Annotated in this window: 51 protein-coding genes and 1 pseudogene (1 of these 52 cut by a window edge); 14 read left to right on the top strand and 38 right to left on the bottom strand. The window is 68.2% G+C overall.

Going from position 1 to position 55,696, the window contains the following annotated elements; all coding sequences use genetic code 11:
- Both G582_RS0103100 and G582_RS0103095 read right to left on the bottom strand, forming a co-directional pair.
- On the bottom strand, nucleotides 1-40 hold the 5' portion of the coding sequence (locus tag G582_RS0103100) for a hypothetical protein (RefSeq protein WP_028838587.1). 890 nt of this gene lie to the left of the window's left edge; 40 of the gene's 930 nt are visible here — the first part of the coding sequence; it begins with the start codon at nucleotides 38-40; its stop codon lies off the left edge, out of view.
- Between the two features lie 149 nt (nucleotides 41-189).
- A complete protein-coding gene (locus G582_RS0103095) occupies nucleotides 190-3,834 on the bottom strand; it encodes an indolepyruvate ferredoxin oxidoreductase family protein (protein WP_425476531.1) in 3,645 nt (1,214 codons plus the stop codon).
- A 228-nt stretch (nucleotides 3,835-4,062) separates the two neighbouring features.
- Here G582_RS0103095 and G582_RS0103090 point away from each other — a divergent pair, with 228 nt between their 5' ends.
- Complete coding sequence (locus G582_RS0103090) at nucleotides 4,063-5,997, top strand: cytochrome c/FTR1 family iron permease (RefSeq protein ID WP_038052633.1); 1,935 nt, start codon at nucleotides 4,063-4,065, stop codon at nucleotides 5,995-5,997.
- Nucleotides 5,998-6,000: 3 nt separating this feature from the next.
- Here the strand turns inward: G582_RS0103090 and nagA are convergent, their stop codons facing one another.
- The 13 genes from nagA to G582_RS0103035 form a co-directional block, all read right to left on the bottom strand.
- Entirely contained in the window at nucleotides 6,001-7,134 is a 1,134-nt protein-coding gene (gene nagA, locus G582_RS0103085; protein WP_028838584.1) for an N-acetylglucosamine-6-phosphate deacetylase, read from the bottom strand.
- A gap of 20 nt (nucleotides 7,135-7,154) precedes the next feature.
- Nucleotides 7,155-7,832 (bottom strand): DUF484 family protein, encoded by a 678-nt coding sequence (locus G582_RS0103080; protein WP_028838583.1) that lies wholly within the window; start codon nucleotides 7,830-7,832, stop codon nucleotides 7,155-7,157.
- Nucleotides 7,833-7,834: 2 nt separating this feature from the next.
- Nucleotides 7,835-8,683 (bottom strand): diaminopimelate epimerase, encoded by an 849-nt coding sequence (dapF, locus tag G582_RS0103075; RefSeq protein WP_028838582.1) that lies wholly within the window; start codon nucleotides 8,681-8,683, stop codon nucleotides 7,835-7,837.
- 7 nt (nucleotides 8,684-8,690) lie between these two features.
- Nucleotides 8,691-8,882 carry an LPS translocon maturation chaperone LptM gene (lptM, locus tag G582_RS18150; protein ID WP_038052630.1) on the bottom strand — a complete coding sequence of 64 codons (192 nt, stop codon included), beginning with the start codon at nucleotides 8,880-8,882 and terminating at the stop codon, nucleotides 8,691-8,693.
- 26 nt (nucleotides 8,883-8,908) lie between these two features.
- The gene (locus G582_RS0103065; RefSeq protein ID WP_028838581.1) at nucleotides 8,909-9,271 is read right to left on the bottom strand and encodes a YbaN family protein; all 363 of its coding nucleotides are present in this window, start codon (nucleotides 9,269-9,271) and stop codon (nucleotides 8,909-8,911) included.
- 112 nt (nucleotides 9,272-9,383) lie between these two features.
- The gene (locus G582_RS0103060) at nucleotides 9,384-11,537 is read right to left on the bottom strand and encodes a S9 family peptidase (RefSeq protein WP_028838580.1); all 2,154 of its coding nucleotides are present in this window, start codon (nucleotides 11,535-11,537) and stop codon (nucleotides 9,384-9,386) included.
- Between the two features lie 75 nt (nucleotides 11,538-11,612).
- Complete coding sequence (locus tag G582_RS0103055) at nucleotides 11,613-13,703, bottom strand: prolyl oligopeptidase family serine peptidase (RefSeq protein WP_028838579.1); 2,091 nt, start codon at nucleotides 13,701-13,703, stop codon at nucleotides 11,613-11,615.
- A gap of 80 nt (nucleotides 13,704-13,783) precedes the next feature.
- Nucleotides 13,784-14,056, bottom strand: coding sequence for a hypothetical protein (locus G582_RS0103050; protein ID WP_038052622.1), 273 nt, complete (start codon nucleotides 14,054-14,056; stop codon nucleotides 13,784-13,786).
- 65 nt (nucleotides 14,057-14,121) lie between these two features.
- Nucleotides 14,122-16,227, bottom strand: a complete 2,106-nt coding sequence (locus tag G582_RS0103045) for a peptidase domain-containing ABC transporter (RefSeq protein WP_038052620.1) — start codon at nucleotides 16,225-16,227, stop codon at nucleotides 14,122-14,124.
- A 40-nt stretch (nucleotides 16,228-16,267) separates the two neighbouring features.
- Nucleotides 16,268-17,113, bottom strand: a complete 846-nt coding sequence (locus G582_RS17815) for a pepsin/retropepsin-like aspartic protease family protein (RefSeq protein WP_156880231.1) — start codon at nucleotides 17,111-17,113, stop codon at nucleotides 16,268-16,270.
- A gap of 59 nt (nucleotides 17,114-17,172) precedes the next feature.
- Entirely contained in the window at nucleotides 17,173-17,409 is a 237-nt protein-coding gene (locus G582_RS17810; RefSeq protein WP_156880229.1) for a hypothetical protein, read from the bottom strand.
- A 177-nt stretch (nucleotides 17,410-17,586) separates the two neighbouring features.
- A complete protein-coding gene (locus tag G582_RS15225; RefSeq protein WP_038052617.1) occupies nucleotides 17,587-20,337 on the bottom strand; it encodes a M16 family metallopeptidase in 2,751 nt (916 codons plus the stop codon).
- An 89-nt stretch (nucleotides 20,338-20,426) separates the two neighbouring features.
- Nucleotides 20,427-21,692, bottom strand: coding sequence for an HlyD family secretion protein (locus tag G582_RS0103035; protein WP_038052615.1), 1,266 nt, complete (start codon nucleotides 21,690-21,692; stop codon nucleotides 20,427-20,429).
- 245 nt (nucleotides 21,693-21,937) lie between these two features.
- On the opposite strand from G582_RS0103035, the gene G582_RS0103030 reads away from it, so the two are divergent.
- Entirely contained in the window at nucleotides 21,938-22,300 is a 363-nt protein-coding gene (locus G582_RS0103030) for a helix-turn-helix domain-containing protein (protein WP_028838575.1), read from the top strand.
- A gap of 71 nt (nucleotides 22,301-22,371) precedes the next feature.
- Here the strand turns inward: G582_RS0103030 and G582_RS15220 are convergent, their stop codons facing one another.
- Both G582_RS15220 and G582_RS0103020 read right to left on the bottom strand, forming a co-directional pair.
- Nucleotides 22,372-23,271 (bottom strand): patatin-like phospholipase family protein, encoded by a 900-nt coding sequence (locus G582_RS15220; protein WP_038052612.1) that lies wholly within the window; start codon nucleotides 23,269-23,271, stop codon nucleotides 22,372-22,374.
- Nucleotides 23,271-24,242, bottom strand: coding sequence for a helix-turn-helix transcriptional regulator (locus G582_RS0103020; RefSeq protein WP_028838574.1), 972 nt, complete (start codon nucleotides 24,240-24,242; stop codon nucleotides 23,271-23,273). The genes G582_RS15220 and G582_RS0103020 overlap by 1 nt, the downstream gene beginning before the upstream one ends.
- Before the next feature lie 81 nt (nucleotides 24,243-24,323).
- Between G582_RS0103020 and G582_RS0103015 the strand changes: the two genes are divergently transcribed.
- Nucleotides 24,324-24,956: a DUF481 domain-containing protein gene (locus G582_RS0103015; RefSeq protein WP_028838573.1), complete on the top strand. Its 633-nt coding sequence runs from the start codon at nucleotides 24,324-24,326 to the stop codon at nucleotides 24,954-24,956.
- Nucleotides 24,957-24,995: 39 nt separating this feature from the next.
- Here G582_RS0103015 and hemC read toward each other — a convergent pair whose 3' ends face one another.
- From hemC to G582_RS0102960, 11 genes are all read right to left on the bottom strand, one after another.
- A complete protein-coding gene (gene hemC, locus G582_RS0103010; protein WP_028838572.1) occupies nucleotides 24,996-25,907 on the bottom strand; it encodes a hydroxymethylbilane synthase in 912 nt (303 codons plus the stop codon).
- Between the two features lie 53 nt (nucleotides 25,908-25,960).
- Nucleotides 25,961-27,319: a DNA recombination protein RmuC gene (locus G582_RS0103005; RefSeq protein WP_028838571.1), complete on the bottom strand. Its 1,359-nt coding sequence runs from the start codon at nucleotides 27,317-27,319 to the stop codon at nucleotides 25,961-25,963.
- Between the two features lie 43 nt (nucleotides 27,320-27,362).
- A complete protein-coding gene (locus G582_RS0103000) occupies nucleotides 27,363-28,070 on the bottom strand; it encodes a VIT1/CCC1 transporter family protein (RefSeq protein WP_028838570.1) in 708 nt (235 codons plus the stop codon).
- 49 nt (nucleotides 28,071-28,119) lie between these two features.
- On the bottom strand, nucleotides 28,120-29,349 hold the full coding sequence (locus tag G582_RS0102995; protein ID WP_038052611.1) for a TolC family protein: 1,230 nt from the start codon (nucleotides 29,347-29,349) through the stop codon (nucleotides 28,120-28,122).
- Entirely contained in the window at nucleotides 29,346-29,651 is a 306-nt protein-coding gene (locus G582_RS0102990; RefSeq protein ID WP_028838568.1) for a DUF3240 family protein, read from the bottom strand. Before G582_RS0102990 ends, G582_RS0102995 begins: the two co-directional genes overlap by 4 nt.
- Entirely contained in the window at nucleotides 29,648-32,725 is a 3,078-nt protein-coding gene (locus G582_RS0102985) for an efflux RND transporter permease subunit (protein WP_028838567.1), read from the bottom strand. The genes G582_RS0102990 and G582_RS0102985 overlap by 4 nt, the downstream gene beginning before the upstream one ends.
- A gap of 4 nt (nucleotides 32,726-32,729) precedes the next feature.
- A complete protein-coding gene (locus G582_RS15215) occupies nucleotides 32,730-33,830 on the bottom strand; it encodes an efflux RND transporter periplasmic adaptor subunit (protein ID WP_051246554.1) in 1,101 nt (366 codons plus the stop codon).
- 98 nt (nucleotides 33,831-33,928) lie between these two features.
- Nucleotides 33,929-35,266, bottom strand: a complete 1,338-nt coding sequence (locus G582_RS0102975) for a sensor histidine kinase (protein ID WP_028838566.1) — start codon at nucleotides 35,264-35,266, stop codon at nucleotides 33,929-33,931.
- The gene (locus G582_RS0102970; protein ID WP_028838565.1) at nucleotides 35,253-35,918 is read right to left on the bottom strand and encodes a response regulator transcription factor; all 666 of its coding nucleotides are present in this window, start codon (nucleotides 35,916-35,918) and stop codon (nucleotides 35,253-35,255) included. The genes G582_RS0102975 and G582_RS0102970 overlap by 14 nt, the downstream gene beginning before the upstream one ends.
- 89 nt (nucleotides 35,919-36,007) lie before the next feature.
- Nucleotides 36,008-37,078 (bottom strand): DUF5694 domain-containing protein, encoded by a 1,071-nt coding sequence (locus G582_RS0102965; protein WP_028838564.1) that lies wholly within the window; start codon nucleotides 37,076-37,078, stop codon nucleotides 36,008-36,010.
- A gap of 64 nt (nucleotides 37,079-37,142) precedes the next feature.
- On the bottom strand, nucleotides 37,143-38,312 hold the full coding sequence (locus G582_RS0102960; protein WP_028838563.1) for a class I SAM-dependent rRNA methyltransferase: 1,170 nt from the start codon (nucleotides 38,310-38,312) through the stop codon (nucleotides 37,143-37,145).
- 227 nt (nucleotides 38,313-38,539) lie between these two features.
- Here G582_RS0102960 and G582_RS0102955 point away from each other — a divergent pair, with 227 nt between their 5' ends.
- Together G582_RS0102955 and G582_RS0102950 are read left to right on the top strand one after the other, a co-directional pair.
- The gene (locus G582_RS0102955; RefSeq protein ID WP_028838562.1) at nucleotides 38,540-39,493 is read left to right on the top strand and encodes a TerC family protein; all 954 of its coding nucleotides are present in this window, start codon (nucleotides 38,540-38,542) and stop codon (nucleotides 39,491-39,493) included.
- A gap of 78 nt (nucleotides 39,494-39,571) precedes the next feature.
- On the top strand, nucleotides 39,572-40,342 hold the full coding sequence (locus G582_RS0102950) for a rhomboid family intramembrane serine protease (protein WP_028838561.1): 771 nt from the start codon (nucleotides 39,572-39,574) through the stop codon (nucleotides 40,340-40,342).
- A gap of 11 nt (nucleotides 40,343-40,353) precedes the next feature.
- Here G582_RS0102950 and G582_RS0102945 read toward each other — a convergent pair whose 3' ends face one another.
- Nucleotides 40,354-40,998 carry a DUF2238 domain-containing protein gene (locus G582_RS0102945; protein ID WP_028838560.1) on the bottom strand — a complete coding sequence of 215 codons (645 nt, stop codon included), beginning with the start codon at nucleotides 40,996-40,998 and terminating at the stop codon, nucleotides 40,354-40,356.
- Nucleotides 40,999-41,145: 147 nt separating this feature from the next.
- Between G582_RS0102945 and G582_RS0102940 the strand changes: the two genes are divergently transcribed.
- Nucleotides 41,146-42,156 carry a patatin-like phospholipase family protein gene (locus G582_RS0102940; RefSeq protein ID WP_028838559.1) on the top strand — a complete coding sequence of 337 codons (1,011 nt, stop codon included), beginning with the start codon at nucleotides 41,146-41,148 and terminating at the stop codon, nucleotides 42,154-42,156.
- A gap of 12 nt (nucleotides 42,157-42,168) precedes the next feature.
- On the opposite strand, the gene G582_RS0102935 is transcribed toward G582_RS0102940, so the two are convergent.
- From G582_RS0102935 to folE, 4 genes are read right to left on the bottom strand one after another with little or no spacing between them, the layout of a single operon-like run.
- Nucleotides 42,169-42,597, bottom strand: coding sequence for a DUF2231 domain-containing protein (locus tag G582_RS0102935; RefSeq protein ID WP_028838558.1), 429 nt, complete (start codon nucleotides 42,595-42,597; stop codon nucleotides 42,169-42,171).
- Nucleotides 42,594-42,941 (bottom strand): hypothetical protein, encoded by a 348-nt coding sequence (locus G582_RS0102930; protein ID WP_028838557.1) that lies wholly within the window; start codon nucleotides 42,939-42,941, stop codon nucleotides 42,594-42,596. Before G582_RS0102930 ends, G582_RS0102935 begins: the two co-directional genes overlap by 4 nt.
- 34 nt (nucleotides 42,942-42,975) lie before the next feature.
- On the bottom strand, nucleotides 42,976-43,686 hold the full coding sequence (locus G582_RS0102925) for an RNA polymerase sigma factor (RefSeq protein ID WP_028838556.1): 711 nt from the start codon (nucleotides 43,684-43,686) through the stop codon (nucleotides 42,976-42,978).
- Nucleotides 43,687-43,699: 13 nt separating this feature from the next.
- Complete coding sequence (gene folE, locus G582_RS0102920; protein WP_051246551.1) at nucleotides 43,700-44,323, bottom strand: GTP cyclohydrolase I; 624 nt, start codon at nucleotides 44,321-44,323, stop codon at nucleotides 43,700-43,702.
- Nucleotides 44,324-44,451: 128 nt separating this feature from the next.
- Here folE and G582_RS0102915 point away from each other — a divergent pair, with 128 nt between their 5' ends.
- A complete protein-coding gene (locus G582_RS0102915; RefSeq protein WP_028838554.1) occupies nucleotides 44,452-45,963 on the top strand; it encodes an FAD-dependent oxidoreductase in 1,512 nt (503 codons plus the stop codon).
- Here the strand turns inward: G582_RS0102915 and G582_RS0102910 are convergent.
- Nucleotides 45,960-46,433, bottom strand: a complete 474-nt coding sequence (locus tag G582_RS0102910; protein ID WP_028838553.1) for an Lrp/AsnC family transcriptional regulator — start codon at nucleotides 46,431-46,433, stop codon at nucleotides 45,960-45,962. The genes G582_RS0102915 and G582_RS0102910 overlap by 4 nt on opposite strands.
- Nucleotides 46,434-46,557: 124 nt before the next feature.
- On the opposite strand from G582_RS0102910, the gene phhA reads away from it, so the two are divergent.
- The 5 genes from phhA to G582_RS0102885 all read left to right on the top strand — a co-directional run bounded on the left by phhA (nucleotide 46,558) and on the right by G582_RS0102885 (nucleotide 51,612).
- Nucleotides 46,558-47,433 carry a phenylalanine 4-monooxygenase gene (gene phhA / locus G582_RS0102905; protein ID WP_028838552.1) on the top strand — a complete coding sequence of 292 codons (876 nt, stop codon included), beginning with the start codon at nucleotides 46,558-46,560 and terminating at the stop codon, nucleotides 47,431-47,433.
- 68 nt (nucleotides 47,434-47,501) lie between these two features.
- Complete coding sequence (locus G582_RS17435) at nucleotides 47,502-47,675, top strand: DUF1328 family protein (protein WP_028838551.1); 174 nt, start codon at nucleotides 47,502-47,504, stop codon at nucleotides 47,673-47,675.
- A 112-nt stretch (nucleotides 47,676-47,787) separates the two neighbouring features.
- Nucleotides 47,788-48,810: a class 1 fructose-bisphosphatase gene (locus tag G582_RS0102895; RefSeq protein ID WP_028838550.1), complete on the top strand. Its 1,023-nt coding sequence runs from the start codon at nucleotides 47,788-47,790 to the stop codon at nucleotides 48,808-48,810.
- Nucleotides 48,811-48,908: 98 nt separating this feature from the next.
- Nucleotides 48,909-50,723 (top strand): SLC13 family permease, encoded by a 1,815-nt coding sequence (locus G582_RS0102890; protein WP_028838549.1) that lies wholly within the window; start codon nucleotides 48,909-48,911, stop codon nucleotides 50,721-50,723.
- A gap of 25 nt (nucleotides 50,724-50,748) precedes the next feature.
- A complete protein-coding gene (locus G582_RS0102885; protein ID WP_028838548.1) occupies nucleotides 50,749-51,612 on the top strand; it encodes a pirin family protein in 864 nt (287 codons plus the stop codon).
- Nucleotides 51,613-51,648: 36 nt separating this feature from the next.
- Here G582_RS0102885 and G582_RS15210 read toward each other — a convergent pair.
- Nucleotides 51,649-52,482: pseudogene (locus G582_RS15210) on the bottom strand (PA0069 family radical SAM protein); the annotation flags it as partial.
- Nucleotides 52,483-53,038: 556 nt separating this feature from the next.
- Between G582_RS15210 and G582_RS0102875 the strand changes: the two are divergent.
- Both G582_RS0102875 and G582_RS0102870 read left to right on the top strand, forming a co-directional pair.
- Nucleotides 53,039-53,872 carry a hypothetical protein gene (locus G582_RS0102875; RefSeq protein WP_156880225.1) on the top strand — a complete coding sequence of 278 codons (834 nt, stop codon included), beginning with the start codon at nucleotides 53,039-53,041 and terminating at the stop codon, nucleotides 53,870-53,872.
- Entirely contained in the window at nucleotides 53,862-54,407 is a 546-nt protein-coding gene (locus G582_RS0102870; protein ID WP_028838546.1) for a type II toxin-antitoxin system VapC family toxin, read from the top strand. Before G582_RS0102875 ends, G582_RS0102870 begins: the two co-directional genes overlap by 11 nt.
- 8 nt (nucleotides 54,408-54,415) lie before the next feature.
- Here G582_RS0102870 and G582_RS17805 read toward each other — a convergent pair whose 3' ends face one another.
- The 3 genes from G582_RS17805 to G582_RS0102860 form a co-directional block, all read right to left on the bottom strand.
- The gene (locus G582_RS17805) at nucleotides 54,416-54,940 is read right to left on the bottom strand and encodes a hypothetical protein (RefSeq protein WP_156880223.1); all 525 of its coding nucleotides are present in this window, start codon (nucleotides 54,938-54,940) and stop codon (nucleotides 54,416-54,418) included.
- Between the two features lie 102 nt (nucleotides 54,941-55,042).
- A complete protein-coding gene (locus G582_RS18630) occupies nucleotides 55,043-55,381 on the bottom strand; it encodes a type I restriction enzyme endonuclease domain-containing protein (RefSeq protein ID WP_211219281.1) in 339 nt (112 codons plus the stop codon).
- A gap of 6 nt (nucleotides 55,382-55,387) precedes the next feature.
- The coding region (locus G582_RS0102860; protein WP_028838545.1) for an IS3 family transposase at nucleotides 55,388-55,696 on the bottom strand (309 nt) is incomplete at its 5' end.

Genomic DNA, 55,696 nt, shown 5'->3' with positions numbered 1-55,696 from the left:
CAAGCAACGCAAGCAGCAGGGCGCGAACATGGGTGCGCATCGTCGTGTCCCGGGAGTTGACCCGGGATCACGCTAGCACCGCGAATCCTTGCACCGGCGTGACGCCAGCCACGTTTCCGCATGCGGCGGATACCGCCTGTCGGCACGCTGCCGCCGCCCGGATTCGCATCCGGGCAGCAAGCCGCCGGCTCACGCCGCCTGCACGATCCGCAGCGGGTTGTCCCACTCCTTGAGCAGCCGCGCCAGCTGGGCGCGGGCCTTGTGCAGGTGCGCTTCCTTGACGTGGCCGAAGCCGCGGATGTGTTCCGGCACGCTGGCGATCTCGGCGGCCAGATCCACGTTGCCGGCATCCAGCCGGTCCAGCAGCGCCCCGACGGTCTTCTGGTACTCGCCGATCAGCGCGCGCTCGCCGCGGCGCTCGGCGGTGTATCCGAACACGTCCAGCGGGGTGCCGCGCAGCCCCCTGAGCTTGGCCAGCACCCGGAAGGCGGTGAACACCCACGGTCCGTATTCCTGCTTCACCAGCTGGCCCTGCGCGTTCTTCTTCGCCAGCAGCGGCGGCGCGAGGTGGAACTTCAGCTTGAAGTCGCCTTCGAACTGCGCCTCCAGCTGCTTCTTGAAATCGCCGCTGGTGTACAGCCGCGCCACTTCGTATTCGTCCTTGTAGGCCATCAGCTTGAAGAAGTAGCGGGCCACGGCTTCGGACAGGTCGCTGCTGCCCGGCGCCTTTGCGGTTTCCGCGGCGCGCACCTTGTTGACGAAATCGACATAGCGCTTGGCATAGCCGGCGCTCTGGTAGCTGGTGAGGAAAGCAACGCGGCGCGCGATCACCTCGTCCAGCGAGCGCGACAGCCGCGCATCGTCCAGCGGCGCGAAGACGCTGCCGGCATCGCCGCTGGCCGGCACGTGGCGCAGCGCATCCTCGTCGCGCAGGTCGGCGGCCTGCGGCATCAGGCCGGACTCGGCCGCCTCGTTGGCGGTGGCGCCAAGCATCGGCAGCGCATGCGCGGTGGCCTCGCTGCGGGTGGGCACGTTGCGCACGATGCCGGCGGCCTCGACCACCGCGGCCAGGTCCACCACCGCCAGTCGGCCCCAGGCGAACGCCGTCTTGTTCATTTCGATGGCAGCGCCGTTGAGCTCGATGGCGCGCATCAGCGCCTCGAACGAAATAGGCACCAGCCCCTGCTGCCAGGCGTAGCCGAGGATGAACAGATTCGCGGCGATGGCGTCGCCGATCAGCGCGGTGGCGATCTGGGTGGCATCGATCTGCAGCGGTGCCTGTCCGCCCAGCGCGGTGCCGATCGCCTTGACGATGTCGGCGGCGGGGAACTGCATGTCCGGGCGGGTGGTGAAGGTGCCCGGCATCGCCTCGTAGGTGTTGACCACCACGGTGCTGCGCTCGGGGCGGATCTTGGACAGCACCCAGTAGTCGTTGACCACCACCATGTCGCAGCCCAGCACCAGGTCGGCCTCACCGGCGGCGATGCGCACGGCGTGGATGTCGGCCGGCGTCCGGGCGATGCGGATGTGGGTGGTGACGGCGCCGCCCTTCTGCGCCAGCCCGGTCTGGTCGAGCACGGTCGCGCCCTTGCCCTCCAGATGCCCGGCCATGCCCAGCAGCGCACCGATGGTCACCACGCCGGTGCCGCCGACGCCGGTGATGAGGATGTTCCAGGGCTGGGACAGGTCGGTGCGCGCGGCGGGCGCGGGCAGGTTGGCCAGCAGGCTGGCGGCATCGACCTTCTTGCCCTTGCGCACCTTGCCGCCGTGCACGGTCACGAAGCTGGGGCAGAAGCCTTCGACGCAGCTGAAGTCCTTGTTGCAGTCGCTTTGGTTGATCGCGCGCTTGCGGCCGTATTCGGTTTCCTTCGGCGTCACCGACACGCAGAAGCTCTTGGCGCCGCAGTCGCCGCAGCCTTCGCAGACCAGTGAATTCACCATGACGCGTTTTTGCGGATCGACCAGCTTGCCGCGCTTGCGGCGGCGGCGCTTCTCGGTGGCGCAGGTCTGGTCAAAGATCAGGATGGACGTGCCCTTCACCTCGCGCAGCATCTTCTGCACCGCGTCCAGCTCGCGGCGATCGTGGAAACTCACGCCGGCCGGGAAGATCGACGGGTCGGTCCACTTGTCGATGTCGTCGCTGACGAGGGCGATGGTCTGCACCCCCTCGGCGCGCATCTGGTGGGCGATCTGCGGCACGGTCAGGGTGCCGTCCACCGGCTGCCCACCGGTCATCGCCACCGCATCGTTGTAGAGGATCTTGTAGGTGATGTTGACGCCGGCCGCGATGGCCTGGCGGATCGCCAGCGACCCGCTGTGGAAATAGGTGCCGTCGCCGAGGTTCTGGAAGATGTGCGCGGTGTCGGTGAACGGCGCCTGCCCCGCCCAGGTCACGCCTTCGCCGCCCATGTGGGTGAAGGTGTCGGTGCTGCGGTCCATCCACGTCACCATGTAGTGGCAGCCGATGCCGCCCTGCGCACGCGAACCTTCCGGCACCTTGGTGGACGTGTTGTGCGGGCAGCCGCTGCAGTAGTGCGGCACGCGCGGGAAGTTGGCGCGCGGCAGCGCCAGCTCGCCTTCCTTCTGCGCCATCCACGCCAGCACCGCGTCGATGCGTTCGCTCTGGTGGAAGCGTTGCAGGCGGCGACCGATCACGCCGGCGATGGTGGCCGGGGTCAGCTCGCCGGTGGACGGCAGGATCCAGTTGCCGGCCTCGTCGTACTTGCCGACGATCGACGGCCGGGCGCCCCAGCTGTCCGGCCAGTTGTAGAACTGTTCCTTGAGCTGGCGCTCGATGAAGGCCTTCTTCTCCTCGACCACCAGGATGTCTTCCAGCCCGCGCGCGAAGCGTTCGATCCCGACCGGCTCCAGCGGCCAGGTCATCGCCACCTTGTACACGCGGATGCCGAGATCGGCGCAGGCGGCCTCATCGAGGCCCAGGTATTCCAGCGCCTGCAGCACGTCGAGGTAGGACTTGCCGGTGGTGACGATGCCCAGCCGCGCCTTCGGCGAATCGATCACCACGCGGTCCAGCCGGTTGGCGCGCGCGAACGCCTGCGCCGCCTTCACCGCGTAGCGGTGGAGGCGCATCTCCTGCTCCATCGGCGGGTCCGGCCAGCGGATGCCGAGGCCGCCGACGGGCATTTCGAAATCGTCGTCGCCCGGCAGCACGATTTGCAACGCATGCGGATCGACATCGACCGAGGCGGAGGACTCCACCGTCTCGGCGATCGTCTTGAAGCCCACCCAGCGCCCGGTGTAGCGGCTCATCGCCCAGCCCAGCACGCCCATGTCGAGGATGTCCTGCACCCCGGCCGGGTTGAGCACCGGCATCATCGCGCTGACGAACTCGTCCTCGCTGCCGTGGGGCAGGGTGGAGCTGCGGCAGGCGTGGTCGTCGGCGGCCAGCGCCAGCACGCCGCCGTGGGCGGATGTGCCGGCGGCGTTGGCGTGCTTGAACACGTCGCCGCAGCGATCCACGCCCGGGCCCTTGCCGTACCACATGGCGAACACGCCATCGTGCTTCGCGCCCGGGAACAGCCCCGGCTGCTGGGTGCCCCAGACCATGGTGGCGCCAAGGTCCTCGTTGAGGCCGGGGGTGAACTTCACCGACGCGCCTTCCAGGTACTTCTTGGCCCGCCACAGTTCCAGGTCGAAGCCGCCCAGCGGGCTGCCGCGATAGCCGGAAACGAAGCCGGCGGTGTTCAGCCCGGCGCGCTCGTCGCGCAGCTTCTGCACCAGCGGCAGCCGCACCAGCGCCTGCACGCCCGACAGGTAGATCCGGCCCTGGGTGCGGCGGTATTTGTCTTCCAGCGTGTAGTCGGTGTCCAGCACGTCGTGCGTCAGCAGCGACTTGGCGGATTCGGGCGAGGACAGTTCGGCGGTGCTGGTCATGGCGGACTCCGGAAACGACAGAACGCCGCGGCTTGGGCGGCGTTCGAGCAAAGACTCGGGATTTTACCAGCGCAGCAAGGCCGGGGTTTTGCCGTGGCATTGTTTGATTTTGATTCTCATTCGCGAATTAGGGATACACTGTCCGCCTCGCTTGACCGGGATATCGCGATGCTGGCCCGCTGGTTCACCTGCCTGTTGGTACTGCTGCTGTCGGCTGCAGCCGCGGCCGCGCAGCCGGCGGATGCCGACGTGCGCCAAGCCTGGCAGCTGCTGGATTACATCGCGGTGGACTACGGCGGCGCGGTAGCCGATGGCAAGGTGGTGAGTGACGGCGAATACGCGGAGATGCGCGAGTTCTCCACCACCGCGCGCGAACGCATCGGCGCGCTGCCGGACAATCCTCGGCGTGGTGCGCTGCTGGCGCAGGCGGATGGGCTGATCGCGCTGGTGCAGCGCCGGGCCGATGCGGCGCAGGTCGCGCAGGCTGCGCATGCGCTGGCCGACGGGTTGCTGGCGGCCTACGGGGACGGCAGCGCGGCGATGCCGACGCCGGAGCCCGCCTCCGCGGCCAGCCTGTATGCCGCGCAGTGCGCCGGCTGCCACGGCGCCAGCGGGCGCGGCGACGGTCCGGCTGCAGCCGGGATGGTGCCGGCACCGATCGATTTCACCGACATGGCGCGGGCGGCCCAGCGCAGCCCGCTGGCGCTGTACGAGGCGATCAGCCGCGGCGTGGCCGGCACCGCCATGCCGGCGTACGCGCAGCTGGACGAGGCGCAGCGCTGGGCGCTGGCCTTCCACGTCGGCGGCATGGCCTTCGACGCCGCCACCCGCCGCGAGGGCGAAGCACTGTGGACACAGGACGATGGCCGGCTGCACGCCGCGCTGCCCTCCCTGCAGGCGCTGGTGCGCAGCAGCCCGGCGCAGCTGGCGCAGGTGCTGGACGCCCGCCAGGCCGCCGCCATCACCGCCTTCCTGCGTGCGCAGCCGCAGGCGCTGCAGCACGAAGGCGACGCCAAGCCGGCGACGCTGGCGCTGGCGCGCAGCCAGCTGCAGGCCACCCTGCGGGCGTATGCCGACGGCGAGCGCAAGCAGGCGGCGGCGCTGGCGCTGTCGGCCTACCTTGATGGGGTGGAGCCGGTGGAGCCGCTGCTGGCCGCGCGCGACACCCCGCTGCTGCGCGGTATCGAAGCCGCCATGGGCAAGCTGCGCTCGGACATCGCCGCGGGCGCCGGCATCGATGCGATCCGCCAGGATGCGGCGCAGGCGTCGCTGCTGTTCGACCGCGCCGACCGGGTGCTGGAGCAGGGACGCGGCGACGTCACTGCCGCCTTCCTCGGCAGCTTCGCCATCCTGCTGCGCGAAGGGCTGGAGGCGCTGCTGGTGGTGATCGGCATGATCGCCTTCCTGCGCAAGAGCGGCCGCCCGGAGGCGCTGCCGTGGGTGCACGCCGGCTGGGGGCTGGCGCTGGTCGCGGGCGGCATCACCTGGGCGCTGGCCACCTGGCTGGTCGACATCAGCGGGGCCAGCCGCGAGCTGACCGAAGGCCTGTCCTCGCTGTTCGCGGCGCTGGTGCTGCTGGGCGTGGGCATCTGGATGCACCAGAAGAGCCTGGCCGGGCGCTGGCAGCACTACCTGCGCGAGCGGGTTTCCGCCGCGCTGGGGCGGCGCTCGATGGTGTTCCTGTTCGTGCTGGCGTTCGTGGCGGTGTACCGCGAGGTGTTCGAGACCATCCTGTTCTATGCCGCGATGTGGGCGCCCGAAACCGCGCGCGCGATCCTCGCCGGCATGGCCGCCGGCGTGGCGCTGCTGGCGCTGGTGGCCTGGGCGCTGCTGCGGCTGGGCATGCGGTTGCCGATCGGCAAGTTCTTCGCCTGGAGCTCGGCGCTGATCGCCGTGCTGGCGGTGGTGCTGGCCGGCAAGGGCGTGGCCGCGCTGCAGGAAGCCGGCTGGATCGGGCTGGGCGCGGTGGCCGCGCCGCGCGTGGACTGGCTGGGCGTATTCCCGACCTGGCAGACGCTGCTGGCGCAATTGCTGGTGCTGCTGGTGGCCGCAGTGGGCTTCTGGATCAACCAGCGCGGCGAACGCCCTGCCCGCGCGGCGTAGCGTTCACTCGTCGCCGCCGATCCAGCAGCGCTGCACGTCCACCCCGGCATCCAGCAGCACCAGGTCGGCGCGATAACCCGGCGCGATCCACCCCCGTTCGCCGCCCAGGCCAAGGAACTCCGCCGGGTACTGCGACGCCATCCGGCAGGCTTCGTCCAGCGGCAGTCCCAGCAGGCGCACGGTATTGCGGACGGCGCCGGCCATGTCCAGCGCGGAGCCGGCCAGCGCGCCGGCGGCATTGCGCACCACGCCGTCGACGGCGGTGATGGTTTCGCCGTAGAGGTCGAAGCTGGGCGTGGCGCCGCCGACCATCGGCATCGCGTCGGTCACCAGCAGCACCTTGCCGCGCGGTTTGGCGGCAACGGCCACCTTCAGGCTGGCCGGATGCACGTGCACGCCGTCGACGATCACCCCGCACCAGCTGCCGGCATCCTCCAGCGCCGCACCCACCATGCCCGGCTCGCGGCCCTGCAGCGGGCTCATCGCGTTGTAGAGATGGGTGAAACCGGTGATGCCCGCGTCCAGCCCGGCGCGGGCTTCCTCATGGCTGGCGGCGCTGTGGCCGGCGCAGACGATCGCGCCGCGTTCGACCAGCGCGCGGATGCTGGCCAGCGGCACGCGCTCCGGAGCGAGGGTGATGAGGGTGATGCCGTTGTCCAGCGAGGTCGCCATCGCGATCTCATCGGCATCCGGCACGCGGAACTTGCCGGCATCGTGGGTGCCCCCGCGCGTGGGCGCGAGGTACGGCCCCTCCAGATGGAGACCGAGCACGCCGGGCACGCCCTGCGCGATGGCATCGCGCGTCGCCGCGATCGCGCGGCGCATCACCTCGGCGTCGTCGCTGATCAGGGTGGGCAGGAAGCCCGTGGTGCCGAAGCCGCGATGCGCGCGGCCGATGGCGGCGATGCCCTCGACGCTGGTGTCGTTGTTGAACAGCACGCCACCGCCGCCGTTGACCTGCACGTCGATGAAGCCGGGCACCAGCCAGCCGCCCTGCAGGTCGATGCGTTCGCCGCGCGCCGGTGGCTCGCCGTGCAGCAGCGCGACGACGTGGCCGTCCTCGACCACCACGCAGGCATCGCGCTCGAAGCCACGCGCTGTGAGGACGTGGCCGTTGTGGAAGATGCGGGTGGTCATGCGCAGCGCCCGCAGGCGTCTCAGCCGAAGCGCCGCAGTCCCGCCGCCAGCGCCTCGCCCATCATGCGCAGGAACAGCGTGCCCATGCCGGGGAAGAAGCGGTTGGCGTCGCGGCTGCCCACCGCCACCAGGCCCACGCCCGGCAACGCCAGCAGCGCGGAACTCTGCACTTCGTCGGCACGCACGCCGTACAGCAGCGCGTTCTTGTCGGGGTGCAGGCGACCACAGACCGGCTCGCCGGCGGCGATGATGTCGCGGAAGCCTTCCACGCGCGGGTGGTCCTCGGCGATGTGCTGGAACCAGTCCGCATCTTCCAGCCCGTCGACGGCGCGGAAGCCGACGATGCGCACCAGGTCGCCGTGGAAGTCCTCGGCCAGCGCCGCCGCCATCGCGCGCAGGGTGCTGGCCGCGCTGTCCTGCTTCAGCAGCGCGAGGGTCAACTGGTGGGTGCGCACCGCCAGCCGCTCGTTTTCCTGCGCGGTGGCGAACAGCTCGTGCAGGCGCTTGGTCAGCTCGCGGTTCTTCTCGCGCAGGATGTCCAGCTGATAGCTGGCCAGCGAAGCGGTGGGGCCGTTCTCGCGCGGCACCACCAGGGTCAGCGCCAGGTCCGGGAACTGCTGCAGGAAGGCCGGGTGACGGCGCAGCCAGGCCGCCACTTCGTGCGCGCCGAGCTTCTCGGTGGCGTCATTGAAATCCATCGTCACGGTTGCTCCTGGGAAAGCAGATTGCCTTCGAACACGAATGCGGCCGGGCCGGCCATGAACACGCTGTTGGCGGCGCTGTCGCGGCGGATGCGCAGGGTGCCGCCAGGCAGTTCCACCGCCACCCCGGCATCGGCCTGCACGCGGCCGCGCCGCGCCAGCACCGCCACCGCCGCGCAGGCGCCGCTGCCGCAGGCCAGCGTCTCGCCGACGCCGCGCTCGAACACGCGCAGGCGGATGCGGTCCGGCGCCAGCACCTGGGCGAAACCGACGTTGGCCGACGCCGGGAACATCGCGCTGGCCTGCACGGCCGGGCCGGTGCAGGCGACATCCGCGGCATCGACGTCGGCGACCTCGATCACCGCGTGCGGGTTGCCCATCGATACCGCGCCGAAGCGCAGGGTTTCGCCGTCAAGGGCGAACATGTATTCGTCGTGTTCGCCGTCGACGCCGGCCAGCGGGATCTCGGCCGGGGCGAAGCGCGGCGCGCCCATGTCGATGACGAAACCGCCCTCGCCGTCGTGTTGCACCGGATGCACGCCGGCCGGGCTTTCGATGATGAAGCCCGCATCCGCGGGGGCAGCGCCGTCGCGCACCAGCCACGCGGCGACACAGCGCGCGCCGTTGCCGCACTGGCCGGACGCCGAACCATCGGCGTTCCAGATCCGGTAGGCGGCGATGCTGCCGGCGCTGCGCGGCGGCTCGATGGTCAGGATCTGGTCGCAGCCGACGCCGAAATGGCGGTCGCCCAGGCGCGCGCAAAGTTCGGGCGTGGGCGCGGGCAGGGCGCCGCGCAGGTCCAGCACGACGAAATCGTTGCCGGCACCGTGCATCTTGGTGAAACGCATGGCCGGCTCAGGGCTGGCGGGCGGGCGTGCCGGCGTCCCCGTTGGCCGGCGGTTCCGCCGCGGGCGCTGGCGGGGTTTCGGCCGGGGTTTGCTCTGCCGGCGCAGCGGCGGGCTGCTCCGGCAATACCAGCGGCCCCTTGTTGCCGCAGGCGGCCAGCAGGCAGGAAAGGAGCGAGAGCAGGACGAGGCGCTTGGTCATCGCCGCAGTGTACCCGCGCGCCCGCATCACTGTCGCGGCTCGGGGCGCCGCCACAGCCATACCGACACCAGCGCCATCACGCCGATGCCGATCGCAGCCATCCACCAGCGCGGCGCGAAGATCGCCATCGATATTGACGACACGCACATCATGCCGATCGCGAAACGCTTGGCCTGCCGCGACACCGTGCCGTTCTGCTCCCAGTCGAGGATGGCGCGGCCGAACTTCGGGTGCTCCACTAGCCAGCGGCGCAGGCGATCGGAGCCGCGGGTGGCGGCGAACGCCGACAGCAGCACGAAAGGCACCGTCGGCATCACCGGCAGGAACGCGCCGATGATGCCCAGCGCCAGGCTGGTCCAGGCCAACCCGGCCCACAACCAGCGGGTCATGGGCCTATCGCCTCTGCTGCCGCAGGGCGCGCCGCGGCGGCGCAATAGGGTTGTACGGGTTCATGCGGAACATCACGCCTTTCGGGGCGCTCCTGGGAGGGGTGAACGGAGGTTATTCGACACCCAGCCGTTCCAGCATGAAGGCGTACATCTCCGCCTGCTCGCGATAGCGGCGGAAGCGCCCGGACTTGCCGCCGTGGCCGGCTTCCATGTTGGTGCGGAAGATGACCGGCTCGTTTGATGTGTTGAGGTCGCGCAGCCGCGCCACGTATTTGGCCGGCTCCCAGTACTGCACCTGCGAATCCCATAGCCCGGTGCCGACGAACATCGCCGGGTAGGCCTTGGCTTCCAGGTTGTCGTAGGGCGAGTAGGTGACGATGTAGTCGTAGAACGGCTTCTGTTCCGGGTTGCCCCACTCGTCGTATTCATTGGTGGTCAGCGGGATGGTGGGGTCCAGCATGGTGGTGACCACGTCCACGAACGGCACCTGCGACAGGATCACCCGGTACTTGTCCGGCGCCATATTGGCGATCGCGCCCATCAGCAGGCCGCCGGCGCTGCCGCCGTGCGCGGCCACGCGATCGGGTGCGGCATAGCCTTCCTTGACCAGGAAATCGGTGACGTCGATGAAGTCGGTGAAGCTGTTCTTTTTCTTCAGCAGCTTGCCGTCTTCGTACCACTTGCGGCCCATCTCCTGGCCGCCGCGGATGTGGGCGATGGCGTAGGCCATACCGCGGTCCAGCAGGCTGACCGTGGTGACCGAGAAGCCGGGGTCCATCGACATGCCGTAGCTGCCGTAGGCGTACTGCAGCAGCGCCGCCTTGCCGTTCTTCTGGAAGCCCTTGCGGTAGACGATGGAGACGGGAATCTTCGTGCCGTCGCGCGCGGTGGCCCACAGCCGCTCGGTGACGTAGTTGGCGGGGTCATAGCCGCCCAGCACCGGCTGGCGCTTGAGCAGGCGGCGTTCGCCGGTCTTGAAGTTCAGCTCGTAGACGGTGGCCGGCGTGGTCATCGAGGTATAGCTGTAGCGCACCCAGTCGGTATCCGGCTCGCTGTTGACGTCGAGGCCCATCGAGTAGGCCGACTCGTCAGCCTTGATGTATTCCTCCCCGTCCGCCTTCAGCAGGCGCACGCGCTCCAGGCCGCCGCTGCGCTCGGCGATGGCGGTGAAACCGTCGAACAGCTCGAAGCCTTCCACCAGCACGTCGTCGCGGTGCGCGATCCAGTCCTGCCAGTCCTTGCGCGAGGTGGCGCCATCGGCGGCGGTGACCAGTTTGAAGTTGGTCGCCTTGCCATCGTTGGTGCGGATGACCCAGCGCCCGCCGAAGTGGTCGGCGTCGTATTCCACGTCACGCGCGCGGGCGCTGAGCACCTTGAACTCGCGCGGGTCGTTGGCCGGCGCGTAGCGCAGTTCGTCGGACACCGTGCTGCTCATCCCGATGACGATGTACTTGTCGTCGCGGGTGCGGTCGATGCCCATGTAGAAGCTGTCGTCCTTCTCCTCGTAGACAACCGGGTCCAGCGTCGGGTCGGTGCCCAACACGTGCTTCTTCACCCGCACCGTGAGCAACGTCTCCGGATCGTTCTCGACGTAGAACAGGGTCTTGTTGTCGTCGGCCCAGACCAGGTTGGCCGACACGCCGGCGATGGCTTCCGGATAGGCCTGCCCGGTGACGAGGTTGCGGAAGCGGATGGTGTACTGGCGGCGGCCGTTGCTGTCGTCGGCGTAGGCCAGGATGGTGTTGTCCGGGGTGACTTCGTAATCGCCGACGCTGTAGTAGTCCTTGCCGGCGGCAAGCGCGTTGACGTCCAGCAGCACTTCCTCCCCGGCAAAGTCGCCGGCCGCATTGGCCTGCTGGATCGACAGCGCGTCGATGCCGGGCGCGTCCTTGCGACGCGCATGCACCGGGTAGTCCTTGCCGGTCTCGAACCGCGAGTAGTACCAGTACCCACGGTCGCGGTAGGGCACGCTGGCATCGTCCTGCTTGATGCGCGCCACGATCTCGTCGTAGAGCTTGTCCTGCACCGGCTTGCTCGGCGCCAGCACGGCGTCGGCATAGGCGTTCTCGGCGTTGAGGTAGCCGAGCATCGCGGCGTCCTTGCGGCTGTCGTCGCGCAGCCAGTAGTACTCGTCCTGGCGCTCGGCGCCGAACGGCGCCTTCACCACGTGCGGTTTCTTGTCCGCATCGGGCGGCGTGGGCGGAGTCTGGGCGGAGGCAAGGCTGCTCATGAGGACAAGACCGGCGATCAGTGCGTGGGATTTCATGGATGGGGCTCCGGGAAGCGGTTTGCAACGCTTTTCCTCGTCATCCCCGCTTGCGCGGGGACGACGGCCTGGCGATCACTTCGCCAACTGGTCCCACAGGAAGGTGTAGGCCAGCGCGTTCATGTGCGCCGCCTGCGCGTTGTTGGCCGCGCCGCCGTGACCGCCTTCGATGTTCTCGTAGTAGCGCACGTCCTTACCGGCCGCTTCCATCAGCGCCATCATCTTGCGGGCATGGCCCGGATGCACGCGGTCGTCCTTGGTCGAGGTGGTGAACAGGGTCGCCGGATAGGTCTTGCTCGCGTCGAACAGGTGGTAGGGCGAGAAGCTCTTGATGAATTCCCAGTCGGCGGTGTCGGGATTGCCGTACTCGGCCATCCACGAGGCCCCGGCCAGCAGGTGGTTGTAGCGCTTCATGTCCAGCAGCGGCACCTGCACCACGATGGCGCCGAACTTCTCCGGATATTGCGTGAGCATGTTGCCCATCAGCAGGCCGCCATTGCTGCCGCCCATGGTGCCCAGGTGCGCAGGCGAAGTGATCTTGCGGGCCACCAGGTCGTCGGCGATCGCGGCAAAGTCCTCGTAGGCCTTGTGGCGATTGGCCTTGAGCGCGGCCTGGTGCCAGCGCGGGCCGTACTCGCCGCCGCCGCGGATGTTGGCCAGCGCGTACACGCCGCCCTTCTCCAGCCAGCCCTTGCCGATGCCGCCGGAATAGGCCGGCGTCATCGAAATCTCGAAACCGCCGTAGCCGTACAGCAGGGTCGGCGCCTTGCCGTCGAATGCCAAGTCCTTCGGCCGAACGAGGAAGTAGGGCACCTTGGTGCCGTCCTTGCTGGTGGCGAAGTGCTGCTCGATCACGTCCTTCGATCCGTCGAAGAACACCGGGTTGGACTTCAGCACTTCGGGCTTGCTGCCGACCTCAGCGATGGACAGCGTGGTCGGGGTCAGGAAATCGGTGGCGGTCAGCCAAACCGCATTTCTGTCATCCGCATCCACCGCGCCCACGCCGATGGTGCCGATGGTGGGCGCGCCGACAAACGCCGACTTCGCCCAGCCGTTCTTGCCCGGGGTGAGCACCGACAGCCGGTTCTTGACGTCCTCCATCACGTTGAGGACGAGGTGATCGCGGGTCCACGTGTAGCCCGCCAGCGCGGCGTTTTCGGTCGGCTCGAACAGCGCGGTGAAGTCGCGCTTGCCGGCCATGAAGTCATCGAAGCGGATGACGATCAGCGAGCCGGGCCTCCAGGTCTTGCCGCCGGCTTCATACGGCTCGCGCAACTCCAGCAGCAACCACTCCTTGTGCACGCCCTTCTGCGCGCTGTTCGGCGCATCGATCTTCGACAGCGAGCCGTCGGCATTCCGCAGGTACAGCTCGTCGTTGTAGAACGCCAGCGTGCGGCTGACGAAATCGCGCTGCCAGCCCGGCGTGTGGTCGCGCATCGCGGCGATATACATGTCGCCGGGCTTGCCCTCATAGATGGGCTTCGCCGCCGCCAGCGGGGTGCCGCGCTTCCATTCCTTGACGATGTTGGGATAACCCGAGCTGGTCAGGGTGCCGGGGCCGAAATCGGTGAACACATAGACCGTGTTGTCGTCGATCCAGGACAAGCCGCCCTTGGCTTCCGGACGGAAGAAACCGTCCTGCACGAACTGCTTGGTGGTCAGGTCGAACTCGCGGGTCACGTCGGCATCGGAGCCGCCCGGCGACAGCGCGATCAGGCAGCGCTGGTACTTCGGCTTGAGGCAGTCGGCGCCATGCCAGACCCACTTGGCGTTCTCGGCCTTGTTCAGCGCGTCGAGGTCCAGCACGGTTTCCCACTTCGGCTCCGGCTTGCGGTATTCGGCCAGAGTGGTGCGACGCCAGACTCCGCGCTCGTGCTGCTTGTCCTTCCAGAAGTTGTAGTAGTAGTCGCCGATCTTCTCGACGCCCGGGATCTTGGCGTCGGAGTCGAGGATGGCGCGGATCTGCGCTTCCAGCGCCTTGAACGCGGGCGTGCCGGCAATCTCCGCCTCGGCCTTGGCATTGCGCGCCCTGACCCAGGCCAGCGCCTTCTCGCCCTGCACGTCTTCCAGCCAGGCGTGCGGATCGGCGTTCGGCGGGGTCTGGGCGGACGCACCGCCGGCGATGGCAAGGCCGGCGATCAGGCAGGCACTGGAGAACTGGGACATGGCGGGCTCCGGGGCAGTCTGGAAAGCCCCGAACGCTAGCACAGCACCCGCGCCCCGGCATGGCCCGCAAGTCGCCGCGTTCAGGCGCGCCGGGCCACGCCGGCCGCCGCGGAAACGCCGCGCCCGCGCCGCCTGCGCGCCTGCGCGCGCCGACGTCGGGGCAGGCGCAGCGCCAGCTTCGGCAGCGGGAACCGGCGCAGGCTCCACCACGCCGCCAGCGGCATGCCCAGCAACCACAGCGGCAACCAGCCCAGCACCGTGCTGCTGCCGCGCGCGGCCGGCACCAACAGCACCGCCAGCGCGCCCAGGATCACCAGTTGGCGCAGGCAGGAATCGAGATCGCGATGGGTCATGGCAGCGGCTCCGTTCAAGATGTCGCCAGCTTGCGGCGGGCACATCTCACGGGCTGCGACGGTGTCTAGGCTGCAACCTGCACCGGCTCCGGTCGAACCTCCTGCACGATCTTCCCGCCGTGCATCACCAGCACGCGGTCGGCGCTGGCGATGGTCTCCGGCCGATGCGCCACGATCACCTTGGTCACTTCCAGCTGCTTCACTGCGGCGTTCACCAGTTGCTCGTTGCCCACGTCCAGATGGCTGGTGGCTTCGTCCAGAAACAGCAGCTTCGGTTGCCGGTACAGCGCCCGCGCCAGGATCACCCGCTGCTTCTGCCCGCCGGACAGCGAACTGCCCATGTCGCCGATCAGGCTGTGGTAACCCATCGGCATCGCCATGATCTCGTCGTGCACCGCCGCCATCCGCGCCGCCTGCTCCACCCGCGCCTGATCCATCTGCGGGTCGAAGAAACTGATGTTGTCCGCCAGGCTACCGCCGAACAGCTGGTCGTCCTGCATCACCGCACCCACGATCTTGCGGATGTTCGCCGGCCCCGCCTGGTGCAAGTCCTGCCCGCCGATACGGATGCTGCCCTCGCTGGGTTTCAGCAGCCCCAGCAACAGCTTGACCAGCGTGGTCTTGCCGCAGCCGGACGCACCGACGATGGCGATCGCCTCGCCCGGTTCGATCCTCAGGCTGCAGCCCTTCAACACCCAGGGTTCGCCATCGGCGTAGCGAAAGCCCAGGTTCTCCACTTCGATGGAAGCGATTTCGGGTGCGGATAGTTCCGGCCGCAGCTCCGCGTCCTCTGGCGGCGTCAGCACGATGTCTGCCAGGCGTTCGCCGTGCAGGCGCAGCATGCGGAATTCGATGGCCTTGTCGATCAGTCCCGCCATGCGCTGCGCGAACTGATCCTTGTAGGCCAGGAACGCGATCAGCATGCCCACCGAGAACACGTTGGACAGCGCCAGCAGCGCACCGATCCAGATCACCGCGATGCGCTCGATCCCGAACACCAGCTGGCTGGCACTGTTGAAGCCCAGCCCCATCTGCGCGATGCGCACTTCCTGGTTGACGGTGTCCACCATCAGGTTGTCGTAGGTGGTGCGGCGCAGCCCCTCGGCCCCGGCCACCTTGACGCTCTGCATCCCGCGCAGCGATTCCAGCAGGTGCGTTTGCTGCCTGGCCCCTGCCACCAGCTGCCGCTCGGTGCCGTCGCGCAGCGGGCGGTAGGCCACCAGACGGATGCCGGCATACAGCACTACCGCCAGCAGCGTGACCAGCGCCAGCTTCCAGCTGTAGACCAGCATCAGGCCGAAGGTCACAACCGCCATCAGGCCATCGATCAACACCTCGACGAAGCTGGTGGTCAAGGTGCGCTGGATCGCCTGCACCGAGGCCATGCGCGAGGTGACGTCGCCCAGATGGCGTTTCTCGAAAAAATCCAACGGCAGCCGCAGCGCATGGGCGAACACGTTACCCATCCACTGCAGGCCAAGCTTTGAGGACAGGTACACCACCGACCAGCCGCGCAGCAGGCCGATGCCGATCTGCAGCAGCAAAGCCAGTCCGAAGCCCAGCCCCAGCACCGCCAGCAAGTCCTTGTCGGCGGAAACCAAGACCTGGTCCACCACCCATTGCATGAAGAACGGGGCCAGCACCACGAACACCTGCAGGGCCACCGACAGCAGCAGGATCTGTCCCAGCGTTCGCCACAGGCCGGTGATACGTCCGGTGAGCTGGCGCACCGACACCGAGGGTGCGGCCTTGCGCGGCTTGAACTCGTGGCCCGGCGTCAGCTCCAGCGCCACGCCAGTGAAGTGATCGGACACTTCGGAAAAAGAGAGGGTCTTCTCGCCGATGGCCGGGTCGAGGATCGTCACCTTCGACCGTCCGACCTTGGCCAGCACCACGAAGTGGTTGAAATCCCAGTGCAGGATGCAGGGTAGTTTGAGCTTGCCCAGATCCTCCATGTCCAACCGCAGCGGGCGGGTCTGGAGGCCCAGCGACTGCGCGACATGGATGAGCTGGTTGAGCTTGGCGCCTTTGAGCGACAACGGAAAACGTTGGCGCAGTTCGGCCAGCGATATTCGCAGGCCATGGGCGTCGGCCACCATCGCCAGCGAAGCGAGGCCGCATTCAGCGGCTTCGGATTGCAAAATTATGCGACCACCATGTCCTATTGGCATTCAAGTAACCGAGATATCGCTCTTGTGGTCGAGTCCAAACTCATGGATTTTTTATTAGACAAACGGGCCCAACATTAGATCTGACATGAACACTAAACTCCTCAAGGAATTTCGCGCCAATTACATACTTCGCTCTTGAATTGAATCCGGATTTGTAAGACCGGTATCTGACGGACCTAGACTCAGATCCGATAGTTAGATCAGCTGACTCATTAGAATATGTTGCAAAAGAAATTCGCCCATCTGAATTCATGATCAGCGTAACACGAGATGCCGGATTGGCACCATCTTTTATTCCAGTTAAATAATCCCGTCCACCAGTATCCAGAAGCGCGTATTCCAAGTTGCCATTAATTTTCAGGCCAATGTATAGTGCAGAAATTCCGCTTTCTGCTCCGCTGCCCAGGTAGTCCATCTTAAACGGCACGCAAGTTCCCTCATCCAAGCGATCTCCCCATTCAACCCCTTCAGCCCCTAATGTTACGGGGGGATTATCAAACAAGAGGTTCGCCCCGATCACGCTCGTAGAAGAAACCAAAAATACAGGGTCTTCTTTTCTTTTTCCAGAAAAATTGATTTCTTTAATCTTTACCACCTCAAGAGAATAGCGACCAACGACAGAGGAAATTTCTGTTGGTGGTAGCTCGCGGTGCTCGATATCCTTTAGAATTTTTGCTTTTATCGAAGAATAGACCGCTCCCGTGTCGACAAGTGCGCGATCAGAAACATTCCCATGAAATGATATTGGAGCCCAGTATCGACCCCGGTAGGATTGGAATTCTTCGCCCTTGACCTGCACCCCGGAATCCTCCGCAACATCTCGCTCACGCACTAAAAATAGCGCAATCAATGAAAGCGTGAAGACTAAAAGAAATACCCGCTTCATTTGTGTTTATTAATAAATTAAAATCGTTGCCGCCATTACGGCGGCAACGACCCTAAAAGTTAAGAAGCAGCACCGGTAGCAATAGAAACCACAGCCACCACGACCGCTGCTGCTGCTGCGACAATCGCACCAACTACAGCCCAGTCAGATTTTTGAACTTCTTGGTTCGTTGTGCAAGTGTAGCTTTGAAGCTTGCCATTTGCATCGTACGTTGCGCTTGTCATCGTCGTTCCCGAAGGGCACGAGGGTGAGTTGCCGTTGCCGCCAGATACAAATGAGATTTCATATGCGCTCATCTCTCTCATAGCACTTTAACTCCATTGATTAAGGCGCATCCCCTGCACCATGGGGCCGGGAACATACCCGGCGATCTCGTTGCTCCGGCGAAGGTCAGCCATGGCCCACCTCCCCCTTAAGCGAATACAACAGCTCGATCGGTCGGTCTCAAGCGATCAGGTCTGATCCTCGGTTGATCACTTGAAATCCCCCGCCGCAAACACACTCAAATTTCCCTGCTTAAAGTGCTTGCGAATCGCCTCATTTACTTGAGCCACGGTCAGCGCCCGGTACGCCGTATCACGGTCGATTTCGAACTGCATGTGGCGGCCATATTCCAGGTGTTCCGCCAGGACACCGGCCACGGCGCCGTCCTGCGCCCGCGACTGTTCGCGTGCCACCAGCTTGGCCTGCACGGCATCGCGGAGTTCCTGCTCGGTGATGCCGTCCTTCACGAGGCGCGCGAGTTCTTCGCGCACGGCGGTTTCAACTTTGGCCATGTTCTGCGGCGCAGCGATCGCCTGGATGGTCAGGTAGCCGTCGTCGTCGCGGCCCTGACGGCTTTCGTCCGCGCGCAGCGCGGCGGTCACGCCGTAGCTCAGCCCTTCCTTCTGGCGAATGCGGTCGGCCAGCCGCGCCTTCAGCGGATCACCGCCCAGGATGCTGGTGGCGATGCTCAGGGCCGGGAAATCCGGATCGACCAGGTTCAGGGACAGGTTCTGGCGGGCGACCAGGACGGCATTCGGCTTGTCCGGGGTGGTGAAGCTCGCCCGCGTCGCCTTGGTATCGATGTAGTGCGTGGACATCGGTGCATAGGCGGTTGGTGCCTTCCAGCCGGCGAACAGCTGTTCCAACTGCGCTTTGACAGCAACGGGGTCGAAGTCGCCGACCACGGCGATTTCGCCCTGCGCCGTGCCGTAGAAGTCGCGGTGGTAGGCCTGCACGTCTTCCAGCTTCAGCGCCTTCAGCTTGGCCAGCGATTCGTCGAATCCGTCCACGTGCAGCGGATGGCCGGCAGGCCAGGGATCGAAATGTTGCGCGAGCGCCATGGCGGCCAGCGGGCCGGGCTCCTTGCGCTGGTACTCGACGCCGGTGGCCGCCTGCAGGCGCAGCTGTTCGAACTGGTTCGCCGGAAACGCGGGGTTGCGCAGCACGTCGGCGGCGAGCGCCAGCGCATCGGCCAGCGTCCCGCGCTTGCCGAGCAGCGCGATCTGGGCCCCCTGCAGGCTGCCGCCGATCTGTGCCTGGGTATTGAGTGCGTCGAACTTGGCCGCGATCTGCTCGCGGGTCATGCTCTTGCTGCCCAGCATCAGCATCGGCCCGACCAGCGCGCCGGCATCCGTGCGGCCGGTGATCGCCCTTTCGTTGCCGAATTCGAAATTGGCGTTCACCACCACGGTTTCGCCGCGGGTTTTCTTGGGCAGCAGCGAGACCTTCAAGCCATCACCGAGGGTGAAGGTCTGGGTGCGGGCGGCGATGTTCTGCGGCGTCGCCTCGAACGCTTCGCCGGCAGCCACCGCCGCCTTGCCGACATAGCCCTCCACCAGACTGGCGATTGCCGGCGCGGCGGGAATCTCGGTGCGGTCGGGCTTGTCGGTCGGCACGAACCGGCCCAGGGTGCGGTTGCCGGATTTCAGGTAGGTCGCCGCGACCCGGTTGACGTCGGCCGCGGTGACCTTGGCGATGGCATCGCGCTGCACGAACAGCAGCCGCCAGTCGCTGGCCGCCTGCGATTCGGACAAGGCCATGCCCACCGCATTGGCGTCGGCCAGCAGTTTTTCGTAGTTGTTGGCGATGCGCTGCTTGGCGGCAGCCACTTCCTGCTCGGTCACGGGATGCGCAGCCACGTCTTCGGTCTGCTTCAGCAGATCCGTTTCCACTTTCGCCGCATCGCCGGTCTTCGGCAGCGCCACGATGGCGGTGAACAGACCGGGGTCGCGCTGGCTGTCGCCGCTGGCAACTGCGAATGCGGCCAGCTTGGTTTCGACAAGCGCCTTGTGCAGCCGCCCGTTCGGCGTATTGCCGAGCACGTCGGCCAGCACCGCCAGCGGAGCGCTGTCGGCCTGCGCAAGCGCGGGAACGTGGTAGCTGGCAGCGACCAAGGCGATATCGCCGGTGCGGCGCACGGTGACCTCGCGCTCGCCGTCCTGGGCGGGTTCGATGGTGTGCCTCGCCGGCAACGCGCGGGCCGGTTTCTTCAGCGGCCCGTAGTGCGTGGCGATGCGCGCCAACGTCTTGCCGGGGTCGATACGGCCGGCGACGATCAGGAGTGCATTGTCCGGCTGGTACCAGATCTTGTAGAACGCCTGCAGGTTCGCGATCGGCACGCCTTCCACATCGGAACGGGCACCGATCGGCAGGTTCGCGTAGTTGTGCCAGTCGTAGGCGACGGCGCGTACGCGCTTCATCAGCACGCCGCCGGGATTGTTGTCGCCAGCTTCCATCTCGTTGCGAACCACGGTCATTTCGCTGTCGAGGTCGCTCTTGGCGACCTTCGAATTGACCATGCGGTCGGCCTCCAGGCCGAGCAGCCAGTCCAGGGTGTCGTCGTTGGCCGGGAACGAGGCGAAATAGTTGGTGCGGTCGAACGAGGTGCTGGCGTTCTTGGCGACGCCGCGCTGCTTCATCTCGCCGGGAATATCCGAATGCTTGGGCGTGCCCTTGAACAGCATGTGCTCCAGCAGATGAGCCATGCCGGTTTCGCCGTAGTTCTCGTCCGTCGAACCGACCCCGTACACCACGTTGACGGTGACGGTGGGCTTGCTGGCATCCGGGAACAGCAGCACGCGCAGTCCGTTCGGCAGGCGGTATTCGCAGAGCCCTTCGACGCAGGGGCCGGCGACGACGCTCTTGGGCAATGCCGTTGGCGTCTCGGCCAGTGCCACGGTGGACAGTGCCAGGGAGAGGGAAAGAGCGAGCGCGCGGGTGCGCAGGTGTCGATTGAACATGGAGCTTCCTTGGGTGAATGCGCCCCGAAAGGCACTGATGATTTCCTTGCAAGACCTGCGGCGATCCACAGCCGGGTTGTTTCTATTTCTCAGCTGTTGCCGAGCTTCCCCTTGAGCGAATACAGCGGCTCGAACACCCACTCGATCAGCCGGCGCTTCTCGCCCAGCACATCGGCTTCCAGCAGCATTCCCGGCTTCAACAACTCGGCCTTGCCGTAGGCGGTGACGGTCTGCCGCGCCAATGCCACGGTGATGCGGTAGAACGGTTCGCCTTGCTGTGCATTGCCGATCAGCGCACCCAGTTCGCCGGGGCTCAAGGCACTGCGACTGATCCGCGCCACGCGCCCCTGCTGGTGGCCGAACTTCTGGTACGGATAGGCCTGATAGCGCAGCAGCACCCTGTCGCCCGGCTCGATGAAACCGATCGCGCGACTGGGCACCAGCAGCTCCGCTTCCAGCGTGCCGTCGCCCGGCAGCAGGCTCATCAAGGCTTGCCCGGCCTGCACGGACTGCCCCGGTTTCACCAGCTGGGTGGCGATGACGCCGGTTACCGGCGCACTGACCGCCAGCGCGCCCTGCGCCTGGGTCTGCACGCGCTCGGTTTCCAGTTGCGCGATGTCGCGCTGCAGCGCGGCCTGCATGGCCCGCTCCTGGCCCGGGAGTTCGCGCAGGGCCTGCTCCAGCTGGGCGATGCCGCGACGGGCGGCAATGGCCTGCCGTTGCAGGGTCTGCACCTGCCCGGCGTACTCCAGCGCGGTGGATTCCTGCTGCTTGATCTGCAACAGGCTGACGTAGCGGTTGTCTTCCAGCTGCTTCAGCCGGGCCAGGGTTTCCCGGGCGATGCGGGCCTGCTCGTCCCGGGTGGCGACTTCGGCCTCGATCTGCGCCAATTCGCGCAGCGCGCTCGCCAATTGCGCGCGCAGGCCCTCCGCCTGCGCCTGCAGTTGCGATTGCTGGGCCGCCCGCAGCGACAGCAATCCGTCACGGCGCTCGTTGATTCGTGCTGCCAGCAAGGTCTGGGTATCGCCACCCTCCGGGGTGGCACGCGGCACCGCGACGACCGCCAGCCGCTGGCCGGCGTGCAGGCGGTCGCCTTCGGCGGTGTCCAATCTGGCGATGACTCCGCTGGCCGGTGAAACGACCGTGGCCAATCCCTTGCCGGGCACCAGTTGCCCGATCACCGTGGAGCGGCGGGTGTAGGTGCCGAGCGTCAGAAACAGACCGATGGCCAGCGCCGCCAGCATCGCAAACCCCGTCAGCACCCACAGGGGCAACGGCTGGGCCAGCGAAATACTTCCCAACCAGCTGCCGCGCTTGGCTTCCAGCGCTTCCTTGCGAAACAGCGGTTGCGACACTGCGCAAATCCATGACGATGGAGACGGGGATCACATTCCCAATTGCCCGCTACCGGGCGCAAGCGTATGGAAATGCCAGGATCGCTGACATCGAAAATGAATGCATTGATCTGCCGCGCTTTGCGCGGCAATGTCAGGGGTGCTGACAATATTCGGCGGCATGCTCGTCGATTCCCGGTCGATTTGACGGGGATGCACGCCGCCATGCCATCCTTCACCCGCTTGAACACGGAGATTGGAACGGAATGGATTCCCTCGGTATACGCATCCGCGTGGCGCGACGGCGCAAGAACATGACGCAGGCAGACCTTGCGGCGGCCCTGGGTGTCAGCCGCAGTGCGGTGGGAAACTGGGAAGGCTGCGCAAAAACGGTGCCGGAATGCGTCCATTTGTTGGGTATCGCCGCTGCCACCGGTGTGTCCTGCGACTGGCTGATCAGCGGAAACGGCGAGCCTTGCAGCGCGATGTGCGGCGCCGCCCGCGACCCCTCCGTGGCGCGGAACTGCACCGAGCAGCAGGTGCTGCTGGCTTTTCGCCACGGCCCACCGCGCACTCGCAGCGCGATACTGAAATTGCTGGATGTCCGCGTGGTTGCCCCCGCCGAATAGGCGCAGCATTTCCACTCGACGTTGGATGACGCCGGAGCCTTCTACCGAAGGGGGGGCTCCTTACCGCAAGCTCAATACCCCGCCGCGTCCAGCGCCTTTTCCGCCTCGCGCCGGCCAATGTCGATCAGCTCGGCCGCGCGCCAGAATTCGTAGAACTGGCAGGCATCGCGGGGGATGCGGATCAGCAGATCCGGCGGCTCCAGCGCCAGCTGCACGCGGGCGATGCGCTCCTGCATGGTGTCCAGCGCACGCGACATCACTTCCATCAGGCCGAAGCGGTGGGTGGGCGTGGCCGCTTCGTCGCCAAGCCGATCCATCCAGCGCCCCAGCAGGCCGACCGCGGGCGCGCCGGCCTCGGCATCCACCACGCGCACCGGTTCGTCCCTGCGCTGCGGGATGCTGCCGTGGATGTCCACTGCCACCACCCGGTGCGCGCCGGCCAGGCGGGTGGCGGTGATCGGCAGCGGCGCCAGCAGGCCGCCATCGACCAGCTCCATGCCGCCCATGTTCAGTGGGGTGAAGATGCCGGGAATGGCGAACGAGGCGCGCAACGCGTCCCACAGGTCGCCACGGCGCAGCCACACCTCGCGTTGACGCAGCAGGTCCACGGCCACCGCGGTGAAGTCGATCGGCAGGTCTTCGATGCGCGGCTCGCCCACCACCTCGCGCAGCGCGCGCACCAGCCGGGTGCCGGTGAACATGGCCGGACGCCCCAAGCCCGGGTCGAGCAGTCGCAACATTTCGCGGCGACTGGTGCGGGTCATCCAGTCGCGCAATTCGTCCAGCTTGCCGGCCGCGAACGCGCCGCCCACCAGTGCGCCGCAGGACGTGCCGGCCACCGCTTCGATGTCCAGGCCACGCGACTGCAGCACCTCGATCACGCCGATCTGCGCCAGGCCGCGCGCGCCGCCGCCGCCCAGCGCCAGCACGATCGAGCCCGGTTGCGACCCTTCGCGCGCGCTATGGGCCATCAGTCCTGCCCGTAGTTGGACATCGCCAGCTGCAGGTGCGCGCGCAGCTGTTCGCGCAGCGCCTTCGGTTCCACGATCTCGGCGTCGGCGCCGTAGTGCAGCACGTCCATCAGCAACTCGCGCGGCACCGAATACGGCAGCTTCAGTTCGTAGCGGCCGTCGGACAGGAAGCGGCCCTGCTGCTGCGAATGCCAGTGTTCATCGGCCACCCAGCGCGCGGCCTTGGCGGAAAAGCGGATGGTGGCCCAGCCCTTGGGCGCGCCGGAGAAGATGCCGTAGCTGCCGGCGAGGTGGGCGTTGAGCTCGTCCTCGGCCACGTCGCGCGCAGTGCCGTCGGCCAGCCGGGCGCCGGCGATGCGGTCGATGGAGAAGCTGCGCAGGCCCTCGCGGTCCTCGTCCCAGGCATCCAGATACCAGTTGTCGCGGTAGTGGGTCAGTCGCTGCGGGCTCACGCTGCGACGGGTCTTCTCGTCGGTGGACCGGGCCCGGTAGTCGAACGCCAGCCGGCGCCGCTCCAGCACGCTTGAGGCAACGATGCGGAAGGCGTGCTCGTCCATGCGGCGGATGCGGTGCGGGATCACCCGCACCCGCTCCAGTGGCCAGCGCTTGCCGCCGGAATGCGCGTCCAGCAGCTTTTCCACCCGCTGCTGCAGCGGCGCCAGCGCCGCCGACAGCATGCCGCCGCTGCTGCGCGCCAGCAGCTGCTGCGCGGCCAGCAGGGCATGTAGCTCTTCGGAGTTCAGCCACAGCCCGGGCAGCTCGAAGCGATCGGCCTCGGCCTTGTCATAGTGGAAGCCGGCCTCGCCGTCGCCGATCACCGGCGCCATCAGCGCATCGCGCAGGAAAGCGATGTCGCGATAGACGGTGGCGCGCGAGCAGCCCAGCTCGTCCTGCAGGTGCGCCACCGTGACAGGGCGGCGCGCGGCCTGCAGGCTGCGGTGCAGGGCGATGATGCGTTCATAGCGGTCCATGCGCGGATTATGCGACAGCCGTTCTCGGTGGGTACCTGCGGCCGTGGGTAGAATGCGGGCGAGCCCCTAAACAAGACGACCATGCTGCCGCTGCTGTGGCTGGCGTTCTCCGCGCCGCCGACTGCCCTCCATCCGCCGCTGTTGCCGGTCCTGCCGCCGGAGGTGGCGCAGCGCCTGGTCGCGCCGCCGCGCTGCCTGAAGGCGCAGTGCGTGAATGGCGAATGGTCGGTGGATGCGATGGCGGCGATTCCCTCCGGGCAACGCCGGGTGGATGCCGACGACCTGCCAGGCGGCGGTGGCCGCCTGCACCTTCCGAACGAACGCCGCGACTGGGTCAAGGCACAGGGCAGCAACGCGCGTGTCGGCATGCAGTACGGACTGCAGGCGGTGAAGAAGCCGGGCACCAGCGTGCGCGTGTCGGTGGACACCGGCTACCGCCTGCAGGGCTACGCCGACGACGGCACCGCCGGTACCGGGCCGATCCTGCGCGGGCAGGTCGAATGGAACCAGGCGCTGGGCAAGCGCGCGCGGCTGTCGCAGGTCACCCGAGTGGAAACCGGCCAGCACGGCGCCTACCTGCGCAACAGCCTGCTGCTGAACGTGCAGCTGCAGCCCACCCTGATCCTGAGCTCCGGCGTGGAAATGCGCCGCGACAGCGACCTGGCCGGCCGCAACCAGACCGACGCGACGCTGAAGCTGAAATACGCGTTCTAAGCGCGTAAGCCCGCGCTCCGGCGTCATGCGGCGGCAGGCTCAGCCGTCGATCAGCGCGCGCGCGCCCTGCGCCAGCAGCGCCTGCGCCACTTCGATGCCCAGCGCCTCCGACGCATCCGCCGGGCCTTCGGCCTGGGCGCGGACGCAGCGGCCGTCTGCGGTCGCGCCGACCAGTCCCTGCAGCAGCAGGCATTCGCCCTGCAGCGTGGCCAGCCCCGCCACGGGGACGTGGCAGCTGCCGTCCAGCGCGCGGTTCATGGCCCGCTCCGCCGCCACGCAGGTGCGGGTGGCGGCATCGTCCAGCGCCGCGCACAGCGCCGCGATGCGCGGGTCGTCATCGCGGGTTTCGATGGCGATGGCGCCCTGCGCCGGCGCCGGCAGCCAGCCCGGCGCGTCCAGCCGGGCGCGGATGCGGGCGTCGAAACCCAGCCGCTGCAGGCCGGCGCAGGCCAGCACGATGGCGTCGTAATCGCCGGCGTCGAGCTTGGCCAGCCGCGTGTTGACGTTGCCGCGCAGGTCGCGCAGCTGCAGGTCCGGACGCAGCGCGCGCAGCTGCGCCTGCCGGCGCAGTGACGAGGTGCCCACGCGCGCGCCCTGCGGCAGCGCGTCGAGGCCGTCGAAATGATTGCTGACGAAGGCGTCGGCATGGTCGGCGCGCGGCAGGATGGCCGCCAGCGCGAAGCCGGGCTCCAGCGTCATCGGCACGTCCTTGAGCGAATGCACCGCGCAGTCGGCTTCGCCGCGCTGCATCGCCAGCTCCAGCTCCTTCAGGAACAGGCCCTTGCCGCCGATCGCCGCCAGCGAGCGGTCGAGGATCTCGTCGCCGCGGGTGGACAACGGCACCAGTTCGACGGTCAGGTCGGGATGGGCGGCGCGCAGGCGCTCGGCGACGTGTTCGGTCTGCCACAGGGCGAGCGGGCTCTTGCGGGTGGCGATGCGCAGCGTAGTCATCTGCGCATTATCGCCGCTGCCCGGCGCGCGTGCCCGCCGCGTCCACAACGCGCCTACTCGGCCGACGGCGGCTCCAGCACCACCGCCGCTTCGCCCGGCAGGGTTTCCACGTCGCGCAGGCTGCGCTCGATGGCGCGGGTGCGCACGCCGGTGTGCTCGATCTGCTTGCTGGCCTGGTCGAGCTTGTTCTTGACGTTGTCGAGCACGTCGCCGAACTTGCCGAATTCGGTCTTGGCCTTCTCGAGGATGCGCCAGACCTCGGCCGAGCGCTTTTCGATGGCGACGGTGCGGAAGCCGATCTGCAGGCTGGTCAGCAGCGCCAGCAGGGTGGTCGGTCCTGCGATCGTGATGCGCTGCTCGCGCTGCAGGGCCTCGAACAGCCCCGGGCGGCGCAGCACTTCCGCATACAGGCCTTCGGTGGGCAGGAACAGCACCGCGAATTCGGTGGTGTGCGGCGCGGCCACGTATTTGCCGCGGATGCGCTTGGCCTCCTCGCGCACGCGCCGTTCCAGCGCATCGCCGGCCAGCCGCGCGGCGTCGACATCGGCGCGTTCCTGCGCGTCCAGCAGGCGTTCGTAATCCTCTCGCGGGAACTTGGCGTCGATCGGCAGCCACACCACGGCGTCGGCGCCCGAACCCGGGAAGCGCACCGCGAACTCCACCCGCTCGCTGCTGCCGGGGATGGTGGCGACGTTGGCGGCGTACTGGTCGGGCGCGAACACCTGCTCCAGCAGGCCGGCCAGCTGCACTTCGCCGAAGATGCCGCGCGACTTCACATTGGTCAGCACCCGCTGCAGCCCGCCCACGTCGGCGGCCAGCTTGCTCATGTCGCCCAGGCCCTGGTGGACCTGCGCCAGCATGCGGGTGACGTTGCCGAAGCTCTCGGTCAGGCGCGTCTCCAGTGTCGCGTGCAGCTTCTCGTCGACGGTGGCGCGCATCGCCTCCAGCTTGGCCGCGTTGTCGGCCTGCAGCGACTGCAGCTGCTGCTCCAGGGTGGCACGCAGTTCGCCCAGCCGCAGCTGGTTGCGCTCACCCATCTCGCGCAGCTGCTGGCCTTGCGCCTCGGCATGCCGCTGCTGGCTGGTGGCCGCTTCCAGCCGCGCCTTGCGCGCATCCTCGCTCAGCGCCGCGCGCAGCTCATCCAGCCGCTTGTCGATGCTTTGGGTGAGATCGTCCAGGCGCTGGTCGGTGCGCGCGGCCACCGCCTGCAGCTGGCTGCCGAAGCCGTCGATGCGCTGGCCCTGCTGCAGGGCGAAGCTGTCCAGCTGGCCGCGCAGTTCGTCGCGCCCACCGCGCTGTTCGTCTCGCAGCAGCGCGGCGATGCGGTCTTCCGGCCGGCGCAGCAACAGCAGCGCGATGAGGCCGAGCACGGCGAGCAGCAGCAGCGACAGCAGGAGCGTGGTGGTATCCATGCCGCCAGTGTAGCGGCGGGCGTCGCAGCGCCTGCGACCGAGGTCAGCCGACGCTGACCCCGAACGCCCAGCCGATCAGCGCGGTGGCGGCCTGCGCCAGGCTGCCCCACAGCAGCACCCGCCATGCGCCCTTGATGCCGCCGCCGCCGGCCACCCGTTCGGCCACGTAGCCCAGCACCGCCAGCAGCACGGTGGTGCTGGCGACGATGGCGAGGGTCAGGCTCTGGCTGCTCCACAGCCACGCCAGCAGCACTGGCGGCAGCGCCCCCACGGTGAACGAGGCCGCCGAGACCAGCGCCGCCTGCACCGGCCGCGCGCGCTGCAGGTCGTGGATGCCGACCTCGTCGCGCAGGTGCGCGGCCAGGTCGTCGTGGGCGGTCAGCTGCTCGGCCACCTGCCGCGCCAGCTCCGGTTCCAGTCCACGGTGCACGTAGATCTGGGTGAGTTCGCGCAGCTCCGCTTCCGGATGCAGGTCCAGCGCAGCGCGCTCGATGCGGATGTCGGCATGCTCGGCATCGGCCTGCGAGCTGACCGAGACATATTCGCCAGCCGCCATCGACAACGCACCGGCGGCCAGGCCGGCGATGCCGGTCAGCAGGATGGTGGCCGGCTCCGCCTGCGCGGTGGCCATGCCCAGCACCAGGCTGCTGGTGGAAATCAGGCCATCGTTGGCGCCGAGTACCGAAGCGCGCAGCCAGCCGCTGTGCTGGCTGCGGTGCGGCTCGTGGTAATGGTGGGTTTCGATCTGCATGGACGCGGGCCTGGCAGGGGCTTGGGTGCGCGCATTATAGGCGCGCCCGCTACTCGTCATGCCAGAGGTCGTGCGCGTCCACCAGCACCCGCAGCCGCGCCCGCTCGGCATCGGCACGGGCATCGGCCTCGGCGGCGGCGATCTGGGTATGCTGGCGCTGCACCAGCAGCCATTCGGCCACCGCCACTTCGCCCAGTTCCCAGCCGCGCTTGACCCGCTTCAGCGCCGCCTCGCTGGCGTCGAGTGCATTGCGCTGGGCCTGCCACTGCGCCGCCAGCGTGGCGGCCGCGGTCACCGTCACCACCGCTTCGCGGCTGATGTCGCGGCGCATGCTGGCGACGTCGCCGTGCACGGCGGCGGCCTGGGCGGACTCCGCCTGCGCATTGGCCGCACGGTAGCGACCGCCCAGCGGAATGCTCAGGACCAGGCCGTTGACCTGCTCGGCGCCGCCGCGCTCGTCCAGGCGGCGAAACCCAAGGACGGGGTCGGCGATGCGTTCGGCGCGGACACGCGCGGCACGCGCGTCGGCCTGGTCGGCATCGGCCGCCAGCGCGCCGATCTCGTGGCTGCGCGCGATGATCCGGTCGATCCACGCCTGCGGCGTCTCCGGCAGCGCCAGCGGCGGATCCACCGCCGGCGCACCCGCCGGGATCGGCAGGCCCGGGAAATCGCTGTGCATGGCCTCGCGGGTCGAATGCAGCGCCGCCTGTGCGGCCAGCAGGCGCGCGTGCGCCTGGGCGCGCTCGACGTCGATCAGGTCCAGGTCCTTGCGCGAGGATTCACCCAGGTCCACCCGCCGCGCCAACCCGCTGCGCTCCCGCTCCAGCAGCGCGGAGGTCGCCTCCGCGGTGCGCAGGTGCTCCGCCGCACGCAGCCAGTCCATCCAGTCGTCCAGCATGCGCCGCGCGCCCTGATGGCGGGCATCGTCCAGCCGCAGTTCCGCGGCCACCACCCCGGCATCGCCGATGCGGCGGTCCAACGCAGCCTTGCCGGGCAGCCGGAAAGCGCGACTGAGGGTGAATTCGGACTCCGAAAAGCGCTGCCGGCCACCCAACTCGTCGGTGCTGCGCCGCTGCGCCACCGCATCCAGCTGGAATTCGTGCGGCCCGGCCGCGAGGGCGCCGGCGCGCGCACGCGCCGCCTCCACCCGCGCGCGCGCCGCGACCACATCCGGCTGGATGTCGATAGCCTCGTGCACCACGGCATGCGGGGGCAGCCACTGCTGCGCCTGCGCACTGAAGCTGCAGGCGCCCAACAGGATCACGAACAGTCGTTTCATCCCAGCCTCCCCATCGCCAGCACCGGCTCGATCCACCAGCGCACTTCCTGCGCGTCCACCTGCCCGCGCAGCGCCGCCAGCACGGTGTCCACCTGCGCCCGCGGCAGCAGCATCCACAGCACCCGCCGTTGCACCCGGCCGTGCACCTGCTCGGCGGCCGAGGCGGTGCTGAAGTCGCTGGAATGGCCTTCGGCATGCAGCAGGGTGAAGCCAGGCAGGCCGGCCCCGGCCACCAAGGCTTCGGTCAGCGCGGTTTCCAGCCGCGGCGGGAACACCAGGCTCAATCGCACCAGATCGTTCATGCGCGCTCCTTCGAGGGTTCGATGCCATAGCGCTGGTACAGGATCGGCAGCAACAGCAGGGTCAGCGCGGTGGAGGTCACCAGTCCGCCGATCACCACGATGGCGAGCGGGCGCTGGATCTCGGAACCCGGCCCGCTGGCCAGCAGCAGCGGCACCAGTCCCAGTGCGGTGATGCTGGCGGTCATCAGTACCGGTCGCACCCGCTGCAGCGCGCCGCGCCGCACCACCTCGGCGATCTCCAGCCCGGTGTCATGCAGCTGGTTGAAGCAAGTCACCAGCACCAGCCCGTTGAGGACGGCGATGCCGAGCAGGGCGATGAAGCCGACCGAGGCCGGCACCGACAGGTACTCGCCCGACAGCCACAGCGCCATCAGCCCGCCGACCAGCGCGAACGGGATGTTGCCGAGGATCAGCAGCGCCTGCCGCAGCGAGCCGAAGCTCAGGAACAGCACCACGAAGATCGCCGCCAGCGCGATCGGCACCACCAGGCCCAGCCTTGCGGCGGCGCGCTGCTGGTTCTCGAACTGGCCGCCCCATTCCATCCGGTAGCCGGGCGGCAGCTTGACCGCGGTGGCCAGCGCCGCCTTCGCTTCCTCGACGAAGCCGACCAGGTCGCGGCCGTCCACGTTCGACTGCACCAGCGCATAGCGCGACCCCTGTTCGCGGCCCACCTTGACCGGGCCGTTGCCGGCCTTGAGGGTGGCGATCGCGGACAGCGGGATGTCGCCGCCGCTGGGCAGGGCGACGCGCAGGGTGCGGAAGCGCTGCGCCGACATCCGCACCTCGTCGCCGCCGCGGACCAAGATCGGCGTGCGCCGTCCGGGTTCGATCACGATGCCGGCCGGCATGCCGTCGATCTGCGCGCGCAGCTCGTCCTGCACGTCGGCCACCGCCAGCCCGTTGCGGCCGGCCGCCACCGGGTCGACCACCACCTGCAGGTAGTCCACGCCCTCGGTGGTCTGGGTGAGGATGTCCTGCGCGCCGGGCACCTTCTCCAGCGCGACCGCGGTCTGGTGCGCCAGCGTGCCGAGGGTGGCAAGGTCGGGGCCGAAGATCTTGATGGCGAGGTCGCCGCGGCTGCCGGTGAGCATTTCCGAGACGCGCATCTCGATCGGCTGGGTGAAGCCGATGTCCATGCCGGGGAAGCCGTGCAGCACCTTGCGGATCTCCTCCGCCAGCCAGGCCTTGTCCGGGTTGCGCCACTGCGCCTTGGGCTTGAGCTTGAGGAACATGTCGGTTTCGTTCAGGCCCATCGGGTCCAGGCCCAGCTCGTCCGAACCCACCCGCGCTACCACGTGGTCGACTTCCGGCACCTTCGCCTTGATCGCACGCCCGACCGCCAGGTCCAGCTCGGCGGAACGCTGCAGCGAGATCGCCGGCGACTTGGCGATCTGCACCAAGATGTCGCCTTCGTCCATGGTCGGCATGAAGCTCTTGCCGACCCCGAGATAGGCCGCCACGCCCAGCACCAGCGCCACCAAGGCGGGCACCAACGCGCGCCTGGGCCGCGCCAGCACGGCGTCCAGCAGCGGCCGGTAGATGCGGTCCACCTGGCGCATCAGCCACGGCGTGTGTTCCACGTGCGAACGCAGCAGGAACGAGGCCAGCACCGGGATCAGGGTCAGCGACAGCAGCAGCGAGGCGCCCAGCGCAAACACGATCGTCAACGCCACCGGCCCGAACAGCTTGCCCTCCAGCCCTTCCAGGGTCAGCAGCGGCAGGAAGGTCAGGGCGATGATCAGCATGCCCGCGGCCACCGGCGTGGCCACCTCGCGGGTGGCGTCGAACACCCGGTGCAGGCGCGGCAGGTGCGCGCCGCGTGCGTCCGGCTGCAGGCGGGTCACGGTGTTCTCCACCACCACCACCGCCGCGTCCACCAGCATGCCGATGGCGATCGCCAGCCCACCCAGGCTCATCAGGTTGGCGCTCTGGCCGGTCAACCGCATCAGCAGGAAGGTGAACAGCGCCGCCAGCGGCAGCATCAGCGACACCACCAGCGCCGCGCGCAGTTCGCCCAGGAACAGCAGCAGCAGCACCACCACCAGCACGGTGGCTTCCAGCAGCGCGTTGCGCACGGTGGCCACCGCGCGCTCGATCAGTTCGCTGCGGTTGTAGAAGGGGACGATCTTCACGCCCGGCGGCAGGCTCGACGCCAGCGACTGCAGCCGCGCCTCCGCCGCATGCACCAGCCTGGAGGCATCCACGCCGCGCAGCGCGACCACGATCCCCTGCACCGCCTCGCCCTTGCCGTCGCGGGTCACCGCGCCGTAGCGGGTCATCGCCTCGGTGCGCACGCGCGCCACGTCGCGCACCCGCACCGGCGGCATGCCGGGCTTGAGCACCACGTTGCCGATGTCGTCGGCATCCGCCAGCGCGCCTTCCACGCGCACGATCAGCGCGTTCTCGCCGGCCTGCAGGCGGCCGGCGCCGTCGTTGCGGTTGTTGCGCTCCAGCGCCTGCACCAGGTCGTCCAGATGCAGGCCGTTGGCCAGCAGGCGGGCGCGGTCCGGCACCACCACGAAGGCGCGCGCGTGGCCGCCCAGCACGTTGACGTCGGCCACGCCGGGCACCGTGCGCAGGGCAGGACGGATGGTCCAGTCGAGCAGGGTGCGCTTTTCCTGCAGGTCCAGGCCGCCGCCCTCGATGGTGAACATCAGCACGTCCGACAGCGGCGTGGCGATCGGCGCCAGCCCGCCGCCGACCCCTGCCGGCAGCACGTCGATGACGTTGCCGTAGCGTTCCGCCACCTGCTGGCGCGCCCAGTAGATGTCGGTGCCTTCCTTGAAGTCCAGGGTGATGTCGGCGATCGCGTACTTCGCGGTCGAGCGCAGCATCACCGCGTCGGGCACGCCCAGCAGCTCCATCTCCAGCGGCGCCACCACCCGGCTTTCCACTTCCTCCGGGGTCATGCCCGGCGCCTTCAGGATCAGCTTGACCTGGGTAGGCGAAATGTCGGGGTACGCGTCGATGGGCAGCTGCAGGTAGGCGCGCAGGCCGAAGCCGGCCAGCACCAGCACCGCCAGCAGCACCATCAGGCGCTGGCGCAGGGAAAACGCGATCAGCCGTTGCAGCATGGGCCTACTCCGCCGCCGTCAGGGTCTTGAGCAGGTTGGCGCCGGCGCTCGCCACCGGCAGGCCGGCGCGCAGCCCTTCGCCGGTGACGATGGCGTGGCGCCCGTCGCCGCCCAGCAGGCGCACCGGCAGGCCGCGCCAGGTATCGCCTTCGAGCACGAACAGCAGGTGGCCGTCGCCATCCTGCAGCAGCGCGCCCACGGGCACCGCCACCGCGCCGGCGGGGGCCGGAAGCTGCAGGGTCACGTCCAGCTGCTGGCCCGGCAGCAACCCGCTGCCGGCAGCCAGCTGCGCGCGCACGCGCAGGCTCTGCGCGCCGGCATCGGCGTCGCCACCCACCGCCGCCACGCTGGCCGTGGCGCCGCCGGGCAGCGCCACCGGCTGGCCGACGCGCAGCTGCGTCGCCAGTTCCACCGGCACCGCGAATTCCAGGTCCAGGCGGTCGTCGCTGGAGAGGGTGAAGGCCGCGGCCAACGCTTCCAGCGCCTGTCCCGGCGCCACCTGCCGGTGCACCACGCGGCCGGCCTGCGGGGCCAGCAGTTCGAACTCGCCGGCCGCGCCGCCGCTGGGCCGCAGCTGCGCCAGCGACGCACCGGCCTGCTGCAGGCTGGCGCTGGCCACCTGTGCCCGCGCCCGGCTTTCCTGCGCGCGCGCGGCCGGGATCAGGCCTTCGCGCTGCAGCAGCGCGTCGCGCTGCGCCTGCTGCGCCGCCAGCCCGGATTCGGCGCGGGCCCTGGCGTAGTCGGCCTGCACCGCCACCAGCTCGCGACTCTGCACCCGCAGCATCGGTTGGCTGCGGCGCACGCTCTCGCCTTCGTCCACCAGCACCCGTGTCACCACCCCGGCGTACGGCATGGTCACCTGCGCGCTGGAGGCCAGCGGCACCGTGACCTCGGCTGGCAGGCCGGTGACCGGCACGCTGTCGGCAGCCACCGCCGGGGTGCGCTGGATGCCGAGGTTGGCGGTCTGCGCGGCGCTCAGGCGGATCCGGCCCTGGGCGTCGGCCTGCGGAGCGGCTTCCGTTGGCGCGGCGTCGTTGGAGGAGCCGCAGGCGGTGAGCGCCAGCAGCGCGGAGGTCAGCAGAAGAACGGCGGGAAGACGGCGCATGGCGATGACGGAGTCAGGCGGATGGCCGAAGTCTGAATACGCAAACTTTCGCCACGCTTAAGGAGCGCCGGAACGCCCACCGGCTGCCCGAACCGCTTCTACAGCGCCGGGATCGGCCCCAGCGCCGCCTGCAGCTCGCTGCCTTCGAGGGTGAACTGCAGCTGCAGGCCCAGCGCAGTGGCCATCGCCCGCGCCAGCGCCAGCCCCAGGCCAGCGTGGCGCGGGTCGGTGTCGCGGCCGCCGCGCCAGTGACGTTCGCCGAAGCGGACCAGGTCGGCTTCGGCCAGCCGGGAGGCACGGTTGCGCAGCTGCAGCCACCAGCCCTGCGGCGTCCGCGCCAGCGCCAGTTGCACCGGCACGTCGGGATCACCGTATTCCAGCGCGTTCTGCAGCAGGTTGCTGGCCACCCGCTCCAGCATCCCTGCATCGCAGACCACCCAGGCCTCCACCGGCAGCTGCAGGCGCAGCCGGTCGGCCGGCCAGCCGTCGCCGGCCAGCTGGCGCAGCAGGGCAGCCAGGTCCAGCGGATCGGCCTGCGGCGCTTCCTGCCCGGATTCGAAGCGGGCCAGCGCCAGCAACGCCTCGATGCCGCGCTGCATGCGCGTGTTGGTGTCGCGCACGCTGGCCAAGGCCTGGCGCAGCGCGGCGGGGTCATCATGGCGCTGCGCCAGTTCGGTCACCGCGGCGATTTCCGCCACCGGCGTACGCAGCTCGTGGGCGATGCTGCGGGAAAAACTCCGCTCGCGCCCAGCCATTTCCCACGACCGGCGCAGGGCTTCGTGGGCAGCTTCGATGAACGGCTGCAGTTCGCGCGGGCTGCTGGCCAGTAGGCCCGGTTCCGGCGGACCATCGTGCGGCAATCGCCGGGCCTCGCGCGCCATGTGCACGAAGGCCTGGCGCACCAACAGCAGGCATAGCAGCACCGCCAGCACGATGGCCGCCAACGTGCCGGCCAGCAGCACACCGTGCATGCGCCGCTCGGTGCGGTCCCAGCTCTCGCGCTCGGTGGCCATCACCAGCCGGCCACCGGCAAACCGACCCGCCGCCAGCGGCAGCACCCGGTAATGGCCGGCGTGGCCGTCCGGCAGCAGGATGTCGCCGCGCACGCTGGCCGGCAGGCGCAGTGCGCCGTCGCCGCTGTTCATCGAGGCCGCGCGCAGGCGGCCGCCAGCGTCGTAGATGGCGAAGAAATCGGTATGCCCGGCGATGTCCCAGGCCGGCAGGATGTGCGCGCGCGGGTCGTCGTCCACCTGCAGCTGCTGCGCCAGCGCGGACGCACGCGACTCCACGAACTGGTCGAGCTGGCGGTACATCGCGCGGTCCACCAATACGTCCAGCAGCAGGAACAGCCCGCCCAGCAACAGGCCGATCGCCAGCACCAGCTGCCACAGCAGGCGGGTGCGCAGCGACCATCCGCGCGGGCTATTCGATGACATAGCCGAAGCCGCGGCGGGTGTGGATGGGGTCGGGCGCGCCAGCCTTGGCCAGCTTGCCGCGCAGGGTACTCAGGATCACTTCCACCACCTTGTCGGAGGATTCACTGGCGCTGTCGTACAGGCGGTCGAAGATCGCCGGCCGCGACAGCACCTTGCCGCGCTCGCGCAGCAGCAGTTCCAGCAGCGCGTATTCCTTTGGCGACAGCTGCAGGTCCACGCCCTGCCAGCGCGCGCGGCGGGCGCCGGTGTCCACCTGCAGGCCCTCCAGCTCCAGCACGGTGTCGCCGCCGTCGCGCCCGCGCCGCGCCAGTGCACGCACCCGCGCCTGCAGTTCGTCCAGCGCAAAGGGTTTCACCAGGTAGTCGTCGGCGCCGGCATCCAGCGCGGCCACCCGGTCGGCGACGGTGTCGCGCGCCGACAGCATCAGCACCCGCGCGCGCGCGCCGGAACCACGCAGCGCCTTCAGCACCTGCAGGCCGTCGCGCCGCGGCAGCATCCAGTCCAGTACCAACAGGTCGTAGTCATGGCCGGCGAGGAAGGCGATGGCCTGCTCGCCGTCGGCGGCGTGGTCGCAGGCGTGGCCGTCCTGCTCCAGCGTAGCCTGCAGGCTGGCGGCCAGGGTCGGCGAATCCTCGACGATCAGCAGGCGCATCGCCGGCACATCCGGGGGAATTGGTGCATGGGGCTCCTTCGCATGCCGCCGGTCTTGCCGCGCATGCTAACGCCCCATCCCCATCCGGGTCAGCGCAACACCTGCTCCGCGTCGACCACTTCCACGCCCTGCGTCATGCCCAGCAGGGCATCGAACCACGGCTTGTGGGAGGCCCCGACCACCGCCAGCACGCGCGCACCCGGGCGTTCGCGGAAGGCCGCGACCAGATGGCCGAGCATGTGCAGGTTGCGCGCGTCCCAGCCGGCCACGTACTGGCGGCCGAAACGCTGCGGCGACGGATCGCGCAGGGCCTGGCCGAAGTCGGCCTCGACGGCGGGGCGCAGGTAGGCCGGCGCATTGATCGTGCGATAGGTGCCGAGCAGGTCGCCGCGCGCGCGCAGCCCGGCAATGTGTTCCTGCGCCTGCTTGGCGGTTTCGCTGGCGCCGGCCCACGCCTGCCGGATCGCCTTCTCGAACGCTGCCTCGTCGCGGATGTCGAGGTTGTCGCCGACGTGGTCGTCTACCGCATGCAGGCGCTGAAGGCCGAGGCGCGCGGCCAGCCGCGCCGCGACCTGGTAGTTCTCGTTGGGGTTGGCCTCGCGCTTGCGCAGGTCCTGCACCAGCGCCTCGTCGAGGCCGTCGCCGGTCCGGCGCTCGGCCTCCGGCAGCTGCCACCACTGCACCAGTGCCGATGCCGGTTCACCGACCGCCAGGAAGATCGATGCCAGCCGCCTGCGCTGCGCGGGCGTCGGCTGCGCCGGCCAGTCCCGCAGCGCCGCATCCATCGCGTCCAGCGCGGCCGGGCCGTCCAGCCCGGTGGCGGCACGGGCGGCCGCCACGTCCGGGCAGTAGTCCATGACCTGCCGGTAGATCGCGCGCCGGCGCAGCAGCTCGCAGGTTTCGCCGGACAGGGCCTCGATGGTGATGATCCCGGGCCGGTAGGCGGCCAGCCGCTGCAGCAGCGGTTCCAAGGTCGCGGGATCGAACGCGGCCGCCCCGCCCTGCGAAAGATGCACCGACCCCAGCACCAGCACCCGGGTCGGCGGGCCGGGCATCGCCGCATCCAGCGCCGACAGGTCCACTCGTTGCGCCGCCGCCGGCGCGCTGCCCGCGCCCGCCAATGCCAGCGCCAGCAGCGCCGCCACAATCCGTCCCGTCATCCGTCGCCCCGCGTGGTTGGAGATGCGGGGTGCGATGCGCGTAACGCCGCCGGGGTTGAAAGGGTCAGTCCAGCACCCGGCAGAACACCGCCTTCAGGTAGCGGGATTCCGGCACCTGCGCCAGCCACGGGTGGTCGGGGCCGGCGCCGGCCACCTTGAGTACCTGCACGGTGCGGCCGGCGTAGAACGCGGCGCGGCGCAGCATGTCGAGGAACTGGTCCTCGCTGACCAGGCCGGTGCAGCTGAAGGTGGCGAACAGGCCGCCCGGCTTGACCACGCCCAGCGCCAGCTTGTTCATGTCGAGGTACTTCTTCAGCGCGTTGATGACCTGCTCGCGGTCGCGGGTCATCTTGGCCGGGTCGAGGATGACCACGTCGAATTGTTCGCCCGCCGCCGCGGCATCGCGCAGCCACGGGAAGATGTCGGACTGCACGAACCGCGGCTTGACGTGGTTCAAATACGCGTTCTGCTTTGCGAGCTCGATCACCGCCGGGTCGATGTCGATGCCCACCACTTCGCTGGCACCGCGCGCCGCCGCATACACGGCGAAGCCGCCGGTGTTGCAGCACAGGTCGAGCACGCGCTTGCCTGCCACCTGCTGGCTCAGCCACTGGCGATTCTCGCGCTGGTCGGCGAAGAAGCCGGTCTTGTGCGCGTCGGCCGGGTCGGCGTGGAACTTGATGCCGTGTTCGGTGACGGTGGCCGGCTCGGTGCCCTGGGTGTCCTTGTAGTCGAAGCTTTCCTGCTTCTGCACGTGCTCGTCGGCGAAGCTGTGGAAGCGGCAGCCGGGGAAGTGCTCGCGCAGCGCATCGAAAATGATGCTGCGGTGGCGCCACGCGCCGGCGCTGAAGAACTCGACCACGATGAGGTCGTCGTAGCGGTCCACTACCAGCCCGCTGATGCCGTCGCCTTCGCTGTGGACCACGCGCCAGGCGTTGGAAATCTCGTCCAGCTTGAGGATTTCGCGGCGCAGCTGGATTGCCTCGCCGATCTTGCGCACGAACCAGTCGGCATCCACCGCCACGTCGGGGTCGCGCTCCAGCATGCGCAGGGCGATCCGCGAATGGCCGTTGTAGAAACCGCGGCCGATCCAGGTGCCGTCCACCCCGACCACATCCACGATGCTGCCGGGCTTGGGCCGCTGCGCGGGCTTTTCCACCAGCCGCTGGAAGATCCACGGGTGGGTGGAATTCCAGGCGTTCTTGAGCTGGACAACGGGCAGGGGTTCGGCCATGGCGGCGTTCACGTGGTTTTACCGGGGTCTGCTATTGTCGCCGAAGAAGGGGAGTAACTCCGCGTGCGGACGTCGTCATTACGGGAAGGTGTTCATTCGACACCAACCCCGGCGCCGCAGCTGGCCACCGGCCAGTGAGTGAGACCTTCGCCGATTGGCGAAGCGCGCTCCCTTCCATGCGTCCCTGCATGGACGCCTCCGTCGGTCGCAAGGCGCGGAGCTCTCAAATGGAAACGATCGGAACCCCTCTCCTCTGGCTGGTCTTCGGCGGCGTGGTGATTGCCGCGCTGCTGGCCGATCTGGTGCTGATGCGGCACGGCGGGCCGCACAAGGTCAGTTTCAAGGAAGCCGCCTGGTGGAGCATCGGCTGGGTGGCGCTGGCGCTGGCCTTCAACGGCTGGCTGTGGTGGTACACCGGGCAGCGCTTCGGCGCGCAGGCCGGAACCGACATCGGGATGGAATTCCTGACCGGCTACCTGGTCGAGAAGGCGCTGGCGGTCGACAACATCTTCGTGTTCCTGATGCTGTTCAACTATTTCGCGGTGCCGGAGATGCAGCGCCAGCGCGCGCTGGTGATCGGCATCATCGGCGCCATCGTGCTGCGCGCGATCCTGATCTTCGCCGGCGCGCTGCTGCTGTCGAAGTTCCACTGGGTGTTGTACGTGTTCGGCGCCTTCCTGCTGTTCACCGGCATCAAGATGTGGCGCGCCGCCGGCCAGGAGCCCGACCTGGAATCCAACCCGGTGCTGCGCTGGCTGACCGCGCACATCCCGTTCCTGCGCCGCTACCACGGCAGCGCGCTGTGGGTGGGCCGCGGCAGCCGCCGCAAGTTCACCCCGCTGTTCATCGTGATCATCATGCTGGGCATCACCGACGTGATCTTCGCGGTGGATTCGATCCCGGCGATCTTCGCCATCACCACCGACCCGTTCATCGTGCTGACTTCCAACGTGTTCGCGGTGCTGGGCCTGCGCGCGATGTTCTTCCTGCTGCAGGGCATGGCCGAACGCTTCCACCTGCTGCCTTACGGACTGGCGCTGGTGCTGGTGTTCATCGGCATGAAGATGCTGCTGATCGATGTGTACAAGATCCCGATCCTGCTGTCGCTTGGCGCAGTGGCTGTAATCATCGGCAGCACCGTTGCACTGAGTCTGGCGCGGCCGGCGAAACCGCACGCCTGATTGCATGCAACGGCGCGTTCGGGCGGCAGCCGGGCGCGCCGGCTTGCAATCATCGGGCCACCGCCCCACCTCGGTTGCATGTCCGCCAGCACCGACCACCAGCACCAGGCCGACCGCGGCCGGGTGCGCCGCGCACTGAATGCCAACCTCGCCGGCGCGCTGCTGCTGTGGCTGTGCTTCGCCGCGCAGCAGGGCTTCGACTGGGCATTCCTGACGGTCACGCCGCAAACGACAGCAGGCCTGCTGGGCCTGCTCACCGCGCCGCTGCTGCACGGCTCGGTGGCGCACGTGCTGGCCAATACCACCGCGCTGCTGCTGCTCGGCACGCTGGCCGGCACCGCTTATCCAAAGGCCAGCCTGCGCGCGCTGCCGCTGCTGTGGCTGGGCGCGGGGCTGGGCGCGTGGCTGCTGGGCCAGCCTGGCTCGCACCACCTCGGCGCCAGCGGGGTCACCCACGGGCTCGGCTTCCTGGTGTTCGTGCTCGGCTTGCTGCGACGCGACCGCGCGGCGATCGCCGCCGGCATGATCGCGTTCCTGTTCTATGGCGGCATGCTGATGAGCGTGCTGCCGCGCGAAGCCGGGGTGTCGTGGGAATCGCACCTGGGCGGCGCGCTGGCCGGCATCGTCGCTGCATTCCTGTTCCGCCGCAGCGACCCGCAGCCGGCGCGGCAGAAGTACAGCTGGGAGCTGGAGGAAGAGTTCGAGGCCGAACAGGCCCGCCGCAAGGCCGAAGACGGATTCGGCACCTTCGAAACCCGCGCCCCCGACGATGTGCCGGTGCTGTGGCAGCGCGAAACGCCAACCGAGCCGCGCGGCCAGGTGCTGCCGTTCCGCCGGCGCGCCGACTGAATCCGCGGGAGCTATTTTCCCGCCAGCACCGCAGCGCCCAGCTGGCGGTCGTGCCAGCGCGACAGCAGCAGCAGCGAGGTGGTCGCGCCGAGCAGGCACAGGAACATGTCCCACTGGGTGTCCCACTGGTCGCCCTGGGTAGCGAGGAAGGCGTCGGCATCGGCGCCGTAGACCAGTGCGGCCCACCACTCGATCAGCTCGAAGAACGCCGAGAAGCTGAGGCAGGCGGCCAGCACCAGATAGGTCAGCCAGCCACCGCGGCGCAACGGCGTCAGCCGCAGCAACAGTTCGCGGGCGAGGATGGCCGGCACGAAACCTTGCATCCAGTGGCCCAGCCGGTCCCAGGGATTGCGCGCGGTGCCCAGCAGTTCCTGCAGCCAGAACCCCCCCGGCGTCAGCGAGTAGGTATAGGCGCCGCCGTGGATCAGCACCAGCGCGTGCAGCGCCAGCAACCAGCACAGCAGCCGGGTCAGCGGAAAGCGCTGCCAGCGCCAGGCCACCAGCGCCAGCCCGACCATCGCCCAGATCACCTCCAGCGACCAGGTCAGGCGGTCGCTGGTGATGGCGAACGAGATCGCCAGTGCGGCCAGCACGCCGCCGGCCAGCAGCCAGCGTTCCGGGCGGGAAGGCGGAATGGCGACGGCGTGATGGGGCATGGCGATTTTCCGAATTTGCGGGTCTGCGCCGGGAGTATGGCCGTCATCCCCGCCTGCGCGGCGATCAAGCGCGGAAACGGCCGCGGTTCGGCTGGCGTTGCGGCATTCGCCGCTAAGCTGCGCGCTTCCCGGTCATTCCCTCATCCGATGCGCGTCTTTGCTGCCGTCCTTGCCTGCACGCTCCTTGCCGCCTGCGCCAGCGCACCGCCCGCACCCGCGGTGACGCCGGCCGGCGTCCCCGTCGCCGTCGCACCGATCAGGGTGGGGCTGGCGCTGGGCGGCGGCGCAGCCAAGGGTTTCGCCCACATCGGCGTGATCAAGATGCTGGAAGCCAACGGCATCAAGCCGGCGGTGGTGTCCGGCACCAGCGCCGGCAGCGTGGTCGGCGCCCTGTACGCCAGCGGCATGGATGCCTACGCGCTGCAGCAGAAGGCGGTGGCGCTGGACGAAGCCAGCATCCGCGACGTCAGCCTGTTTTCCGGCGGCGTGGTGAAAGGCCAGAAACTGCAGGACTACGTCAACGCGCAGCTGGGCGAACGCAGCTTCGAGAAGCTGAAGAAACCGCTGGCGGTGGTCGCCACCCGGCTGGAGGACGGCCAGCGCACGGTGTTCGTGCGCGGCAACGTGGGCCAGGCGGTGCGCGCGTCCAGCTCGATTCCCGGCGTGTTCGAGGCGGTCAGCATCGGCAAGCATCACTACGTCGATGGCGGCGTGGTCAGCCCGGTGCCGGTGGACGCCGCGCGCGACCTCGGCGCCGACTTCGTGGTGGCGGTCGACATCAGCAGCAAGGCCAGCGGCGCGGCCGATCCGTCCAGCATGCTCGGCAACGTCAACCGCAGCATCGCGATCATGGGCCAGAAGCTGGGCGCAGCCGAACTGGCGCGCGCCGACGTGGTGATCCGTCCCGCGGTGAACGACATCGGCGCCACCGATTTCGCGCAGAAGAACCGCGCCATCCTCGAAGGCGAGCGCGCTGCGCAGGCGGTGCTGCCACAGATCCGCGCGAAGATCGCCGCGCTGCAGGCGCAGCGGCTGGCGCAGGCCCGCCAGGCCGCGGAAACGAAGGTAGCGCAGCAGCGCGAAGCCGAGCGCAAGGCGCGCTGTGCGCAGCAGGCCGGCTGGCTGGACAAGCTGCGCCGCGACGCGGACTGCAAGTGACCGCGCGGGGCGTTACCCCTCGCGCGGTGTGACGCCCACGCCATAGCCATACACCAGCTTGCCGCCCAGCCAGCCAGTGGCCAGCAGCGACAGCAAGCCAACGCCGCCGAGCGCCAGCGCCCAGGTGTCGGGCGGCAGCGGCTGCTGGTCGGGCAGGCGCAGCAACGCGCTACCGGCATACAGGCACCAGCTGGTCAGCGCCAGACCCATATGCGCATGGGCGGTACTGCCGGCGGGGTGTTCGGCCGGCAGCTTGAGCAGCTCCCAAAACCCTGCCAGCGCCGCCACCAATCCGAACGCGCAGCCCAGCACGGTCAGCACGAACGCCAGCTGCCACAGCCACGGCGGGGCCCAGAACAGGCCGACGACATCCGCCAGCGTGGCCAGCGACCAGCAGGCCACCGGGAAATGCACCACGGCGGGATGGACGGGGTGGCTCATTGCATCACTACCGCCGCGATCAGCAGCACCGCCCCGGTCACCGCGAAACCGGCATGGGTCAGCACCACCCGCTTCAACGCCACCCGCTTGCCGTAGTGGATCGACGCCAGATAGAAGCCGAACAGCGCGGCAACCAGGAAGACGCACAGCGCCAGCACCGGCAAGGTGCCGATGCCATCGCCGGTCAGGATGGCCGCAACCAGCAGGATCAGGCCACTGGCACCCAGCAAGGCGTGCAGCAGCGACACTGCCCACGGCGCCAGCTTCCCGCGCAGCACGTACGAGGCCAGTACGAGGCCGCCACAGGCGCCCACCAGGAACACGATCAAGGCATACAGCAACATTCCACACCCCCTTATTGGTTGAACTTCGGAAACATCAGGCTTGCGCGCCGGGCAGTGCCGCGATCCGCGCCATCACCACGTCGGTCATGCGCGCGCAGCGCGCGCCCATGAACTGGAACGCTTCCACCTGCGCCACCGATACGCGGCTGGCCAGCGCCTCGCGCAATTGACGACGGGCGCGGTGCAGGCGGGTTTTCACGGTTTCCTGGCGGATCTCCAAGGCGCTTGCGGTTTCTTCCACCGAGCAGCCTTCGACGTCGCGCAGCACGTACACCAGCCGGAACGCTTCCGGCAGGTCGTCCACCGCCTGTTCCAGTAGCCGGCGCAGCTGCGCGCGCGCCGCTTCCTCGGCGGGGTCGTTGCCCAGCACGTGGCCAGGAAACGCAATCAGCTGCGCCGCCACCGGCGCGCTCGTGTCGATATCGTCGATGTCCACGCTGTCGCGCCTCCGGCGCAGGCGACCATAGGCTTCATTGAGGGCGATGCGGGTCAGCCAGGTCGCCAGCGATGCCTCGCCGCGGAAGCTGCCCAGCTTTTCGTAGCCGTGCACGTAGGCTTCCTGCACCACGTCCTCGGCTTCGGCCTCGTTGCGGATGACCCCGCGCACCACCCGGAACATGCGCTGGTTGCAGCGCTGCATGATCTGCCGGAACGCATCGCGCTCGCCGCCGCGCACGCAGGCCACCAGCGCGGCATCGTCCAGTGCGGCGTAGTCGCGCGTAGCGCCTGCTGCAATCGTGTTCATGGCTGTTCCTCCATCACGCCGACAGCACAGCGAGGATATCGCCGCGCCACGGCTCGTGTTCGAAAGCGCCCAGCAGGCGCCGCGTCACCATCGCGCTGCCGTGCACGTGCGTGCCGCGGCTGGTCATGCAGGCGTGGCTGGCACGGATCGCCACCGCCACCCCGCGCGGCTGCAGTTCGCGCTGCAGCGCGTCCGCGATTTCCACCGTCAGCCGCTCCTGGATCTGCAGCCGGCGTGCATAGGCATCGACCAGCCGCGCCAGCTTGGACAGGCCCACCACCTGTTCGCCCGGCAGGTAGGCGAGATGAGCCACGCCGGTGATCGGCGCCATGTGGTGTTCGCAGGTGCTGTGCAGCGGGATGTCGCGCAGCAGCACGATGTCGTCGTAGCCGGAACGCTCGAAGCGGCGGCCAAGGATCGTTGCCGGATCCCTGGCGTAACCACCGAACCATTCCTCGTAGGCGCGCACCACCCGCGCCGGGGTGTCATGAAGGCCGGCGCGCACCGGATTGTCACCCGCCCAGCGGATCAGCGTGCGCACCGCCGCTTCGGCTTCGGCGCGACTGGGGCGAGGCATTTCGGCTACGGTGTCCTGGAAATCGGCAACCAGCGGCACGGCGGCAAGCGGGTTCAGCATGGCGGGGCCTTTCGGGGGTCTTGCCTCGGCAGATGCAGTGGCGCAAAAAAGGTTCCCGGGAACCTCTCGGCCGAATCTGCGTCCGTGTAACAGGGATCCTCCTTTCGAATACACCCACGGAGCGCGACATGGCACAGGCGGCAGTTCTTTCCGGCCCGGATTTCACCGCCGGCGTGGCGCTGGCATCCATCCCGGCAACCGGCGTGTTGCTCGGCCACGTCGGCGAAACGCCGGTGCTGCTGGCGCTGGTGGATGGCAGGCCACACGCGGTGTCCGCCAGCTGCACCCATTACGGCGGGCCGCTGGCTGAAGGCCTGCGGGTGGGCGATGAAATCCGCTGCCCGTGGCACCACGCCTGCTTCAGCCTGCGCAGCGGCAAAGCGGTGCGGGCGCCGGCATTCGCACCGCTGGACTGCTGGAAAGTGGAAGTGGAGGGCGACCGCGTGTTCGTGCGCGGCGAGCACGTCGCGGCCGAGGCCGAAGCCGGGCCCGTGGCGACTGCGCTGCAGGACGTCCTCATCATCGGCGGCGGCGCCGCCGGCTTCGCCTGCGCCCAGCGCCTGCGCGAGCGCGGCTTCGCCGGCCGCATCAGCATGCTCAGCGAAGACAGCGCGCCGCCGGTGGACCGGCCCAACCTGTCCAAGGACTATCTGGCCGGCAGCGCGCCGGCCGAGTGGATTCCGCTGCAGCCGCCCGCGTTCTACCGCGAGCACGGCATCGACCTGCATCTGGATTGCGCGGTGACGGCGCTGGACCTGCGCGAGCGAGCTGTAACCACACGTGACGGCGGGCACTTCCGCTACGACGCGCTGCTGCTGGCCACCGGTGCCGAGGCCACGCGCATCCCGCTGCCGCGCTTCGTCCGGCCCAACGTATTCACCCTGCGCACGCTAGCCGATGCCGACGCGCTGCTCCGCGGCATCACCGATGCCCACGCCATCGCGGTGATCGGCTCCGGCTTCATCGGCATGGAAGCCGCTTCCGCGCTGCGCGCGCGCGGGCTGGCGGTGCACATGGTGACGCCGGAAGCGCTGCCGCTGGAGCGCATCCTCGGCGCGCAGCTGGCGCAGCACCTGCTGGGCCTGCACCAAAGCAACGGCGTGCAGTTCCACCTGCAGACGCAGGCCGAGCATTTCGATGGCCACGAGCTGCGGTTGGCCAATGGCGACACGCTGGCGGTGGACGCGCTGCTGGTGGGCATCGGCGTGCGCCCGCGGATCCAGCTGGCCGATGCCGCCGGGCTGCGGATCCAGAACGGCATCGTGGTCGATGACCGCCTGCGCACCGCGGTCGCCGGGGTCTACGCCGCTGGCGACGTGGCCCGCTATCCGCACGGCGGCGGGATGGCACGGGTGGAGCACTGGGTGCACGCGCAGCGGCAGGGCCAGTGCGTGGCCGACAACATGCTGGGCGATGACCGCGCCTTCACCGACCCGCCGTTCTTCTGGACCCATCACTACGGCACCGACCTGCGCTACCTCGGCCACGGCACTGGCTGGACCCGGGTGGAAATGGATGGCGATCCCGCCGCCAATGACTGCCTGGCGCGCTACTACCGCGACGACGTGCTGGTGGCGGCGGCGGCGATCGGCCGCGACCGCGAACTGCTGGCGCTGCAGGCGCAACTGGTCGCTGGCTAGCTTTCCAGCGTCAGCCCCTGCGCGCGCTTGACCGTGCGCAGCACGAAACTGGAATTGACGTCGTCCACTTCCGCCTGCGCCAGCAGCTTGTCCAACAGGAAGCGCGAGAAGTGCTCGAGGTTGCGCACCACCACGTGCAGCAGGTAGTCCATGTCGCCGGTCAAGGCGTGGCAGGCCACCACTTCCGGCCAGGCGTTGACCTGGCGGGCGAAGGTATCGATGCGCTCGGCGTCGTGGCTCTTCAGCTGCACCCGCACGAACGCCTGCAGGCCCAGCCCCAGCCGCTCGGGATCGACCTCGGCGCGGTAGCCGACGATGACCCCTTCGCGCTCCAGCCGCTGCACCCGGCGCAGGCAGGCCGAAGCCGACAGGTGGACGCGTTCGGCGAGCTCGGCGTTGGTCTGGCGACCGGCGCGCTGCAGTTCGGTGAGCAGGGTCAGATCGGTGCGGTCCAGCCTGATTCTGGTCATTTCTTCCATTCATCTTAAATATGACGCTGGAATATTGCGCTAACGCCAGCCTGCGGTGCAATTTTGCAGACATCTTGCGCACCGTTGCACCTACCCTTTGGAGATGTCCACAGCCGATCCCGCCATGTCCGCCCAACCGCAGCCGCGCCGCCTCGAAAGCATCCAGACCGACCGCGGCTCGGTGCCGGTCTATGCCACCGGCACGGTGGGGCAGCCGTGGGACAGCTACAGCGACGAAGACCACGACGTCTGGCGCCAGCTCTACGCGCGCCAGCAGGCGCTGCTGCCCGGCCGCGCCTGCGACGCCTTCCTGCAGGCGCAGGCGCGGATGCGGATGCCGCCGGACCGGATTCCGAAGTTCTCCGACCTCAACGCGATCCTCGGCGCCGCCACCGGCTGGCAGATCGTGGCGGTGGAAGGGCTGCTGCCGGAACTGGACTTCTTCACCCATCTGGCCAACCGCCGCTTCCCGGTCAGCTGGTGGATCCGCCGTGCCGACCAGATCGACTACATCGAAGAACCCGACCTGTTCCACGACCTGTTCGGCCACGTGCCGCTGCTGATGGAGCCGATGTTCGCCGACTACCTGCAGGCCTATGGCGAGGGCGGGGTGAAGGCGCACGGCTTCGGGCCGGAGGCGCTGATGCAGCTGGCGCGGCTGTACTGGTACACGGTGGAATTCGGCCTGATCCGGCAAGCGGACGGCCTGCGCATCTATGGCGCCGGCATCGTCAGCTCGAAGGGCGAATCGATCCACTGCCTGGAATCGGCGTCGCCGAACCGGATCGGCTTCGACCTGGAGCGGGTGATGCGCACGCGCTACCGCATCGACAGCTACCAGAAGACCTATTTCGTCATCGACAGCTTCGAGCAGTTGATGGATGCCACCCGTCCGGACTTCGCGCCAATCTATGCGCGGCTGGCCGGGCAGGGCGAATACGCGCCGGAAGCGGTGCTGGCGACGGATCACGTCCTGCACGCGGGCAGCCAGTCCGACTGAGCGTTCACGGCGGCTGCACGCCAGCGCCGCCATGTTGACCCGGTGTTCCCCGCACCGGAGTCAACGCCATGCTCAAGTGGGCCCTGATTTTCGCCGTGATCGGCCTGGTCGCCGGCGCGCTCGGTTTCGGCGGCATCGCCGGCGGCGCGTTCGGCATCGCCAAGTTCCTGTTCTGGGCCGCGATCATCATTGCGGTGGTGCTGTTCGTGCTGGGCGTGACGATCTTCAAGAAGGTCACCTGAGGCCGCAGGCACGATGCGACCCGCGGCTCTTCCGGCTTCCGGGCCGCGGTCATGCCGGCCGCGCGCCGACTTCGGCGACAATACGCGCCTGTCTTCGCACAAGGGCGCCGCAATGTCGCATCCCCACATCTCCCTGACCCGTTTCCTGATCGAGGAACAGCGCGCGGGCCGCGTCAATGCGGAACTGCGCCTGCTGGTGGAAGTGGTGGCGCGCGCCTGCAAGACCATTTCCATCGCGGTGGGCAAGGGTGCGCTGGGCGGCGTCCTGGGCGAGGCCGGCACCGGCAACATCCAGGGCGAGGCGCAGAAGAAGCTCGACGTGATCGCCAACGACGTGCTGCTGGAAGCCAACGCATGGGGCGGCCACCTCGCCGGCCTTGCGTCCGAGGAGATGGACCACAGCATGCCGATCCCGGACGTGTATCCGCGCGGCAACTACCTGCTGCTGTTCGATCCGCTGGACGGCAGCTCCAACATCGACGTCAACGTCTCGGTGGGCACCATCTTCTCGGTGCTGCGCTGCCCCGAGGGCGTGACCACGCCCGCCGACGAACACTACCTGCAGCCGGGCACCGAGCAGGTCGCGGCCGGCTATTGCGTGTACGGCCCGCAGACCACGCTGGTGCTGACCGTCGGCCACGGTACCCACGCCTTCACCCTCGACCGCGAGGTCGGCAGCTTCATCCTGACCACCCGCGGCATGCGCATCCCGGAGGAGACGAAGGAGTTCGCGGTCAACGCCTCCAACCAGCGCTTCTGGGAAGCGCCGATGCAGCGCTACGTCGGCGACCTGCTGGCCGGCAAGGACGGCCCGCGCGGCAAGGACTTCAACATGCGCTGGATCGCCTCGATGGTGGCCGACGTGCATCGCATCCTCACCCGCGGCGGCATCTTCAGCTACCCGCTGGACAGCAAGTGCGCGCCCAAGGGCGGCAAGCTGCGGCTGATGTACGAGGCCAACCCGATGAGCCTGCTGGTGGAACAGGCCGGCGGCGCCGCCAGCACCGGCCGCCAGCGCATGCTGGAAGTGCAGCCCAACGGGTTGCACATGCGGGTGCCGGTGTTCCTGGGCTCGAAGGCGGAAGTGGAAGCTGCGGTGTCCTACCACCGCAGCCACGACGCCGGCGCAGCCTGAGCGGCCGGGGCGGGCCGGCGCCCGCCCAGAACGCTTGCTGCGTTCGTCATTCCGCGCCGTGATGCGGCAACACCCCGCGATTTCGGCAGAATGCGCCCATGCAGCTTGATCCCCACCTGTGGCCCCAACTCGCCTTCGGCCTGATCCTGGCCGGCGGCCTGTACCTGTTCATCAGCGAACGGCTGCGGGTCGACGTGACCGCCATGCTGATCGTGCTGGCGCTGGTGCTGACGGGGGTGCTGGACGGCAAGCAGGCGCTGTCGGGCTTCTCCAGCGAGCCGGCGATCATCGTCGCCGCGGTGTTCGTGATCTCCGGCGCACTGGGCGCCACCGGCATCAGCGAGCGCCTTGGCAGTTGGGTGGAGCGCGCCTCCGGCGAACACGAGTGGCGCACCATCGCGGTGGTGATGCCGCTGGTGGCGCTGCTGGCCTCGTTCACCCACCACGTGATGGTCACCGCGATGATGCTGCCGCTGCTGCTGCGGCACGCGCGCAACCGCCGCCTGCCGGCCTCGCGGCTGCTGATGCCGATGTCGCTTGCGGCCTCGCTGGGCACCACCCTGACCCTGTTCAGCGCACCGGCGTTCCTGTTGGCCAACGACATGCTGGAGCGCGCCGGCGCGGAAGGGCTGGGGATCTTCTCGATCACCCCGATCGGCGTGGCGCTGGTGCTGGTGGGCACCGCCTACATGCTGCTGACCCGCTGGCTGCTGCCCAAGCGCAGCGGCGAGCAGAACGAAGACGACTACCTGCGCCTGGATCGCTACCGCACCGAGCTGCTGGTGATGAAGGACGGCCACTGGTGCACGCGCCCGCTGGCCGACCTGCAAAAGGCGCTGGGCCAGCGCTTCCGTCTGATCGGCTGGCTGCGCGACGGCGAACGCCGCGACGACCTTGGCCCCGGCAGCCCGCTGCTGGGCGGCGACGTGCTGCTGGTGGAAGCGGCCGCCGACGAACTGATGTCGCTGCACGATGACAGCGGCCTGGACATGAACGCGATCGCCCGCTTCGGCAGCTTTGCCGCCGGCGAAGGCCGGCCGCAGCTGGTGCAGGCGGTGGTGGCGCCGGGCTCGGAGTTCATCGGCCGCAGCATCCGCGAGCTGGATTTCGCCCGCCAGTTCCACACCGTGATCGCCGGGCTGTGGCGGCGCGGCGAGCAGATGGCCGACCGCCTGTCCGACGCGCGCCTGCGCGAGGGCGACCTGCTGGTGCTGTGGGGCCAGCAGGCGCGCTTCACCGAGCTGGCCGCGCACCACGGCTTCCTGATGCTGGTACCGTTCGCCGGCGAAGCCAAACGCCGCCTGCGCGCGCCGCTGGCGCTGGCCATCCTCGCCCTGACCGTGCTGGCCGCGGCCACCGAATGGCTGTCGCCACCGATGGCTTTCCTGGCCGGCGCCGTGGCCATGGTCGCCACCCGCTGCGTCGATGTGGAACAGGCCTATCGCGGCATCGACGTCCGCATCTTCGTGATGATCGCCGGGGTCATCCCGCTGGGCATCGCGATGGAGCAGACCGGCACCGCCGCGCTGCTGGCGCAGTGGCTGTCGCACTTCATCGAACACTGGCCGCCGTTGGCCATCCTGCTGGTGATGTTCTCGCTGGCCGCGCTGCTGACCCAGGTGATGAGCGATGCCGCCACCACCGCGCTGCTGGGGCCGATCTCGATCGCCACCGCGCAGGTGCTGGACCTGCCGCCGGCGCCGTTCGTGGTGTGCACCGCACTGGGCGCGGTGGTGGCGTTCCTGACCCCCATCGGCCACCACGGCAACCTGCTGATCCTGCGCCCCGGCCAGTACCGTTTCGGCGACTTCCTGCGCGTAGGGCTGCCGCTGACCGTGCTGGTCGCGCTGGTCAGCGCGTGGATGGCGCGCTGGCTGTGGATGGGCGGGCCGCTGCTGCCGAGCTTCGGTTGACCGTTTCGCCTACAGGGAGGACGCCATGACCATCGTGATCGCCCCGCGCAGCCACGACATCGGCGGGCTCGAAGTCCGCCGCGCCGCGCCCAGCCTGCAGGCGCGCAGCGTCGGCCCGTTCGTGTTCGTCGATCACATGGGCCCGGCGCTGTTCGAGCCCGGCCGCGGCATCGACGTGCGCCCGCACCCGCACATCGGCCTGGCCACCGTCACCTACCTGTGGGGCGGCGCGCTGCGCCACCGCGACACCCTGGGCAGCGTGCAGGACATCCTGCCCGGCGACGTCAACTGGATGACCGCAGGCCGCGGCATCGCCCACTCCGAACGCACTCCGCTGGGTCCACGCGCGGCCGGCCACGACCTGCACGGCATGCAGACCTGGGTGGCGCTGCCGCAGCCGGACGAGGAAACCACGCCGTCGTTCCACCACCACGCCGCCGCCAGCCTGCCGCGCCGAGAACATGCCGGCGCGCAGCTGCGGGTGATCGCCGGGCGCGGTTTCGGCATGGAATCGCCGGTGCGGGTGTTCGCCGACACCTTCAACGTCGCGGTCGATCTGGCGCCTGACGCCGAGCTGCCGATCGCAGCGGAAGCGCAGGAGCGCGCGCTCTACGTGCTGGAAGGGCAGGCGCAGCTGGACGGCGCGGATATCCCGGAAAAACATTTGGTCGTGCTCGACCCGGGCGCGCGCCACGTGCTGCGCGCGAAGACGCCGCTCAAGGCGATGCTGTTCGGCGGCGAGCCGCTGGATGCGCCGCGCCATATGTGGTGGAACTTCGTGTCCAGTTCGAAGGAACGCATCGAGCAGGCGAAATCCGACTGGGACAGCGGCGCGTTCGGACTGATCCCCGGCGACGACGCCGAGCGGATTCCGCTGCCGACACGCTGAGGCATTCGATCACGCTGCCCGCGAAAGCGGCGTCGATCAGAACAGCTCTCCCTGCGGCGATGGCTTGCGCGGTGGCACGAACAGATCCGTGCGCAACGCCGGCAGCTGGCCATAGCCCAGCCGCCGGCGCGTCTTCGCGAAGCGCATCGCCACCAGCTCGGCAAACGGCCCCTGGCCGCGCATGCGGGTGCCGAACGCGCTGTCGTAATCCTTGCCGCCGCGCATCTGCCGGACCAGGCTCATCACGTGCGCGGCGCGATCCGGATAGTGCAGCTGCAGCCATTCGCGCCAAATCTCCTTCAGCTCATGCGGCAGCCGCAGCAGCACGTAGCCGGCGGACTGCGCGCCGGCCGCGCGCGCGGCTTCGAGGATGCGCTCCAGATATTCGTCGGTGATCGCCGGAATCACCGGCGCCACCAGCACGCCCACCGGCACGCCGGCCTCGCGCAGCGCTGCCACCAGCTTCAGCCGCGTGTGCGGGGCGGCAGCGCGCGGCTCAAGCTTGGCCGACAGCGCGTTGTCGAGGGTGGTGATCGAAACATGCACGTTGACCAACCCTTGGGTGGCCAGTTCGGCCAGCAGGTCGAGGTCGCGCAGCAGCGCGCTGCCCTTGCTGACGATGCTGAGCGGGTGGCGCGCCTCCAGCAGCACCTCCAGGCAAGCGCGGCTGATGCCATGCGCGCGCTCCAGCGGCTGCCAGCCATCGGTATTGATCCCCAGCGCGATGGGTGCCGGCACGTAGCCGGGCCTGGCAAGTTCGGCGCGCAGCAATTCCGCGGCATTGGTCTTGGCAAACAGCCTGGTCTCGAAATCCAGCCCCGGCGACAGATCCAGGTAAGCGTGTGAGGGCCGCGCGAAGCAGTAAACGCAGCAGCAATTTATGACGGCTGCATATTTTGTTCAGGAAGACCACGCCGCCACTTGATTGATAGGCAAGGGCTCTTGGCCGAAGAGTCCCTCCCTAGCCTTGCCCCATCGCGCCTAGATGCTAGCGCAGTGAGCCGCGCGCGGGCGCGTCTAAACCCCCCAAATCTTGCGACATTAGCCTTGATGCCGCCCGAGAATCCTTCGGTAAGGGGTGCGTCCGATGCCTGCAACGCCGCTGCAGCCCGTTGCCTTAAGGACCAGAATCACTGCGCGCGCGTCTGTACCTGGCCGAAAGCTAGGTAGGCGCCCCCCACTGGACGCACACCAATGTGGTAATTCGTGAGGGACTAAAGGCTCCAACGTAAATCCCGAAAAATCCAAGCAGAGGTCAAGATCCAGACCCCATGAGACAGGCGACTCATACCGGACTCCTAGTGGGCGAGGATTCGCTCCAGAAATTCCATGCCGCAACCTACCGTTCAGCCGCCATTTTCCGCCGTCTCATCCTATGGGCGGGGATATGCGAGGATTTTCCTCCGAACAGCATTAAGATGCCGCCATGACGCGCCCCAGCGACAAGCATGCCGGACCTCGAGTTCTGCGCCTCCATATGGAAGGCGTTGAGGAACTCGGCGGCGATGTGCGCTTAGGGGCCTTCATCGAAAAGCTCGCAGCGTTCAAAGCAGCGCTCGCTGAGACTGGAAGTATCGTCTCCCGAGACGGCTCGCCCGCAGTTGATTTTGTTGTCTCGGAGTTGAGCCACAACAGCCCCGCGATGGTGGGTGTGTTGCCTATCTCGCTGGCCGACAAGGGCCAACATGCAGGGCGCGTCGCGGAGTCTTTCGTGACCTTCCTGAGTCAGGTTCGAAACCGCACCGCACGCGTCGATTCCGACCGCGCCCGCCTTGTGGGTCACTTGCGGAAACTGGTTGCCGGGGTCGGTGAACGCTTCGAGCGTCTTTGGATTGACGGCCCCGGATTTGACCCGATCTTGCTTGATGACGTTGTCGCAAAGGCGCTAGACGACGCTTTGCCTGATGTGCGCCGGGAGTTTGGAGCGATCAAGGGTGTGGTCAAGAGGTATTCGGGAGTAGGAAAACAACCCTACTTCAAGATTGTGCCTCCGGTCGGCGGTGTTGAGATCAAGTGCGTTTTTCCACTCGAATTGCTCAACCAGGCTGCCGCATCTGTCGAGCACAACGCCACGGTCGAGGGCGAGCTCAAATCGTACGAAGATGACCTTTGGCCGCACGAGGTTCGAGTCCGTCACATTGAGATTCATCCTCTCGACAGTGAGCTACCGTCGCTAAGTGAGCTTGCAGGCAGTGCGCCAGGGGCCACTGGCGAATTGAGTGCGGCGGAGTTCGTCCGGGAGCTGCGTAATGAGTGGTAAAGCTACGGTCGTCTATTGGGACAGCTCGGCGTTTATCGCACTGCTCAAAGAGGAAAGGACCCACGGCGACGGCGTCTACGATGCGCTGTTGTCTCAAGCCGGAGCGTTTGATCGCAATCAGATTGTTCTAGCAACTTCGACTATTGGTATTGCCGAAGTGTTGTCGATGCCTTTGGCCGATGGGGCCCGCGAGCGATTCGAGTCGATGATTCAACGTAGCAATTTCCAGACGATCGCAGTGAGTGATGGCGTCGCCCGACAAGCGGCCCGCCTTCGGAATCACTGTTACGGCAGGGAAAAGAACGGCGCGGGTGAGCCTTACATCTTGACTACGCCGGACGCCATTCACGTTGTCTCCGCAATGCTGATTAAGGCGGATGTCCTGGTCACTCTGGACTCGGAGAACAAGTCGGTGAAGGTGGAGCGCAGAGAGATGGCGATGACGAAGGTTGCTAGTCACTACCCTGTTCCGGACCTTCATCCTGTCGCAATTTCTCGACCTGGTCTCGGGCTCCCCGGCACCGGGCTGCTGTAGTCGCGCAGTCAACTCGGCACGTAGCAGAGTAGATCGCGCATATGGTGCGCGACCCGCGCAGATAGTTGGGGGTTGGCTTGCTCCTCGGCGGCGAACTTTTCGACCCCTGTGCGAACAGCCTGGACAAGAGACTCGACATCGACGACGACAGCATTGGCAGGCAACTTGCGTTCGTGGGAGGCCGGTGGACCGTCTTTCCACTGATAGAAGATTGGACGGGCGTCACCTGCTGCGCTTAGGCCTGACTCGGGGCGATATGTATGTAGCACTCCACACCTTGCTCCGTACAGCTCGATGGCGGCGCAGTCTAGCCCTGGCGCCGGAAGGAAGTAGCGGTTAGTCCATTCAACGAAGGTTGCGCGGCTCGTGTCACGCTGATTTTCAGGACGAGACAACGCAGAAACTGCATCAATAGTGGCGTAACAGAGCGTCACTACCGACATCATGCACTCGGCACTTAGTGCGGCTTCTATCCCTCGCAGCATGCCGCGGGCGCCGTGTGTGACCTCATGCAGCGTCGGCTTGGTCAGCATGATTGATCTTCTTCCTCTCGATTCGCCATGTGCGCTGCCTCCACTTCGAACGAACCGCACCAGCGAGCGGATTGTTCAAACCAGCTCATTGCCATTGACGTGCTATTGCTGCGTTGTCGACCACGAGTCAGCTAGAAGCTCAGCCTGTAGGATTACCTTTTCAGTAGCTCCAGGCTGTGCATCCGGTGGATACTTGTGTTTTGCCAGAAGCACTTTAACCATCGCCAACATCTTGGCTCGGGCGGAGGGCCTGTTCTGCCAGTCGATGGTCGCCGAGCGCCTGAGCTTGTCCGTGAGCTCCTGGGCCAGTGCCCGCAGGACCGGATGTCCCATCTCCCGCACCGCTGATTCGTTCTCGCACAGTGCCTGGTAGAAGGCGAATTCCTCTTCGGTCAGCCCCTCTGGCGGCTTTGCGGCGTTGATTTCCTTCGCAAGCTTGATCGGGTTCTACCCCGAAATCACGGACGGTTGTGAAAGAGCTGAGAACTTCTGATCCTGCCTGGCGACCCTACGTCGCATCCTCGGGTTGTGGAATCGCTCGATGTATTCGAACACATCGGACCTTGCAGCATCGAGTGTCGGATACGTCATGCGGTAAACGCGCTCGCGCTTGAGCAGGCCGAAGAAGCCTTCGCAGGCTGCGTTGTCACCGCAATGCCCCACCGCGCTCATCGAGCACACCAACGCGTTGGTCGCCAAGTAACGCAGGTAATCGCCGCTCCGGAACTGGCTGCCACGATCCGAATGAAGGATCAC

This window comes from Thermomonas fusca DSM 15424, from assembly GCF_000423885.1.
Lineage (GTDB): Bacteria > Pseudomonadota > Gammaproteobacteria > Xanthomonadales > Xanthomonadaceae > Thermomonas > Thermomonas fusca.
The sequence above is the reverse complement of the archived record's forward strand: the minus strand, read 5'-3'. Positions and strand labels throughout refer to the sequence as shown.

What these genes read in the sequence shown, in the direction of transcription:
- phhA (WP_028838552.1), top strand. Translation starts at nt 46,558, where the DNA reads ATGTCCGCCCAACCGCAGCCGCGCCGCCTCGAAAGCATCCAGACCGAC.
- G582_RS0103030 (WP_028838575.1), top strand. Translation starts at nt 21,938, where the DNA reads ATGGATTCCCTCGGTATACGCATCCGCGTGGCGCGACGGCGCAAGAAC.
- G582_RS15215 (WP_051246554.1), bottom strand. Translation starts at nt 33,830, where the DNA reads ATGCGCCGTCTTCCCGCCGTTCTTCTGCTGACCTCCGCGCTGCTGGCG.
- G582_RS0102940 (WP_028838559.1), top strand. Translation starts at nt 41,146, where the DNA reads ATGCGCGTCTTTGCTGCCGTCCTTGCCTGCACGCTCCTTGCCGCCTGC.
- G582_RS0103015 (WP_028838573.1), top strand. Translation starts at nt 24,324, where the DNA reads ATGCTGCCGCTGCTGTGGCTGGCGTTCTCCGCGCCGCCGACTGCCCTC.
- G582_RS0102890 (WP_028838549.1), top strand. Translation starts at nt 48,909, where the DNA reads ATGCAGCTTGATCCCCACCTGTGGCCCCAACTCGCCTTCGGCCTGATC.
- G582_RS0103055 (WP_028838579.1), bottom strand. Translation starts at nt 13,703, where the DNA reads ATGTCCCAGTTCTCCAGTGCCTGCCTGATCGCCGGCCTTGCCATCGCC.
- G582_RS0102910 (WP_028838553.1), bottom strand. Translation starts at nt 46,433, where the DNA reads ATGACCAGAATCAGGCTGGACCGCACCGATCTGACCCTGCTCACCGAA.
- folE (WP_051246551.1), bottom strand. Translation starts at nt 44,323, where the DNA reads ATGCTGAACCCGCTTGCCGCCGTGCCGCTGGTTGCCGATTTCCAGGAC.
- G582_RS0103065 (WP_028838581.1), bottom strand. Translation starts at nt 9,271, where the DNA reads ATGACCCGCTGGTTGTGGGCCGGGTTGGCCTGGACCAGCCTGGCGCTG.
- G582_RS15225 (WP_038052617.1), bottom strand. Translation starts at nt 20,337, where the DNA reads ATGTTCAATCGACACCTGCGCACCCGCGCGCTCGCTCTTTCCCTCTCC.
- G582_RS0103000 (WP_028838570.1), bottom strand. Translation starts at nt 28,070, where the DNA reads ATGCAGATCGAAACCCACCATTACCACGAGCCGCACCGCAGCCAGCAC.
- G582_RS17805 (WP_156880223.1), bottom strand. Translation starts at nt 54,940, where the DNA reads ATGCTGACCAAGCCGACGCTGCATGAGGTCACACACGGCGCCCGCGGC.
- G582_RS0102915 (WP_028838554.1), top strand. Translation starts at nt 44,452, where the DNA reads ATGGCACAGGCGGCAGTTCTTTCCGGCCCGGATTTCACCGCCGGCGTG.
- dapF (WP_028838582.1), bottom strand. Translation starts at nt 8,683, where the DNA reads ATGCGTTTCACCAAGATGCACGGTGCCGGCAACGATTTCGTCGTGCTG.
- G582_RS0102965 (WP_028838564.1), bottom strand. Translation starts at nt 37,078, where the DNA reads ATGACGGGACGGATTGTGGCGGCGCTGCTGGCGCTGGCATTGGCGGGC.
- G582_RS0102945 (WP_028838560.1), bottom strand. Translation starts at nt 40,998, where the DNA reads ATGCCCCATCACGCCGTCGCCATTCCGCCTTCCCGCCCGGAACGCTGG.
- G582_RS0103050 (WP_038052622.1), bottom strand. Translation starts at nt 14,056, where the DNA reads ATGACCCATCGCGATCTCGATTCCTGCCTGCGCCAACTGGTGATCCTG.
- G582_RS0102950 (WP_028838561.1), top strand. Translation starts at nt 39,572, where the DNA reads ATGTCCGCCAGCACCGACCACCAGCACCAGGCCGACCGCGGCCGGGTG.
- hemC (WP_028838572.1), bottom strand. Translation starts at nt 25,907, where the DNA reads ATGACTACGCTGCGCATCGCCACCCGCAAGAGCCCGCTCGCCCTGTGG.
- G582_RS17815 (WP_156880231.1), bottom strand. Translation starts at nt 17,113, where the DNA reads ATGAAGCGGGTATTTCTTTTAGTCTTCACGCTTTCATTGATTGCGCTA.
- G582_RS17810 (WP_156880229.1), bottom strand. Translation starts at nt 17,409, where the DNA reads ATGAGCGCATATGAAATCTCATTTGTATCTGGCGGCAACGGCAACTCA.
- G582_RS0102970 (WP_028838565.1), bottom strand. Translation starts at nt 35,918, where the DNA reads ATGCGCCTGCTGATCGTCGAGGATTCGCCGACCCTGGCCGCCAGCCTG.
- G582_RS0102935 (WP_028838558.1), bottom strand. Translation starts at nt 42,597, where the DNA reads ATGAGCCACCCCGTCCATCCCGCCGTGGTGCATTTCCCGGTGGCCTGC.
- G582_RS0103090 (WP_038052633.1), top strand. Translation starts at nt 4,063, where the DNA reads ATGCTGGCCCGCTGGTTCACCTGCCTGTTGGTACTGCTGCTGTCGGCT.
- G582_RS0103020 (WP_028838574.1), bottom strand. Translation starts at nt 24,242, where the DNA reads ATGGACCGCTATGAACGCATCATCGCCCTGCACCGCAGCCTGCAGGCC.
- G582_RS0103005 (WP_028838571.1), bottom strand. Translation starts at nt 27,319, where the DNA reads ATGGATACCACCACGCTCCTGCTGTCGCTGCTGCTGCTCGCCGTGCTC.
- G582_RS0102870 (WP_028838546.1), top strand. Translation starts at nt 53,862, where the DNA reads ATGAGTGGTAAAGCTACGGTCGTCTATTGGGACAGCTCGGCGTTTATC.
- G582_RS0103080 (WP_028838583.1), bottom strand. Translation starts at nt 7,832, where the DNA reads ATGGATTTCAATGACGCCACCGAGAAGCTCGGCGCGCACGAAGTGGCG.
- G582_RS15220 (WP_038052612.1), bottom strand. Translation starts at nt 23,271, where the DNA reads ATGGCCCATAGCGCGCGCGAAGGGTCGCAACCGGGCTCGATCGTGCTG.
- G582_RS0102990 (WP_028838568.1), bottom strand. Translation starts at nt 29,651, where the DNA reads ATGAACGATCTGGTGCGATTGAGCCTGGTGTTCCCGCCGCGGCTGGAA.
- nagA (WP_028838584.1), bottom strand. Translation starts at nt 7,134, where the DNA reads ATGACCACCCGCATCTTCCACAACGGCCACGTCCTCACAGCGCGTGGC.
- G582_RS0102960 (WP_028838563.1), bottom strand. Translation starts at nt 38,312, where the DNA reads ATGGCCGAACCCCTGCCCGTTGTCCAGCTCAAGAACGCCTGGAATTCC.
- G582_RS0102995 (WP_038052611.1), bottom strand. Translation starts at nt 29,349, where the DNA reads ATGAAACGACTGTTCGTGATCCTGTTGGGCGCCTGCAGCTTCAGTGCG.
- G582_RS0102975 (WP_028838566.1), bottom strand. Translation starts at nt 35,266, where the DNA reads ATGTCATCGAATAGCCCGCGCGGATGGTCGCTGCGCACCCGCCTGCTG.
- G582_RS0102875 (WP_156880225.1), top strand. Translation starts at nt 53,039, where the DNA reads ATGACGCGCCCCAGCGACAAGCATGCCGGACCTCGAGTTCTGCGCCTC.
- G582_RS0103045 (WP_038052620.1), bottom strand. Translation starts at nt 16,227, where the DNA reads ATGCCAATAGGACATGGTGGTCGCATAATTTTGCAATCCGAAGCCGCT.
- G582_RS0102955 (WP_028838562.1), top strand. Translation starts at nt 38,540, where the DNA reads ATGGAAACGATCGGAACCCCTCTCCTCTGGCTGGTCTTCGGCGGCGTG.
- G582_RS0102885 (WP_028838548.1), top strand. Translation starts at nt 50,749, where the DNA reads ATGACCATCGTGATCGCCCCGCGCAGCCACGACATCGGCGGGCTCGAA.
- G582_RS0102985 (WP_028838567.1), bottom strand. Translation starts at nt 32,725, where the DNA reads ATGCTGCAACGGCTGATCGCGTTTTCCCTGCGCCAGCGCCTGATGGTG.
- G582_RS17435 (WP_028838551.1), top strand. Translation starts at nt 47,502, where the DNA reads ATGCTCAAGTGGGCCCTGATTTTCGCCGTGATCGGCCTGGTCGCCGGC.
- G582_RS0102930 (WP_028838557.1), bottom strand. Translation starts at nt 42,941, where the DNA reads ATGTTGCTGTATGCCTTGATCGTGTTCCTGGTGGGCGCCTGTGGCGGC.
- G582_RS0102925 (WP_028838556.1), bottom strand. Translation starts at nt 43,686, where the DNA reads ATGAACACGATTGCAGCAGGCGCTACGCGCGACTACGCCGCACTGGAC.
- G582_RS0103060 (WP_028838580.1), bottom strand. Translation starts at nt 11,537, where the DNA reads ATGAAATCCCACGCACTGATCGCCGGTCTTGTCCTCATGAGCAGCCTT.
- lptM (WP_038052630.1), bottom strand. Translation starts at nt 8,882, where the DNA reads ATGACCAAGCGCCTCGTCCTGCTCTCGCTCCTTTCCTGCCTGCTGGCC.
- G582_RS0102895 (WP_028838550.1), top strand. Translation starts at nt 47,788, where the DNA reads ATGTCGCATCCCCACATCTCCCTGACCCGTTTCCTGATCGAGGAACAG.